The organism is Dongshaea marina (assembly GCF_003072645.1).
Taxonomy (GTDB): Bacteria; Pseudomonadota; Gammaproteobacteria; order Enterobacterales; family Aeromonadaceae; genus Dongshaea; species Dongshaea marina.
The window spans coordinates 4317501-4374552 of sequence record NZ_CP028897.1; the positions used below are offsets into that span (position 1 = coordinate 4317501).

Sequence of the window (57052 nt, forward strand, 5' to 3'; positions counted from 1 at the left end):
AGTATACAGATTAAATTAGAAATGGCTAATTTAGGCTTTACTAATTTAATGCATGCTACTACTCTGTTAATAGAAATTTCGTCCCCACTTGAGAAAAAAGAGGTCCAGATGATTATCAATCTTGCCTGGCCGGAGCTGATTCAGGCCCTGGTTGGTGGCCTACTGATTGGTCTGTCCGCCACATTACTGCTGGCCTTTAACGGCAAAATCGCCGGGATCAGCGGGATGGTCGGCGGCCTGTTTACCCGGAGTTGGCAGGAGCTGAGCTGGCGCGCCCTGTTTATCATTGGCATGTTGCTCGGAGGCGTTATCGCCAGTCAACTGGGTTTTACATTCCCCGGCAGTTTTGGAGAGCACAACATCCTTACCTGGATTGGTGCCGGGCTGCTGGTTGGGATAGGAACCCGGCTGGGTAACGGCTGCACCAGTGGCCACGGGATCTGTGGTATCGGTCGCTTATCGATCCGTTCTATGGTTGCAACGACCCTCTTTATCCTAACCGCTTTTATTGGTGTCTATCTGCACCTGCATCTGGTAGGAGGAGCATGATGAAACAGTTCATCGCACTTGGCTGCGGCATCCTATTTGGACTGGGGATGGTGATCTCACAGATGGTGAACCCGGCAGTGATTATTGGCTTTTTAGATATCTTTGGCCAATGGGATCCCAGGGTGATCCTGGTGATGGTCGGAGCACTCGCTGTATTTATGCCAAGCTATCAGCTGTGGCTGAAAAAATCGGCATGCACAACCGATGGCAGCAAGCTTGAGCTACCAAGCTCCAACCGGATCACCCCACGCCTTATCCTGGGAGCCGTCCTGTTTGGTGCTGGCTGGTCTCTCATCGGCCTGTGTCCGGGACCTGCGATCACCTCCCTGGTGAGTGGCAGTCCTGATATCTGGATTTTTGTGGTTAGTTTGATTATCGGGCAGCTTGCAACAAGGGAGCTGCTACAGTCCCGTTCGACGCCTAAAGTCCCTCACTAAAGAATTGATCCCTCAATTAAACCTTCAGACTCTGTTGACGTTTTTGCATACGATTTGAGCTCAAACAAAAAAGAGGCAAAAGCTGGAAATAAATCCAGTTTTTGCCTCATTCAGCTAGTGATCAGCATCACGCTATCAGTTAACATAGCGCCCCTTTTAAAATACTGGCTTGGAGATTTGAATGTCGTTTGCGCTTGGACAACGCTGGATTAGTGATACTGAAACGGACTTAGGGCTAGGGACCCTGGTTGCCATCGATGGAAGAATGATCACCATGTTGTTCCCATCCAATGGTGAAAACCGAATGTACGCTTCAGAAGATGCACCGATCACACGCGTCTTGTTCAACGTAGGAGATACTGTCTCCAGTCATGAAGGCTGGAAGATGCAGGTCGAGGAGGTGATCGAGCAGCAGGGGCTCATCACCTATGTTGGAATACGCCAGGATACTGGTGAGTCCGGTACCCTGCGGGAAACTTTTCTGGATAACTTCCTGACCTTTAATCAGCCTCAGGAGCGTCTGTTTGCCGGTCAAATTGACCGGATGAAGCGCTTTAGCCTGCGTTACCAGGCCCTCAATCATCAGCACCAGCAACAGAAAAATGAGCTGAGAGGCCTGGTCGGTGGCCGGGTAAGCCTGCTGCCCCACCAGCTGCATATCGCCCGCGAAGTCGGGCGCCGTCGGGCACCGCGCGTCCTGCTGGCCGATGAGGTTGGCTTGGGTAAAACCATTGAGGCGGGGATGATCATCCACCAGCAGCTGCTGTCCGGACAGAGTAAGCGTGTATTACTGCTGGTCCCGGAAAGCCTGCAACACCAGTGGCTGATTGAGATGATGCGCCGCTTTAACCTCTTCTTTAGTATCTTTGATGAAGAGCGCTGCATTGAGGCCCTGCACGATAGTGATACCCCCTTCGACACCGAGCAGCTGGTGCTGTGTAGCATCGAGTTCTTTAAGAAGAAGCGTCGCCGCTTCGAGCAGGCTCTGGAGAGTGAGTGGGATCTGCTAGTGATCGACGAGGCTCACCACCTGGAGTGGAGCGAACAGCAGGCCAGCCGTGAGTACCAGATTGCCGAAGCCCTGGCTGAGCAGACCTCCGGAGTTCTGCTGCTGACAGCAACCCCGGAGCAGTTGGGCCATCAAAGCCACTTTGCCCGGTTACGCCTGCTGGATCCCGAGCGCTTTTATGATTACCAGGCCTTTGTCGAGCAGGAGCAGCAGTTTCAGACCGTGGCTAATATCGCGACCGAACTTCTCACCGAGCAACAACTTGGGAAAGAAGCGGCCGGACAACTGCTAACGCTTTTGGATAATCCGGAAGCCACAGCCGCGATCACTCTGGTCAGCCAGGCGGGTGAGCAGAGCGAAGCGCGAGAGCAGGCCAGCCGCCTGCTGCTTGATCAGCTCAACGATCGCCACGGCACCAGCCGTATTCTGTTCCGTAATACCCGTGCCGGACTGTCCGGATTCCAAACAAGGCATCTTAATAGCTATCCGCTGCCCCTGCCCGAGCAGTATCAAACCGCGCTGCGGGTGGCCAAGATGATGAGTGCCACCCAAAACCAGCAGGATAAGCTCACCCAGGGGCTCAACCCTGAGAAGATTTTCCAGCAGTTTGAGGGAGACAGCGCCAGCTGGTGCAACTTTGATCCCAGAGTACAGCAGGTGCTGGATCTGCTGCTCGAAGACAGAGAACGTAAGGTTCTGCTGATCTGTAGCGAGGCTGAAACCGCCCTGACCATCAGTGAGGCCCTGCGGGTCAAAGAGGCGATCCGTTGCGCCGTATTCCACGAAGATATGAGCCTGATTGAGCGGGACAAGGCCGCGGCCTACTTTGCTCAGCAGGAGGGCGGAGCCCAGATCCTGCTGTGCTCCGAAATCGGCTCCGAGGGGCGTAATTTCCAATTCGCTCACCACCTGGTGATGTTTGATCTTCCGCTTAATCCGGATCTGCTGGAGCAGCGGATTGGTCGTTTGGATCGGATCGGCCAGACCCAGCCCATTCAGATCCATGTCCCCTACCTGAGCGGCACCTCTCAGGAGACCCTGCTACGCTGGTATCACGAGGGACTCGGTGCCTTTGAGCAGTGCTGCTCCACCGGATCCCTGATCCATGCCCAGGTGGCAGATGCTCTGATCGAGCAGCTCAGCGCGGTAGCCGCCGATGAAGAGGCGATGCAGACTCTCAACCAGCAGACCGCGAACCTCAACCAAGAGCTCAAATCCAAAATGGAGCAGGGGCGCGATCGCCTGCTGGAGCTCAACTCCGCCGGGGGCCAGAATGCCAGGGAGCTTAGTGAGGCGATCGCCACACTGGATGATGATCCCACCCTGGCCAACTTTACCCTGCGCCTTTATGACGAGATCGGCATCAACCAGGATGATAAGGGGGAGAACCAGGTGGTGATCAAGCCCGGCTCACACCTATTGTTCCCGGCCTACCCTTCCCTGCCCCAGGATGGCACCACCATCACCTTTGAGCGGGATACGGCACTCTCCCATGAGGATGTGCAGTTTGTCAGCTGGGAGCACCCACTGATCCGTAACGGCCTGGACCTGGTTCTGAGCCATGAGTTTGGTACCACCTCGGTGGCCCTTTTGAAAAACCCAGCGATTCCGGCAGGTTCGATCCTGCTGGAGCTCATCTATGTGGTTGAGCCAGTGGCGGATAGCAGATTGCACCGCTTCCTGCCGGCCACGCCGATCCGTCTGCTGCTGGATAAGCATGGTAATAATATCGGGCCTCAGCTCTCCTTTGATGCCTTCGATTGCCAACTGACCCCAATCAACCGTCACCTGGGAGGCAAGCTGGTCAAAGCCTCACAGCCGGTGATTCATCAGCTGATCAGTGGCGGTGAGCCTGTCGCTGCAGAGCAGATGCAGCAACTGGTCGAGGCGGCCAAGCAAGAGATGCTCAATGAATTCGATCACGAAGAGCAGCGGCTGCAGGCTCTTAAAAAGATCAATCCTTCGATTCGTGATAACGAGCTGGAGATCCTTCTTGAAGAGAAACAGGAGCTGCTGAAGATGATTGAACAGACTCACCTCAAGATGGATGCGATCCGTTTTGTGGTCAGCACCCCGGAGTAACCCATGACTGAGTTCCGGTACAATCCGCCGATGGATCCCTATCTGGAGATCCTCTACCAGGATGAGGATCTCTTGTTCCTCAATAAGCCGGCAGAACTGTTGTCGGTCCCCGGCAGGGCGGCAGAGCACTGGGACAGTCTGGCCACCCGGGTGCAGCGGGTCTATCCAAACGCCCGGGTGGTGCATCGCCTGGATATGGCCACCTCGGGCCTGATCGTGATGGCAATGCATGCCGAGAGCCACAAGGCGCTCAATCGCCAGTTTAGCGAGCGCCAGGTTGAGAAACTCTATTATGCCTGGGTGTCCGGTGAGGTCGCCAAAACGGATGGCGAAGTGAACCTTCCGCTGCGCTGTGACTGGCCCAACCGCCCCCGGCAGATGGTCGATCATGAGCTTGGAAAAAAAGCCCTGACCCGCTGGCGCCGAGTGGGGATAAAAGATGGCAACAGCCTGATGGAGCTTAAGCCTGTCACCGGGCGCTCCCACCAACTGAGAGTTCATATGCAAGCCATCGGCCATCCGATTTTAGGGGATCGCCTCTATGCCAAGGGTCCGGCACTCGATAACTATGACCGCTTGCACCTGCATGCGGCTGTGCTGACTTTGACGCACCCATATCGTCAGTCCACACTGATGATCAAGGCTCCGGTTGCTTTCGAGTTATTAGATGATCAAGGCCCCATGGATAATCGGGATGCTGCTGTTGGGAGTGATCACTCAAGGTAAGGGCCTGGCCGAGAGCCACCGCCCTCAACCCATCCCACCGATTGCAGAGCAACATTGGCAACAGCTTGACTGGCAGGGCCATCCGATGCGCCTTGAAGGAAAATCTGTCACCGACTCATCTGTGATACTGCTGCTCAAGAGCCGCAAGGATCATAAACCCGAAGGGCTGGCGCTTATCATGGCTGATAGCCCGCAAACCCTGAAACTACAAGCCTTATCCGGGCAGCTGAGTCTATATGGACTCGATGTCCTGCTACTCATCCCCTCTCCTCAGCAGGCCGGTCTTAACCCTTTTGAAAAGCCGGAATCTCCCGAGCTTCAATTAGCCCTCAAGCAGAAGATTGAGTTTATCCGTAACCTTAAATCTCTGCTGCCTAAGGCGGGCAAGAAGCGAGTGGTGATCACCCAGGGCAAGATGACAGGGTGGATCAGCGAGATCCTGGGGAGCAAACAGCTCACCGAGCCAGACGCGCTGGTCCTGCTTAACGGCTATTACCCACAGGCCAAAGCCAATACCAGTATGGCTGACTCACTGGCGAAACTGAAAAAGCCCCTGCTGGATCTACAAACCATCACCAGCAACCCCTGGCTAACTCGGGCCCGGGATGCTCGCAAACAAGCTTTCCTCACTACCCCTAAAAACAACTTTCGCCAGATCTCGGCCTTCGGACATGCCGATGTAGCCAAAATCATCTATGGCTGGCTGAGCAGTGAAGGCTGGTTCCCCAACCGGGTTAAAAAACCGGGCTAAACCGGATCACCCAAGTTCAGGAGCTCCCTTTGATCCTGACAAGGGCTGAAACTGTCGGTACATCCGCGGAGCTTCTATGCTTACAGAGAGTCAGGTAAAAGGATGAACCACTATGACACGGGCACTATTGTTTCTATTTTCCCTGCTATTTTTCGGCTCCTCCATGGCCCAACCAACAATACAGGTCGCCCTGGGTGAATGGCCTCCCTATGTCTCCAAAGATATGAAGGATGGTGGGTTAGTGGGACGGATCATCAAGGAGTCCCTGGCCCTCGAGGGATATCAGGTCAACTACCAGTTCTTCCCCTGGGATCAGTCTTACGCCAAGGTGAAAAGCAAAGAGTTTTCGATAACCTTTCCCTGGTATGCCAGCGATGAACGGCGTGAGCTTTTCTATTTGAGTGTGCCCCTGATGGACTTTAATACAGTATTTTTCTATCGCAAAGATACCAAATTCAGCTGGTTTCCCAACCAGCCGATCCGTAACTTCAAAATAGGCGCCATCAAGGGTTACCATTATGGCGAGATGTTCGATGTGATCACCGAGGGACGTCATGTGGACTGGAGCAGCAATGACAACGGGGCGTTTCGTAAGCTGCTGAAAAAGCGTATCGATGCCTTCCCGACCGACATCCTGTTTGGCTATTACTATCTGCACAAACACTTTCCGGCAGCGATTGCCAGCCTGATCACCAATGACCCACGTACCCTGCACACGGCCCCCGGATTTGCCCTGATAGAGCGCTCAGAAAAGGGACAGAAGCTCAAAGAGGTTCTCGACAGGGGATTTGCCAAGCTTCAGCAGCAGGGGAAGATCGGCCAATACATGGAGCAGATCCAGCTGGGGCAATGGCAGCCGGATCTGGTGGTGAGTAAGCCCAGCAACTAACGGATATTCCGTGATTTTTTGATCATCTCCCAGGCGGCCTGGATATCCTGGGCCTTCTGCTTGGCCATCTCCAGCATCTCCTTGGGAAGCCCCTTGGCCATCAGCTTGTCCGGGTGGTGCTTGCTCATCTGTTTTCGATAGGCCTTTTTAACATCATCATCGGATGCACTGGCTTCGACCCCTAACAGCTGATAGGCATCATCGAGCTCATCCTGGCGGGGTGGCATTTGCTGGTGCTGGTATCCCTGCTGGCCTGAGTGCTGATACCGATGACGCTGAAAGAAGCGCAGCTCGGCCTCGATCATCGAGAGCAAACGCTCCAACTCATTGCTGGAAAATCCAAGAGCCCGGGCAACCGTATGCAGGATCTCTCGCTCCTTGGGGTGGAGCTGACCATCGGCAAAGGCCGCCTGCAGCTGCATCTCCAGAAAAAATCGCAACAGATCGCGATTATCCTGGCAGCTCTCTCTGAACTGGCGCAGGGTCTCAAGGAGTGGGAAATCCGCAGACTTACCTGCGCCGAAGGCCTGCTTGGCCTGCTCCCTGGCGCTGCCAAACAGCTGCATCCTATCCATGAACGCCGAGGCCACCTTGATCTCCGCCTCGGTGACCTGACCACTGGCCTTGGCGATGTGTCCCATCACCGCAAAGGTGGCATAAAAGAAGTTTTGCCTATCCTCTTCACTGGCACGCTTCCAGTACCAGCCCTCCATCGAGAAACGGTTGGCCCGGGCCCTGTCAAACATAAAACCGAGCCACAGGCCGATCAGTGCCCCAATGACATTACCGATCAGAAAACCAATGACTACACCAACGATCTTACCAATATTTCGCATGCAAACATCCAGTCGAAAAATTTCCCTCCAATGATGATCTCTCCCCGATTAAACCGAAGAGCCATCACTCAAACCAAGATGCTGCGCCAAGCCTTAAAAAATAGCAACTACTTCCATACCAGGCTCTGTTTCCATTTCCAATTTTGAAGCCAATCTAAAACCTCTACAGGGTCTAAATAGAACACGGCCGAAGCTTAGCTTCGGCCGTGTTCTCGATTCATTCAACCCTCTCTCAGGCGATCGCCTGCTCCGGTCTTTTCAAAAACGCATACAGGGTCGCGGTGACCAAAGTACCGATCACAATCGCCAGCAGATAGCTGAGGACCGGGGTGATCGCGCCGGGAATGAAGAGCACAAACAAGCCACCATGGGGAGCCATCAGCTTGGCGCCAAACACCATCGACAGGGAGCCGGTGATTGCACCACCTATCATGCAGCTTGGGATCACCCGCAGCGGATCTTTCGCGGCAAAAGGGATCGCTCCTTCGGTGATAAAGCACAATCCCAGCACAAAAGATGCCTTACCCGCCTCTCGCTCACTGGTCTGAAACTTACGGCGCGCCATCACGCTGGCAAGCCCCATCCCAAGGGCCGGGACCATACCGGCGGCCATCACAGCTGCCATTGGTCCATAGAGATGAGAGGCCAGCAGCCCCACCCCAAAGGTGTAAGCGGTCTTGTTGATGGGGCCACCCAGATCAAAACACATCATGGCACCCAGCAGGGCTCCCAGTAAGATGGCATTAGCCGAGCCCATGTTGTTCAGGAAGTTTTTCATCATATCCATCAGCTCGGCAACCGGACCACCCACGATATAGATCATCACCAAGCCGGTGAACAAACCCGATACCAGAGGAATGATCAGGATAGGCTTGAGAGCCTCCATCGATTGCGGCAACCGCACTTTATCAGCCACCAACTTAGCGCTGTAGCCTGCGATAAAACCTGCCGCGATCCCACCGAGAAAACCCGCGCCGATGGAGCTTGCCAGCATGCCGCCGATAAGACCCGGCGCCAGGCCCGGCCGGTCAGCAATCGAGAAGGCAATAAAGCCTGCCAACACGGGGATCATCAGGGCAAAGGCGGCGCTGCCACCGATCTGCATCAGGGCCGAGGCTAGGGTGCCCTTGGTTTCAAAGGCGGTAATGCCAAACACAAAAGACAGAGCGATCGACAGACCACCGGCAACCACCAGTGGCAGCATGTGTGACACCCCGGTCATCAGATGCTTATACACGCCGCGCTTCTCTCCCTTGACTGGAGCCGCCCCAGAGGCAGAGGCTGCAACCTGATGCGGGGTTGCATCCTGGAGTGCCTGCTCTATGGTTTGCTTGGTTTTTTTCAGCGCCGCCCCGGTCCCGGTACGATATAGGCGCTTACCATCAAAGCGCTTGAGATCCACTTCAATATCGGCGGCAATGATCACCAGATCGGCGGCGGCTATCTCTTCGGCGCTCAGCTCATTTTTGGCACCGACGGAGCCTCTTCGCTCAATCTTGACCGAATAACCCATCTGGGCTCCCAGCTCCTCCAGGGCCTCTGCCGCCATAAAGGTGTGGGCTACCCCGGTGGGACAGGCGGTGATCCCAACTATGCTTTTAGCCTGGGACGTTTTTTCTTCAGTGACCTCCACACTCAGGACGGTGGCTCCCTCCCGGGCTGACTCTAGCAGTTGAGCTGGCTGTTGCAGCGCCTCCTCCAGGGTCCCCCGATGGCAGAGCTTGCCATTAAAGCGGGATAACTTCTGGATATGCTCCCCACCAGCAGGATAAGCTCTGCCTGCTCAATCTGCTCTGCACTCAGTGCGGCGTAGTCTGCTACCTGCAGCTGAGCCTCACTGACAGCTTTAATTCCCAACTCTTTGGCGGCCGACATCAGCTTTTGCGCTGCCAGATAACTCCCGACTATGCCGTTGGGACAAGATGTTACTATTGCAATACCCATATCAGGACTCCCCTTGCAGATCGGCTCTGCTCTCTACGCAAACTTCTTGAATCAGTCGATTCAGATCATCATCATTCCACACTGCCACGCCGCTATGAGTGACCGCCTGGGCCGATAATCCGGTGGCAAAGCGAAGGCACTCCTGCTGACTCCAACCATTGGCGAGTCCCCAACACAGGGCTGCCACCAGCGAGTCTCCGGCACCCACGGTACTCTGAACCTGCATCTTGGGTGGCGTCGCCTGAAGGCACTGTCCCCGATGAAACCACAGCACCCCCTCGGCTCCCTGAGAAACCACCACATGCTCAATCCCCATCTTTTGCAGGCGATGAGCGGCCTGGGCCCGTGCGGTTTCCGTGCTAAGGGGCTTTCCTAACCATTGGCCTAGCTCCTCCTCATTGGGCTTAATCAGCCAGGGGCGTTGCTCGATTCCCCGGGCAAAGGCCGGGCCGCTGCTGTCAAACAGCACCCGCTTGCCCTGGGCAACCAGTTTGCCGATCCAGCCAGCCACAAGCTCGGCACTCAGCCCCCGGGGCAGACTGCCGGAGAACACAAACCATTGATGGTCTGAGGCAAGCTGCAGCAGCTTATTCTCGAATGAATTCAGTGCCTCATCGGTCACCTGGAATCCGGGGAAGTTCAGATCGCTCACCTCCCCGCCCTGCTCCGAAAGCTTGACATTAATCCGGGTTGAGCCTGCCAGGCGCACAAACTGATCCTCGATGCCTGTGCGCTCAAACAGCTCACAAAAGGCGCCCTGGTTGTCCTGACCCAACAGCCCGGTGGCCGTCACCCTGGCACCGAGGCGTGCCAGCACCTGAGCCACATTGACCCCCTTGCCGGCGGCTCCCAGGGTGCTTCGCTCTATCTGATTGACCCGGCCTCGCATAAACTGGCCAAGATAACCGGTCAGATCCAGGGCCGGATTGAGAGTGACGGTGACGATTGCCGGAAGTACGCTCATGCGATCTCCTCCCCAAGACCGGCAGCGATCGCCTCACCAATTCCCTGCAGGGCCTCCGTGGCATCTTCACCATCTGCGGTAAAACGCAGTGTGTCGCCAACACTCACTCCCAGCGAGATGACCTTCATCAGGCTCTTGGCGTTGACCACCCCGGCCTGGCCTCCAACCTTTTCCACACTGAGATTGGCAGAAAACTGCTTGGCAACCTTAACCAGCATGGCTCCGGGACGGGCATGCAGTCCATGAGGGTTTATCACCTCAAATTCCGCCTGCTCACCCGCGCACTGTGGCTCAGTGAGAAGGGCAATCACCTGAGAAGCCTTGGTTACCTCGGCGAGCTTTTTAGGAGTTTGGTTACAGATGAGAGCCGAAAGGTTTTCAACTACCCCCATATAGCTGTTGTCACAGGCGGCAATCAATAACAGCCCTTTCACCGGGAGCTCCTGCTGTGAAACCTTAAGTTGGGTCGTGACATAGGCGATCGCAGACTGCCCGGCACCACTTAAGGTGCGCGACAGCCAGATCCCCTCCCCCAGGTACAGGGGAGATTGCTCAACCAGGGTCGCAATATCCTGCGCCTTAAGGTGATCTTGCCGGTACAGGAGCGATGCCGCACTCAGGGATAATCCCAGCAGATCCTCGATGGGCTGCTCCAGGGCGATAACCGATTCATCAAAAGCCAGCTCTTTGGCCTCCTCACTGAGAAGGGTCAGCAGCTCGGAAGGCTGCTGAATGTTTTTAAGGGCCTGTTCAATCCCGGGCTTATCCAGCACCCGGGTCAGCTGTTTGAGGATAGAAAGGTGCTCATCGGACTTAGCGGCGATCCCGATCGCCAGATAGACGGTTTGACCGTCGCCCCAATCCACCCCATCGGGAAACACAAACGCCCGAACTCCGGTCTGATGCACCAGGCCACGGGTATCTGTGGTGCCATGAGGAATCGCGATCCCCTGGCCTAAACAGGTCGATGCCTGCTTCTCCCGGGCAAGCATCCCCTCGACATAACCTGCATCGACCAGTTCCTGTCGTGCCAGCTCGGAGGCGATCATGGTGATCGCTTCTGTCTTATCACTGGCCTGGCAGCCCAGGCGAATATCAGATCCAGCAAGAGTTAACATATAAAACTCCTCTTTGACGCTGCCGAACCTGTCATCTGGAGTTCATCTTCCGGCAGTGTGGTTAAACCTAAAAAGCTGAAAGGATTCAGCTAGCAATGCTGAATCCTTTCAGTCTATTTTTCAAGCTTGCATATGGGGTGAAAGTGCAATACTTTGATCATCTCCACAAATTTGCAGTCATCCACACCCATGAAACTTGATGAAATTGCCAAACTGGCAGGTGTCTCACGAACCACGGCCAGCTACGTGATCAATGGCAAGGCCACTCAATATAGAATCAGTAAGAAAACCCAGGAAAAGGTAATGAAGATCGTCGATGAGAAGGGGTTTCGCCCCAATCATGCGGCGACTATGTTGCGAGCAGGTCAGAGCCGCACCCTGGGCCTGATCGTTCCGGATCTGGAGAACCAGAGCTATGCCAGGCTGGCCACCAAGCTCGAACTCCAGGCAAGAGAGCATGATTACCAGCTGATTATCTGTTGCAGCGACGATAATCCTGACAATGAAAAAGCGGTTGCCCACTGGCTTAAAGAGCGCCAGGTCGATCTCTTGTTCGTTGCCAGCTGCCAGCATCCGCAGCACTGCAGCTACCAGCAGATGCGCAAGCAACTACCGGTGATCGCGCTGGACCGCCCCCTGGATGAGAGCCAATTCATCTCAATCATCAATGATGACTACACCGGGGCTCAGCAGCTGACCGAGCTGCTACTGGAGGGGAAGCCACAACAGATCGCCCTCATCGGTGCCCACCCGGATCTTCCCATTTCACAACAGCGCCAGTCCGGCTTCGAGCAGGCGGTTGTCGCCTGTCAGCATGCTCCCGAGCTGAAAACCTATTACACCGAGCTCTTTGATCATCAGCAGGCAAAACAGCTGATGGAGAAGCTGGTGCGAGACAACCAGGTACCCGATGCCATCCTCTGTACCTCCTTTACCCTGATGGAGGGGGTACTGGAGACCCTGAGCCCGGACAGTAGCCTACTCGGCAGAATTCAGCTCGCCACCTTTGGTGATCATCGATTGCTGGATCTACTGCCAACGGCAATCCACTCACTGTCACAGTCACCGGAGAAGATTGCCCAGCTGGCGATAGAGAAAGCCCTTGAGCTTCTGAGCAAGGAAGCAGCTCCCGGGATCATCACCCTCCCGAGAACTCTGATCAAGCGGCGCAGGGAGATCGCTAGCTGACAAACACAGGAGTTTGAGGCAATTTGCATAACGTCGGGTAAAATCTAATCTTTTCAGAACTTATTGCTGATTAAATTGTCTCAGCTTTGATACCGTCAAGGCTCTATTAAGAATTGGTACTCTATGCAAAACATGCTCACATGGCTTTTGGCATCTGTCACCATAATTACCGGGATGATCTGGATCCTGGATACTCTGCTATGGAGTAAGCAGCGTCAGGTTGAGCTTTTGCATCAGGAAGAGACCGATATTCTTGATATGGATGAGCTGGAGAGACGTACCCCCCATCGCTCGGCTTTCATCCGCAGTTGTTGCCGACTCTTTCCTGTGATCGCCTTTATCTTCGTGATCCGCTCCTTTGTCGTGCAACCCTACCAGGTACTGGGTGGCAGCATGAAGCCGACCCTTATTCCGGGGGATGTGGTACTGGTCAATAAGCTTAGCTACAGCCTGCGTGATCCGCTGTTTCATGGCAGCCTGCTCCATCTTCGTAAACCCGATCGCGGCGATCTTGCGGCCTTTCGCCAGGATCCCTCTTTGAGTGGAGCCAGCCATACCCATGTACGGATCAAGCGAATCGTCGCTCTGCCCGGGGATCGCTTGATCTACAAAGATCAGCAACTGCTGGTGCAGCCAGCCTGTATGAGGCATCAGCCCTGCCCGCCTTCAAGAGTGATCTCCTATAGTCCGCCTGGTGGCCTATTGAAGATAACCCCGGATCAGGGGAGTAACCCGGATCCGAAAGTCCTGGTGTGGACAGTGCCGCCCAATAAGTTCTTTGTGATGGGTGACAACAAGCATAATCCTAAAAAGCACAATTGGGCGCTCATCCCAAGGCAGGATCTAATCGGTAAGGTATTCGCGATCTGGAACAGCTTTGAGGCCAATGACGGACTCTACTCCTGGCTCCCGGACTGGGCTCCGGTGAAGATGAACCTGTCACGAGTTGGAAGCGTAGACTGAGGCGGTTTATATCCTGCGGATGGCTGATTGATCGCCCTTCGGGCGGGAGTTGTGGCTTCGCCACAGGTGTCGGGGCTCCGACTGCGCCCTACTTTTGTATCGTCAAAAGTAGGCAAAATCTCGCTACGCACTGCGAGTCCCTCCGCAGAGCTTCGCGGCTCGGCATCCATGCCTCGAACGGATAAAACGACTGCCTAGACAAATACTAAAGTTATGTGTGGGTTTTCAGTGATGGCCCAACAGACAATAGGGAGAATTAGGGATGGATCAAGATCTGGATACAGCGGAATCAAATCTGGAACAAGAGATGGAGCTTCCCAAAAAATACAGGTTGTCTCGCTCAAGAATCATGTATATCGAAGAGAAGGGCTCAGGTCTGGAGGGGGAGGCGCGGATTGGCCGGGTCTACTTTTCTAAGTCCGGCAAAACTCTTTACTACCGAGGGCGCAGCTTTCAAAGCCTCAAAGGATTGGGCTTTAAAGCGAACTACTTTGAAGTCGAATCGGGTGAGCACTACTGGATATCCGGACCGCGCAAAGATCGCCAGGACAGGCTGTATGGCGGTAGCCTTGGCGTTACAATTGATGCCGATATTAAGGATGAATACATCCGCTACCTTGGAACCAAGCAGGCATAACCCCTTGCCGATGCCTTGCTAAATTTGCCTGCATTGCATGCGGCTGATTTGTATCTTCGCCACAGGATGCCGCTGCCGAGCGGCGGCGGGCAAAGGGGCAAACGCCTTTCCCCTTTGCAATCCCCTGGCGCCCCGGATCTCGCTTAATCCTCAGTGGATCTGATGATTGAAGCTCCGCTTAGACGTAACTTCCCTGTTACGGCTAAGCTCTCACGACATCTGCCGCACATGGATTGTGCCAATGGAACGAGAGCCATGGATGGCGGCAGTTCCCTATCGCTCGACTTAAATCCTCATTGATCCACTTCGGCGCTCGCTCACGGGGAACTTAAAACCCTCTCTTCGATTTATATTCTCCGCTGCTGACGACTTAGTTACGCCGATGCAAACAAAGCCCTGGCTGATGATCAGCCTTATTCAAGGTGCGAAGCATGGATCTTGTCTGTTCAGCTGTTATAGTGTTCTGCTGTGCTGTTGAAAAGATGGTCATCTTTCCTCCCTCATTCTCATAGTGCAGCGCCATATAACCCTAAAGCTTCATAAGGATGGTATGCATGCAACACCAACTCGACTTTATGCCTACTGAACACCGGCAGTTTCTCCAAGATTCGGTTCGCGAGCTGAGAAGTGATAACCGTATTGTTGGTGTCGCGGGTGGCGGCTCCTTTATCCGTCAGCAGATGGATGAATTCAGTGATCTTGACCTGGTGGTAGCCATAGAGCCTCAAGAGTTTGAACAGGTAATGGCTGAGCGCACACTCATCGCCTCACGTCTGGGTAAGCTGGTCTCCTCTTTCACCGGTGAGCATGTGGGTGAGCCCAGGTTACTGATCTGTCTCTATGATGAGCCAACCCTGCACGTTGATCTCAAGTTTGTCTCCCTGACCGATGCCGCTGACCGGGTTGAGACTCCGGTAATCCTGTGGGAGAGGGAAAGCCGCCTCTCTGAGGCTTTCATGGCAAGCAAGGCCTGCTACCCACAGCCCAACTTACAGTGGATAGAGGATAGGTTTTGGATCTGGATCCACAACGCCGCTATGAAGATAGGCAGAGGTGAGCTGTTTGAGGCGATCGACTTTATCGGCTACCTGCGCTCGACAGTCCTTGGCCCCCTGCTGCACCTGGAAGCTGGCTCCCAGCCCTGTGGTCTTAGAAAGATAGAGAGGGTTGCAACCGAGCGTCCAACGCAATTACAGGCGACCCTGCCGGATTACAGTCAGCAAAGCTGCCTGCAAGCGGTCGAGGCTGTCATTCGCCTTTACCTTTCACTTCGTAACTCCCTGGCTTTTGAAGGCCTGCGAACCAATCCTGCCGCCGAGCGAGTTGTAAAAAGTTATCTTGAGACGATCGCAGAAAAGATAAATGAGAGCGCACCGGCAGAGGCATTAGAGCCGAGCGCTTGATTGAATGCTCGCCCTTCTGGCGGGGATTAATCTAACCTGCTGTCAGCTTTTTGTGCCTACAGCACTATTGCCACTACCGAGCGGCGGCGGGCAAAGGGGCAAACGCCTTTCCCCTTTGCAATCCCCTGGCGCCCCCGTATTCGCTTTATCCTCTGAATGGGTTGCTCTTTAAAGGCTCAACATCGACAGACCATCCTTGGTCTGGCGATGTATTCGGGATATCCATATCCCTCAACCTTAAAGATCGGCTCCATTCATCGGAGCGAATATCAAGGGAAGTGAAAACCTTTCTTCGATTGAAGTCCCCGCGATAGCCTACCTCAAAGGACTCAGACGAGGGAATCCCAAATAACATTACTCATGACGTTGATTTTGACAAAGGCTTGGTACTCTGAGGAGCAGTGCGCACTGGGTATAAGAGTTAGAGTTAATGAATGTTGTCTGGATAGGAAGTCAGTATGATGACATGAGTCGCCCTGAGGATAAGTGATTTGTATGCTTGGTTTTCAATTTATCATTGTATTTTTGTGCCTGGTTAGCTTAACACTACTCACCCATCTATTTGGCAGCATGCTCCTATTAAACTTCAGGGTTAATAAAAAATCATTCCCGATTACCTTCATTTACCTGACCAGAGTCATGCTTGTCATATTATTCATGCATATATTGGAGGCGGGATATTTTGCAATATATTATTACATGCATGGATTTTTCGATTTTAGGACGTCACTTTACTTCTCTTTAGTGAGCTACAGCACCGTGGGTTACGGTGATATCGTTTTGCCTGAGGGTTTTAGACTGATTGGTGCAGTCGAGGGTTTACTGGGCACCATCATGGTTGGCTGGACTGTCGCTATACTGGTGAGGGTCCTAAAAAGCATCCGTTGAGCCGAACTTCCTACTGCTCATCATAACCAGGCACTAAGCCATCATCTCAGAAGAAACATCAGCCAGAACCCGAGTACCGATGAGAAGACCCCAACTAACACGATAAAATTAAACATTGTGACTCGCCACCAAACATGAATGAACGTTCATTCACACTTTTATACCATGCCCAGTTGAATGATGGCAATGAGTTTGTATAGAAATTGTGCACCTGTCACATTACAGCAGCCCCAGCTCTCCTTCTCGCCCCCTACTCATAGGGAATCTTGTACCCTTTCTTCGATTCAACTTGCGGATTCATACGAACCCTTCAAATTTCGTTTAACATTTCACATATCAACATCCAGTAACCGATCTGCGTCAAAGATTGCCACTTGAAGCCCTGCTAGAATCCCCCGGAAAACTGGGATAGCCGCAGGGATATGATCGACTCATCGCCCCGGCGGTAGCGTGCCTGAAGATAAAGTGGGTCATGGTGTGAATAATCTTTCGATAGAGTTTCACCCCACCGTTACCGAATACATAAGAAAAACCATTGGAGCTCCATATGATTTTTTTCAGGCACAATATTCGCTTTTAACAGAGAAAACACAGCTAGTCATCCCCACACCGCTGTAGCATGTTGATATGAAGTTATATTATTTAAACATCCTGCATAGAAACGATAATCCACGACTGGATTTATACTGAATTCAGCCTAGTAAGCTTTTATAGGGCTAAATGAGCATTGAGAGCTCCTGTAGCCAAATAGAAATTCCAGCTTTAAAATTGCTAACGAAAAAAATAGGGACATCGAGTGATAATTAAAGAAGTACGTATTAAAAACTACCGATTATTAAAGGATGTCCAAATGACTTTGGACCAAATAACGACTTTAGTTGTTGGTAGAAACAACACCGGAAAGACCTCTCTAGCAGAGATATTCAGAAGCTTTTTAGCTGGCCAATCACCCAAATTGAAATATGAGGATTTTAATCAATCCTCTTTAAGTGATTTTGAAACTGCTTTGATTTCTTTTAGAGCAGGTATTGCTGAGGACGAAGTGCGACCACTAATACCTGCGATTGAGCTAGAACTGCTAGTTGATTATCACGACGATGCTGATGCCTATGGTGCACTCGGTGATTTCATAATCGATCTTGATGAAAACTTGTATGAAACAAAGATATTAGTTTCCTACCAAGTTAAAGATGGACGAATTAGCAACTTGTTTAGTGATTTAGACTTAGCCGATAGGGCAAGTTACTTCAAAGCGCTGAAAGAGTCGATAAGCCTTAACTTTGAAGCCGTACTTTATGCAATTGAACCAAGCAACTCTGACAATAGGGTTAAACTTGATTTTACAAAGATAAAGCGATTGATTCGTTCAGAAGTAATCAATGCTCAACGTGGTTTAGATGATGAAACTCATAATGAGCGGGATGTTTTAGGTAAATCATTAGGAAATATATTTAATAGTTCATCCAATATAGGTTCACCTGAAGTATTTAGAGCACTATCAGGTGAAATCAATAAGGTTGTAGATGAATTACAGATTAGGATCGACACTGATTTTCAAGAAAAGGTGGAGCAACTTTTACCCACACTCACAATTTTTGGGTATCCTGGCTTACAAGACCCTAATCTTAGTGCGTCTACTGAATTGAATGTAAAGTCGTTACTTGAAAATAATACTAAGGTCTATTATAAGAAAGATGATCACTTCACCTTACCGGAAACATACAACGGACTTGGTTTTAGAAATCTCATATTTATTCTATTTCGTATTTACGAGTATTTCAGAGCGTATCAGTCTGAAGAGACGGCTCCGAAATCCCATATTATTTTCATTGAAGAACCTGAAGCACATTTGCACCCTCAAATGCAGGAAGTGTTTATTCGACAGTTAGATAAAATAGTCTCAGAGTTTGAGAAAAAGTTTAATGAAGGAGCAACTTGGCCTATTCAATTTGTTATAAGTACACATTCAGCACATATTGCTAACGAAGCAGACTTTAGCAAAGTTAGATACTTTCTATCAAAAATCCCTGGCTCTACTCAGATTAAGGACTTAGGGGCAGAGTTTTCATCAGCAGATCGCAAAGAAGATAAAGAGTTTCTACATAAATACTTAACACTGACAAAATGTGATTTGTATTTTGCAGATAAAGCCATACTGATAGAGGGTGCAACAGAGAGAATCATATTACCTGAGATAATCAAAAAGGTAGATGAGATTAAAGGTACTTCACTCAGAAATAAGTATCTTTCAGTTATTGAAGTTGGTGGTGCATATGCCCATCACTTTTATAAGTTTATTGACTTTCTTGAGCTTAAGACTGTGATCATTACTGATCTTGACTCTGTTAGAAGAGATGAAGGTGGTCAGCGAGTTACCTATCCGGCTTGCCCAGTTTCCCAAGGTACACATTCATCAAATGCAGGCTTGAATAACTGGTTTAGTAATGATGAAAGGCCTGAATTAGAAGAGTTACAAAATAAAACAGACATCGAAAAAACTATAGGGTTTAGAAGAATTGCGTATCAGATCCCTGAACTGGGACGAGAAGCTTGTGCCAGAAGCTTCGAAGATGCATTTATCCTTGCGAATAGAGACTCCTTTGACGAGCTTCAAGGTGATGAAGAAGCGGATCTTGAAGCCTGTGCGTACGGTATAGCAGAATCAATTGGTAAGGGAAGTAAAGCTGACTTCGCGATTAAATATTCAATAGATGAAACTGAGTGGAACGTTCCTAAATATATCGTTGATGGGCTTGTTTGGTTGAACAACAATACTACCTTGCCAGAGGTTGCCCCTCTCGCTGCTGGAGCAGAAGAGATTGAAGCCGCTGAGGAGCCTACTAATGTGTGATCTTAGCCCGGCAGAGCAGGCATCTGTGCAAGCTTTGAATGAGATGTTTGCTGCGATAAATGATGGAAGCTGCTTTCGCTTAGAGGCAGGTGCAGGCGCAGGTAAAACTTACTCACTTATAAAGGCTTTGAAGCATCTTATAGACAACCGCTCTTCTGAGCTTTTAACAAATGAGCAGAGGATTGCTTGTATTACTTATACCAATGTCGCTAAAAATGAGATTCGTGAAAGAACAGATAATCACCCTGTAATATTTGCAGATACAATACACGCATTTAGTTGGAGTCTTATAAAACCCTTTCAGGCACAGATTCGTAATCTTATACCTGAGTTAAGCGGTAGATGGGTAGACCGTATTGTTGATGCTGGGGGAATAAACGGTCAAAAGGTTATCTATGATTTAGGTTTTCCGAAAATCAATCAAGAAATCATAGAGCTACATCATGATGATGTTATTAATCTGATAGTTTCATTCCTGAAGTCTTCTAAATTTAGAACACTTCTTAAATCTAAGTTCCCAATTATATTTATTGATGAATATCAAGATACCAATGTTGGATTGGCCTCTTCGATTGTTGAAAATATAATTGATAGTGATGCTGGAATTCTGGTTGGTTTATTCGGTGATCATTGGCAAAAAATCTATGGCAAGAACGCATGCGGTCTAATTACAAGCACACAAGGTAACATTACTGAAATTGGGGAAAATGCAAACTTTCGTTCTGATAGGAATATTATTCAATGTTTAAACAACATGAGGCCGGAGCTGCCTCAACATGAGTTTAATCCTGAATCCGATGGGCAGGTTTTAATATATCACTCCAACTCTTGGGTAGGAGAACGTCGAACCGGCGGACATTGGAAAGATGATTTACCTGAAGATGTAGCACATGAATACTTTGAACGTGTGAAAGGTATAATGGCAGGAAATGGATGGGATTTTGATTCTGGAAAAACAAAAGTGTTGATGCTGACAAATAATGTTCTTGCGACCGAGCAAGGTTACAAAGACCTTGCAGATTGCTTTGATTATCCAGAAGATTATTTAAAAAGAATGATCCATACATCAGGTATTTTGTCGATGTTATAGAGCCAGTCTCGACCTATTTTGAAGAGAAAAAATATGGTGAATTGTTTCAAGTCATTAACCAGAAATTCCCCCAGCTAAATTGCCAAGGTGATAAGCGTCAGTGGGCTACCAATTTAAATCATATAAATGATATTCGTTTGAATGGAACTATAGGAGATTTATTAGATTTCATTTCAGGTATAGATAAACCAAGACTGTCAAACAAGACTACTCAACTGGAAGCCAAGTATCAGGAGTTTCGAATTGAAAATATAGATAATTTAGATGATCGAAGTAGACGATTCTTAAGGAAAATGGCTTCTCTAAGAGAAATTAGATATCAACAAGTTATACAGTTAACTAAATTCATCGAAGATAAAACCCCGTTCTCTACAAAACATGGCGTAAAAGGTGCAGAGTTCGATAACGTTCTTGTAGTTTTAGGGCGTGGTTGGAATCACTACAACTGGAATCAAATGCTCGAATGGATGGAAGATGGATACATTGAAGATAAGCAAGAGACATTTGAGAGAAACCGAAATCTATTTTATGTAAGTTGTTCACGAGCCAAGCACAATCTCACTTTACTGTTCACACAGATACTATCTGATAAATCAATCACTGCACTTGAACAAATATTTGGTCATGATAATGTACTGGGAAGCCCATTTGAACCCTAGAGCTCTACTGAAAAACAATTTAAATAAGTTAATATACTAAAAAGCTACTTACCGATACCTAATTATTCAATATTCAGATTACTATTTCAGCTATTGATAATTTAATTTATCACTTCTTCCTGAGTGTTAATGGCCACTTGATGCCTGACCACAGGGCATCAGCTCAGCCAGTTGATGTCCGCTCCATCAACACTATATTAAGCCCCTGCTCCTTATATCGATTCATCTTTTTACTCAGGAACTCCGGTGCAGCAGAGCTTTCGATAGACTGAAAACCGATCTGTCCATAAAACCCGGCCAGGTAATCATGGGGCAAACAGAAGCAACTCTCGGACTTGCTCTCCAGATAATCCTGTAACTGGCTAAGCAAGCGACTCCCAATCGCCTGCCTTCTCAGATCTGGGTGAACCAGCATCCCCCAGAGCACCAGGGCACCCTGTTCGGTTGCGATTCTCACAACACCATGAACTTTGCTCTCATTCCCGATGAAAAACACCTCATCTTCACCATCGAAAGTCCCACCATAACCACACTCATGATAGAAATCAGGCAACCAATGAAGCTCCCTAGCCTTACCTCTGTCGATCTGCACTCTTCCCCTCCCCCAAGACAACCAACAACTTCCAAACGTTACCCCCAAGCCACCAAGAAATGGCGTTGTTTCCTAAATCCGAGTCTGATAATTGACTTGTACCCATTCAGGCAGCTTGCTGCCTGACAGGCATACCAAGCCCGATCACTTTGTTTAAAGCTTTAACTCCGGCCAAGGCTTCCCCAACCTGACCGTTATAACAACGTAAGCTCAGCTGTGGAGAATTGAGCTGTTTGTAGCGAGACATTGCTGTTTCTGCTAACGAGCGCTGATGGTAGTCGTTGTCATGCTTCCATTGTGAAAGCTGCCCATTTTTAAGCGCTTCGACAGCTTCATTTCTGGGATGATCTCCTTTCCAGTAAGCTGCATTACTGCGGGGAGGAATCGTTGGTTTACAACCCTTTCTCTGTAACAGTGCATAGCAAGCCTCTGTATCGTATGCACCATCTGCTGAGACTTGCTGTATCTTGCGTCGTAGTGGGTTTAATAAGGTCGGCAACACCTCGTTATCTCCAACACTATCAAGGCTGACCTCGGCTGCTATGATTTCATGAGTTTGAGCATCAACAGCCAGGTGGAGCTTGCGCCAAACTCGGCGCTTTTCTTTTCCGTGCTTGCGCATTTTCCACTCTCCCTCACCGTGGATTTTGAGCCCTGTCCCATCAACGACCACGTGAGCAACAGGGCCTCGGCTGGGGCGGCGATATTTTATCTCAACGGTCTTCGCTCGTTTGCTGATACAGCTATAAGTCGGTGACTTAAGAGGAACATTCATGAGCTGAAAGACCGAATCAAGGAATCCTTGCAACCCCCTCAGTGGAAGGCTGAATACTCCTTTGAGCATCAACGCGGTTTCGATAGCGGTATCACTGAACGTGAAGCCTCTTCCTCTGTCGCCATGGTGCTCCTGACAATGCCAGTTTTTGACTGCATTCTCATCCAACCAGAAGGTGATCGAGCCACGCTTTACCAATGCTTTATTGTATTGAGACCAGTTCTTGATTTTGCCGTTGGATTTACCCATTTGAAGCTTCCCATCATGACGATGGGAGATCAGATCTTGCTCAAACCAAAAGGTTCCATCGATTTAGGAAACAACGCCCCAAGAAATCCCGAGCCTTCATCACAAATGCCAGATGTTACATATACAGCCATTTATGGAAGCCCTCAGTTTTAATCTCGTGTATTTTTTAGAGCTCTCTAATTCTGCATATCAAGGAGTGATGCATGAAAAAGGCATTATTGGTTACTTTCGCCTTATTACTCTCGGGAACAGCCTACGCAAGCGGAACAGTGGCACTGACTTTTACAAGTCATGACCAATATAAACTATTGATTGAAGACCAAGATGGCTCATCGCACTTTGAGGTTAAGCCTAATCAAACCGTCACACTCGAATCTAGCATCTACTCACATAATGGATATCATAGTTTAGACCGTTGGGACTGGCAGAGGCATTACGAGGTATATACCAGCAACGGCTGGCTCGCACCGTGGACTCCAGTTGAACAACTCGTGGTATCTCATCATAAGCGAGAAAAAGACCCTTACTGGATAACCCTGGCCCAGGGAACCAAGCACTCATACGAAGTTCAGATCAGTAGCAACACCTATTCACCCAGAGCCACACTATCCCCGAGTTCAGATAATCACCAACTGAATGTTGATCTAACCGTTTATTAAACTGCTGTTGGGTTTAACTGTATGTCATTGATGGCTTAGTTTTTTCGAGGCAGGACGCCGAGCCGCGAAGCTCTGCGGAGGGACTCGCAGCGCGCAGCGAGTTTTTGCCTACTTTTGGCGATACAAAAGTAGGCACAGCCGGCAGCTAACGTCATCCATGACTATCGCTGCATTCACACATCCCTGTGTATCGCACCCCGACACCTGTGGCGCAGCCACACTCCCTGCCCGAAGGTCAACTCCTGCAACCTGCAGGGCATCAGCTCCCCGAGCTGAAACCAGCCGACCGCAGGTCAGCCCGAATCCCCCGCCTGTAGGGCAACAAATAACTCCCACTGGCACAGCCCAGCCTTACGCAGTAAAATCCCCCCATCCAAATTTTTAATCAAAGAGTCCAGTCTGATGGGAAGAGCATTTCAGAACCGCAAAGAGTCGATGGCCAAAACAGCCGGCGCAAAAACCAAGGTGTATTCAAAGTACGGCAAAGAGATCTATGTCTGCGCCAAAAACGGTGGCATCGACCCCGATGGCAACCTGTCACTGCGTCGCCTGATTGAATCTGCCAAGAAAGACCAGGTTCCCACCCATGTGATTGAGCGGGCCATCGAAAAAGCCAAGGGCGGCGCCGGTGAAGATTACACTCGGGCCACCTATGAAGGCTTTGGCCCGGCGGCTGCTCAGTGATTGTCGACTGCCTGACCGACAACAACAACCGCACCTATGCGGAAGTACGTAACTGCTTCATCAAGACCGGCGCCAAAATTGGCTCCTCCGGCACAGTCGCCCACATGTTCAAGCACCAGGCGGTGTTCTCCTTCAAGGGTGAAGATGAAGAAGCGGTGCTGGAAGCCCTGATGATGGCCGATGTTGAGGTGGATGATATCGAGTGTGAAGATGGCGTCATCACCATCTTCTGCCCTAACACCGAGTACAATAACACCAAGACCGCCCTGAGCGAGACCTACCCTGAGCTGGAGCTGGATCTCGATGAGATCACCTTTGTACCTCAGACCGACACCGACATCACCGAAGAGCACCTGGAGAAGTTCCAGAAGTTCATGGATATGCTCGAAGATTGTGATGACGTGCAGAACGTTTACCACAACGCGGTGCTGCCGGAGTAAGGCTCACGCCACCAGATGCCAAAAGGCCAGTCATCAGACTGGCCTTTTTTGTTTCCGAGCTCATAAAAAAGCCCTGCCGAAGCAGGGCTTTTCTCGCAATGGCTATCCGCGATTAGCCAAAGTGGCCATTGATATAGTCGTGGGTCTGCTTTTGCTGCGGGGTGGAGAAGAGCTTCTCGGTCGAACCAAACTCCACCATCTTACCCAGGTACATGAAGGCGGTGTAATCGGAGATCCGCGCCGCCTGCTGCATGTTGTGGGTCACGATCACGATTGTGTACTTCTGCTTGAGTTCCTCGATGAGGTTTTCAATCGCCTGGGTGGAAATAGGATCCAGCGCCGAGGTTGGCTCATCCATCAGGATGATCTCAGGCTCCAGTGCTATGGTTCGGGCGATACACAGACGCTGCTGCTGACCACCGGACAATGAGCTGCCGCTCGCCTTAAGCTTGTCTTTGACCTCTTCCCACAGGTTAGCGGCGCGCAGGGCATCTTCCACCCGCTTATCCAGCTCCGCCTTAGACATCTTCTTGTTAAGCTTGAGGGCAAAAGCGATGTTGTCATAAATGCTCATCGGGAACGGCGTCGGGCGCTGGAACACCATCCCAACCTTGGTGCGCAGACGGTTTATATCCACCGGTCCCTTAAGGATGTTACGTCCGTCGAGCAGGATCTCACCGGTTGCCTTCTGCCCCGGGTAGAGATCAAAAATCCGGTTCAGGGTCCGCAGCAGGGTCGACTTACCACAGCCAGACGGGCCGATGAGAGCGGTCACCTTGCGCTCATACAGCGGCAGGTTGATCCCATCGAGGGCAATCGTCTTACCGCCATCGTAGTAGAAGTGCAGGTCCCGGATCTCCATGCGCGTTGCATCGGCCAGAGAGACCACTTTATCGCTCGAGTTAAAGGTTTCTTCGTATTGAGGTAAAGCGTGCATCTGGATCTCTCCTAAGCTTTTTTAGCAACTAACAGACGTGAAATGATATTGAGTATAAGGACCATCATGGTCAGCAGCAGCGCGCCGCCCCATGCCAGGTCGTTCCAGTTTTGATACGGGCTCATGGCGTATTGATAGATGGTCACCGGCAAGCTGGCGATCGGCCCGTTCAGGCTGTAACTGGTAAAATCGTTATTCAGTGAGGTGAACAGCAGTGGCGCCGTTTCACCACTCACCCGGGCCACCGCCAGGATCACCCCGGTCACCAGACCCGAGCGCGCCGCGCGATAACCGATCTGACAGATGATCCGCCAGCGGGGAATTCCAAGGCCGGCCGCCGCTTCACGCAGGGAGCCAGGCAGAAGCTGCAGCATATCTTCGGTCGCCGTCACTATAATCGGCAGCGCGATGATGGTCAGCGACAAGATCCCGGCCCAGCCAGAGAAGTGGCCGCTTGGGATCACGATAAGCTCGTAGATAAAAAGACCGATCAGGATTGAGGGCAGGCTCAGCAGGATGCCGTTCACAAAACGGATCACCTCGCGAAGCTTGGTCCCCTTGCCGAACTCGGCAAGCCAGGTTCCGGCCAAAAGGCCAATTGGTGTCACCAGGATGGTGGTGCAGACCGTCATCATCAAAGATCCGATGATGGCGTTATACAGGCCGCCCCCCTCAGAGCCAGGACCCGGCATGCTCTCGGTCAGCATCTGCCAGTTGATGGCACTTAAGCCTTTCGAGAGCAGGGTGTAAAGAATCGCCCCCAACAGGAACAGCCCCAGCGCACAGGCAAGATAGGCACAACCAACAGCAATGGTATTTTTCAGCTTACGTGCAAACATCACTTATGCCCTCTTAACATGCGGCGCGCTACAGCCAGGATCACCACACTGATGACGAACAGAACCAGACCCAGTGCCATCAACGAGGATGGGTAGATGGTGCCAGTTGCCTCGTTAAACTGGTTGGCGATGCTGGCCGAGATGGTAGTGCCGGGCATAAACAGGGCGGCGTGAATCGCGTTGGCGCCACCGATGACAAAGGTCACCGCCATGGTCTCACCCAAGGCGCGTCCCAGGGCGAGAATCGATGCGCCGATCACCGGGCCTTTGATGCTGGGCAACAGTACCTTACAAAAGAGCTCCCAACGGGTGACACCCAGTCCATAGCCTGCCTCACGCTGCATCGGTGACACCGTCATCAGGGCATCGCGAATCAGTGAGGTCAAAAGCGGCAGAATCATCATCGCCAGAATGATCCCGGCAGTTAAGAGACCAATTCCCATCGGCGGGCCACTGAACACTGTGCCCAGGACCGGCACTCCGGCCAGGTGCTCCATCGCCCACATCTGAAAGCCGGTGGAGAACCAGGGGGCAAACACAAACAGCCCCACATGCCGTAGATGATGCTGGGGATCGCCGCCAGCAGCTCAATCAAGATCCCCAGAGGACGGCTCAGCCATTGTGGAGCGATCTCGGCCAGGAACACCGCAATCGCCAGTCCGACAGGAAATGCCAGGACCATGGCGATCAGTGAGCTGACCAGGGTTCCGTAGATAGCCGAAGCTGCACCAAACTGCTCGGCCACCGGATCCCAGACATTACTCCAGACAAAAGACGCACCAAACTTCTCTAACGCTGGAAGCGCTCCGTGGAGCAGCAGTACAAATACCCCCAGCATAATCAGCATCATCAGGATGGCAGAACCTTTACACAGTCCGTGAAAGATCTTGTCTCCGTCGATTCGCCGGGCGCCTGCCCCGTAGATCATCGCATCATCGTTTATCATTGAATCTACCGCTTAGCTCTTTATTACGATCTTATTTTGCTGCCAGTGTCTGGGGCGTTGCGTGCAGCTTGTCACTCCACACCGACTGCACCAGCTTGACGACATTTTGTGGCATAGGAACATAGTCCAGCTTCTTCGCCATCTCGACACCATGGCTATAGGACCAGTCGAAGAACTTCAGCGCCTCGCGGCTGGCTGCAGGATTCTTCGCGTCTTTTTGCATCAGGATGAAGGTGGTGGCAGTAATCGGCCAGCTGTGGGCACCCGGCTGGTTCACCAGAATCAGCTTCATGCCCGGGGCATGGGCCCAGTCGCCATTAGCAGCAGCGGCCTGGAAGGTTTCCAGGTTCGGCTGTACGTACTTGCCAGCCTTGTTGCGCATCTGAGTCACCGCCAGGTGATTCTCATCGGCGTAGGCGTATTCAACATAACCGATGGAGCCAGGGATACGCTTGACGAAGTTGGCAACACCTGCGTTACCCTTACCGCCCAGCTGGTTAGCAGCCTTTGGCCAGCTGACCATCTTGCCCATCCCTACCTCGCTCTTCCAGCTGTTGCTGACCTGATTGAGGTAAGCGGTAAAGTTGTAAGTGGTTCCCGAGCCTTCGGCGCGGTGAACCGCGTAGATTGCCATCTGAGGCAGCTTGAGTCCCGGGTTCAGTTCGGCGATGCGTGGATCGTTCCAGCTCTTTACCTTACCCATGTAGATGTCAGCCAACAGCTTGCCATCAAGCTTCAGGGCGCCACTCTTCACTCCGGGAATATTGACGACGGGAACTATCCCTCCCATCACCATCGGCCATTGCACCAGGCCTGCGTCTTTGAGCTCCTTGGCACTCAACGGAGCATCCGATGCACCAAAATCAACGGTTTGTGACTTGATCAGTTTGATACCACCACCGGATCCAATGGATTGGTAGTTCACCGCCACACCTGTGTCCTTATGGTATGAGCTTGCCCACTTAGCCAGGACAGGGTAGATAAAAGTCGAACCCGCGCCATTGACTGTCTCAGCAGACCAAGCGCTCGTTGCAGACAGCATCAGAGCGGAAACACAACCAACTTTCAGTAACCTATTCAGTTTCATGAACTGTACCTTATTGAGTAAATGCCTTAACGACAGTGCCATTTATGCCATTCCTTTATGACACTTTTATGACATCTGTAAAAAAAACGGCTGTGGACTCAGTAAGGGCCAGGTTCTGCTGATGCTTCAGATTTGGTTCTGCCGTTGGATATTTTTTCAACCAGCAAGGCAGAAGATGCGTGGTGTAGTTGCTCTACATGAACATCTGATAACGCAGCCGGGAGGAAAAATTGCCACGGCCCTTCGGGTGGCGCCTGAAAAAGCCCTGTCCATTGTTGCTCGCCACTCATTTAGAACCACTCAACCTGATGGCTCGCGTCGCGAACAAAATATTTTCAGAAGCAACAGGTTCAACAAAATAGGAAGCGCCAACAGAACCTCCCCCCAAATATTGCGGCTTGACAGCTTGGTTCGAAGCCTGAACAATGATTGGCGTTCGATTCCAGCCCTCAGTTCAAGTCAATGACTCAAAAACTGCTAGTAGTTGAAGATGAGCCCGCAATTCGCGATATGCTGCTTTTTTTACTCGATGGAGCAGGTTATCAAACCAGCTCTGCCGAAGATTTCGATTCAGCCCTCTCCCTCATTAAGCAACAAGTACCCGATCTGATCCTGCTCGACTGGATGCTCCCCGGAGCCAGTGGACTGGAACTGATTCGTCGTCTCAAGGAGAGTAGTTGGGGACGGGATCTTCCGGTCATCTTGCTGACCGCCCGAGGAGAAGAGGAGGATAAGGTACGCGGACTTAAATGCGGCGCCGATGATTATGTGACTAAGCCTTTCTCCCCCAATGAGCTGTTAGCTCGCATTCAGGCGGTGCTGCGTCGCAGCAACCCGACCACGGCCAAAGACTCGATCGACCTGCATGGCCTGTCATTAGATCCCGAAGCGCACCGGGTGATGAGCCAGCAGCAGGAGATAAGCTTAGGCCCCATAGAGTTCAAGCTCCTCTACTACTTCATGACCCATATCGATAAGGTTTGCAGCCGTGAGCGGCTGCTGGATCGGGTGTGGGGAAATGATGTGTATGTGGATGAGCGAACCGTGGATGTCTATATCCGAAGGCTACGCAAGACAATTGCTCCTTACGGCTACGATAAGTGGATAGAAACGGTTCGCGGTGCCGGCTATCGCTTCTCTCCCAAGGCGGGTGCTGATGCTTAAGCTCAAAACCCCCCTCCAGGTCTGTGGATTCTGGCTTTGCCTTTATGTGGTTTTACTGTTCGGGGCCTGCGCCATTGGCTATCCGGTCCTCATCATGATCCCGCTGACACTGCACCTGATGCTGTGCCTGTGGGGACAAAGCCGGATCCTTAGCTGGATGCAACAGCAGCAGAAAAGCGCAATCCCTTTAGCCAGGCTTAACCCTTACAGTGAGGCCATAGAGCAGCTCGACGGCCGCCTTAATCAACTCAGGCGCCAACGAAGCCGCCGCCAGAAGATGATCCGCTGGTTTCGCAACGGGGCCGAGGCTCTGCCCGACGCCCTGATGGTGTTTCAGCGCAACCAGTTGCTGCTGTGGTGCAATCAGCCCGCAGCCAAGCTGTTTCACTTCAGCTGGCCGCTGGACGGCCAGTTCTATCTGGATCAGCTGATCTCCTCGCCTTTGCTGCTGCGCTATATCGAGCGGGGAGACTTTAGCGACCCGCTGGAGCTACGCTCACCGGACTGCGATGAACAGTTCTTTGAGTACCGGGTGATCCCCTACACCGAGGATCTATCGATTCTCATCGTGCGGGATATGACCCGGCTGCATAGCATAGAGAAGGTGCGCAAGCGCTTTGTCTCCAACGTCTCCCACGAGCTTCGTACACCCCTGACCGTGCTTAAAGGCTATCTTGAGATGGGGGCGGCCCTGCCCGGTCAGCAGCTGCCCGCCCAGGTCCTGCCTGTGATGAGTGAGCAGACCGACCGGATGGAGAACCTGGTCAACGATCTGCTGACCCTGTCACGCATCGAATCGGATACCGAGATTGACCAGTCCGAGCAGGTGGATATTCCGGCGATGATGAAGATTTTGGAGGAGGAGGCGCTGGCACTCAGTGGCAAGAAGAACCACCAGTTCTCTTTTGAGATCGATCCAGAGCTACAGGTGCTGGGGAATACCTCACAGCTGCGCAGTGCCATCTCCAACCTGGTCTATAATGCGGTGCACTACACACCGGATGGCGGCAAAATCCATGTCCGCTGGTACCGGCACAATAAGCGGGCTCGCTTTTGTGTTGAAGATAGTGGCGAGGGAATCGCCTCAAAACATATTCCACGCCTGACCGAGCGCTTCTATCGGGTGGATAAGGCCCGCTCACGGCAAACCGGGGGATCCGGGCTGGGGCTGGCGATCGTCAAACACGCCCTGCACAATCACCAGAGCCAGTTACAGATAGAAAGTACCCAGGGAAAAGGCAGTACCTTCTGTTTTACCCTACCCGCTAAATTGGTCGTTACCCAGGATTCAGAGAAGACGACAGAAGAATAGGTTCAAACCTCAGCCGGGAAAAATAGAATAGAGAAACCATTTATTGCGCCATGGGCTTCGCAATAATAAGTATTTTTTAAAATATAAAAGCCTGGGAATAGCAGAATACTCTGTCAATAATTCCGATATTTATTCCCGGGTTTCAACTCAAGGTTGAATGCCAGTCAACTTGTACCCTATGAGTAGCAATTCATCCTGATCCTGAGATCAACAGGATTCGGCTGAATATCAGCGATTCAGCAGCACACCCGATTCCAGCTCGCGCTCTCTTTGACACTCTGCCAGATAGATAGCCGCGACCACACCTGAGTTGCTATGGTATTTATCGATCGCCTTAGATACCATCAGTTGTAAAGTTTTTTGGCTCTTCGCTTTTCTGAAGTTTCGCAACCAAAAACCTTTATCCTTAATTTCATCTTCCTCGACTCGTTGCGTAAGCATCTGTCTTGCCTCCAAAATAATATTGATTAAGGTTCGCGAGGTTCATTGGAGGTGAGCAGAAACTCACTCCTGATATCTCTCCAAAGCTGGCGACTATGCATCATGAATGCAACCGTGCCTGGTTCAGACACCTTACCGATAGCAGATAAATATATCTAAAAATAAAAGGTGGGTGGCGTGCAGCCGGATCACGAAAGATCGGGCCGAAGCCAATATATATCATCCACTACAGCTAAAGCAATAGTTGCGCCAGTTCAGAGAAATCCTCGAAAACCCAGTCCGGAGCACTATTTTCAATAGGCTCCCCATAATTATAACCGTAAGTGACGGCAGCGGCTGCCATTTGTGCATTTCTGGCAGCCAGAATATCATTTTTAGAATCCCCGACCATCAATGCTTTATCCGGGCTAACACCTAACTGCTCACAGGCAAAAAACAAAGGCTCGGGATCCGGCTTGCGCCGTGCCAGACAGTCGCCACCGAGACAGCAGTCAAACAGGGATTCCATCCTGAGTGCGCCAAGGATTGGCGCGATATAGCGGCTGGGTTTATTGGTAATGAGGGCCAACCGAACATTAGCCTGGTGTAGCGCCTCCAATGTCTCTATGACGCCGGGGTAAAGGGAGAGTCCCCGGGTACAACAACTTTCATAGTGGCGATAAAAGAGTTGCATGGCCTGAGCGAGCTCAACCTCGGTTGCAGAGCGCTCCATCGCCCAGCTCAATGCCCGCAGCATCAGTTTGAGGGCACCATTGCCAATCCAGCCCCGTACCGACAGCTCTCCCGGCTGAGGGAGCCTCAGCTCCTCTAGCGAGAGTGCCACCGCCAGGTGAAGCTGTGGAACGCTGTCGATCAGCGTCCCATCCAGATCCAACAGAACCGCCCTGAAATCAGCCATGAGTCTTTAACTGCTGGCGCATGGCATCGATCACCTGGGCATAATCAGGCTGGTTAAAGATAGCCGAGCCCGCCACAAACATGTCGGCTCCGGCGGCTGCGATCTCGGCGATATTATCCACCTTGACCCCGCCATCGATCTCCAGCCGAATATCACGGCCTGTGGCTTCGATTCGTTGACGCACCTGGCGCAGTTTCTCCAGGGTAGCCGGAATAAAGGCCTGGCCCCCGAAGCCTGGGTTTACCGACATCAGCAGGATCACATCCAGCTTATCCATCACAAAGTCCAGGTGATACAGGGGGGTCGCCGGATTAAGCACCAGCCCGGCCTGACATCCCTGATCCTTAATCAGCTGCAGGGAGCGATCCACGTGGGGCGTTGCCTCGGGGTGGAAGGTGATGATGCTGGCGCCGGCTTTGGCAAACTCGGTGATCATCCGATCGACCGGCTCAACCATCAGGTGAACATCGATAGGAGCCGTGATCCCATAATCGCGCAGCGCCTTACACACGCTGGGACCGAAGGTCAGGTTGGGTACATAATGATTATCCATCACATCAAAATGAACCACATCAGCACCAGCTTTGAGCACCGCCTCGACATCCTCCCCCAGACGAGCCAGATCAGCGGACAAAATCGAGGGGGCGATCAGATAATCTTTCATGTTCAGGATCCCATTCAAGTTCAGGCCGGCACCTTGCCAGCCCATCTAAAAGATAAACCGGGTTTACTCGCACTCCATAGCTCAAATAACTCGAACACTCATTTGTGCTATCAAGCACCTAAGCCACAGATAGCCAACCGCGCAGCTCAGCGCCGGAACTCACAGCTTACAGCGAGTTTTTTCGCACTTTTGACGATATAAAAGCGACCTGCTAACGGCAACTCATTTTATTAGCTTGCGGTCATCTGTCTTGCCAGGAGCCATTGATGCCACCAAAAACAGGATGCTTGAACCTGGCCATACTCACAGACTTGGCCGAAAGGCTGCAAGCTGATTGCAAAATATAACAGCTCTCAGATAACGGGCGTATCCACAAGCGGCTGGAGGCTTACGAATCCTCGCTGCGATACAGGGCAAGCAGCTCATCGACTTTTTTACGCTGATTGCCATTACGGCTGATGCTTCGTTTCACCTGGATGCTACCCAGGTTCGCTCCCCGGTACAGCTCACGGGTCAGGGGGATATCATGATTGCTGATCAGTACCGGGATCCCCTTCTCCCGGGCCGTGTGCCGTGCCAGCCGCGCCAGTACCGCCTGATCATCTAGAGAGAAGCCGTAACTGGCATAGGTGGTGAAACAGGCCGTGGTGCTCAAAGGGGCATAGGGTGGATCGCAGTAAACCACATCATTACCCTGAACCTTAGCGAAGGTCTCATCATAAGAGCAGCAGACAAACTCGGCGCGCTGAGACTTCTCGGCAAAAAAGTTAAGCTCGGCCTCAGGAAAATAGGGCTTACTGTAGGAGCCGAAAGGAACATTAAATATCCCTTTCTTATTGTAGCGACACAAGCCATTAAAGCCGTGGCGGTTCAGATAGAGAAACAGCAAAGAGCGCAGGTAAGGATCTTTACTCTTGTTAAACTTTTCCCGAAACTGATAATAGCGCTGCTTGTCGTTATTTTTTGGGACAAACAGTGATTTTGCATCCGCAATGTAGCGCTCAGACTCCTGCTGGACGATTTGATACAGAGCAATAAGATCCTGATTCACATCAGCCAGCAGATAGCGCTGATAATCGGTGTTCAAAAACACCGAGCCCGCTCCGACAAAGGGCTCAACCAGCCTCTCCCCTTGAGGCAAATGCTGGTGAATTGCCTCGATGAGAGAGTGCTTCCCCCCTGCCCACTTTAGAAACGCGCGTACTTTTTTCATCAGATTCCTGTGCTCAACCGCTCACTCGCAGAAAAAAGTACGCATTGTACCCCTGAATGACCACCTTCGCTGCACTAATTTTTCAATTCCTGCTGCAGCCTTGAAAATGATTTGAGCCAAGGTTGATTCTTGAGCAGAGCAGGCTGTAGCTGGGAGATAGCCAAACGAGCCTGATGAGCCGAATCATAGTCTCCCTTGATCACCACATACCAGGGCTTACCATGAAACTTGGTTTGATAAACCATGCCACTGGTTAACAGATCATGCTGCTTCACAAAGGTGAATGCCGCCTGCTTTTGGCTAAATCCTGCCAGCTGAATCGTATAGTGGCTGGCAGGTTTTGCCAGCAAAACCGAGGCCTGGGTCAGTGACAGACTATCCCCCGAAGAACTTACATTCGATGACTGGCTCACCGGCTCAACGACCTTAGGCTGAGCTGCGCTCTTTTGCGCCATCACCACGGGCTTACTCTGGGGTTTCTGCTCAGCTTGCTTCGCATCAGCCATCATCTCATCGGTATTGATGCTTGCCTTCGCCGGGGGAGGCGTCTTCTGCTGTGACTCAGTGGAAGGTGCAGCATCCTCGGCCGCTACCCTAGCGGGCTTTGATGAAATCTTTTGGAGCTCTGTACCTGCTTCATCCTTGATCAGCGCATCGACCACTTTATCGGACAGGACCACACGCCGGCCCTCGTAGTTCTTAGTCTCGGTGGTGATGGTCTTCTCACTCACAGATTGGGGCAGATTGACCTTATCCTTGTTCCAGGATTGAGCCACAGGCTCTGAGCCCTCACCGTCAGGCTCAGTGGATGGCGTTGTGGTTGCCGTGCTGGTCTCGACCGGAGATGGTAGTGGCTGCAGCGTATGCGGTGCTACCTCATCATTGCCGGCTGACTGCTCCCTTGGGGGTAAGAGCCAGCTCAGAGCCAGTAATACTATCGCGACCGCCAACACGGCCACCAACAGATAGCGGACCCAGCGCTTACCGGGTTTCAGGGGGGTGGACGCCTGTTCACTATCGGATTGAATCTGTTCGTCGTTTTTCTGTTCCATGGTTTTTCCCGCTTGTTCGCTTAACTGCCGGGTAATGGCTCCTGGCTCAAAATGCTCAGTCACACAATTGAGTTGCAGCTGCTTGAGCTCCTCCTGAGATAGAGGCTCAACCTGTAGCTCAAACAGAAGTTCTGCCGCTACACTGCGCTGGCAACTAGCTAACTCAGTTTCCCGCCAACTGGAGCCGGCACCCAGTAGTAACGCCAGTTGCTGTGCCTGCTGATTGCTCCCCTGCCAATGTAACTCAATCAGCTCCTCAAGTAACCCGGCAGAGAGTAGCTCTGCGTCATCGACGATCACCACTAACCGGGCTTGGGTATTGGAAAATAACCGCCCGACACTCTGATACAGGGGATCGCTCAGAGAAAACACCGCGCCCTTTTTCAATTGAGAGAGAATAGTTTCGCGCAGCTGCTGTTGACTCATCTTGGGATGAGCGGTCACATAAGCCAGGGAAAATGAGGAATCGGTTAAAGCAATGAGGCGCTGCAAAATCGCAGAGCGCCCACTACCAGCTTCACCATTGAGTACAATAAATGGAAAGGAGACATAATGAATCAGGTGATTCAGTCGTTCGACCATGACCTGCTGTGAAGGAAGGTCGGCCCAATCAATCTCTTGAGTCGTCACTCTGCTGCACTATCCGTGTTAATAACTGAATATCCATATCAGGGTAGAGTTCGGAGTCACCGATCCGGGTCGGAAGTACCACTCTAATCTTACCCCCGGCCACTTTTTTATCGTGACGCATGTGAGCAACAAACTTCTGCCAGCTCATCCCGGATGGTGGCTCTACCGGTAATCGGGCCCGCCCAAGCAGGGAGATGATCCGCTGCACAGACTCCCGGGACAAATTACCCTTTAACCTGGCCATCCTGGCAGCCATCACCATCCCGGCGGCGACCGCTTCTCCATGCAACCAGCTACCATACCCCTGCTCAACCTCAATTGCATGACCAAAAGTATGGCCCAGGTTCAGCAAGGCACGACAGCCCTGCTCACGCTCATCAAGGGCAACGATCTGCGCCTTAATCTCGCAAGAGCGACGAATTACATGGGTCAGAGCATCGATATCCAGCGCGTTGACTCGTTCTATATTGAGCTCCAGCCACTCAAAAAACGCGTCATCAAAGATGATTCCATACTTGATCACCTCAGCCAGCCCGGCGGCCAGCTCCCGCTGAGGAAGTGTCTTTAAAACATCGAGATCGGCGATAACAGCACGAGGCTGATAGAATGCACCGATCATGTTTTTCCCCAGCGGATGATTTACCGCTGTCTTTCCTCCGACGGAGGAATCAACCTGAGAGAGCAGCGTGGTCGGAACCTGAATAAAAGGTACTCCGCGCTGATAACAGGCAGCAGCAAAGCCGCTAAGATCACCGATCACTCCTCCACCGAGGGCGATAATGGTGGTATCACGGGCGTGATGATTTTCCAGCAGAGCACTCATCAACTGCTCAAAACTCGCCAGGGTCTTATACTGCTCTCCATCTTCGAAGATCACTTCATCGACCTCGTACCCAGCGAGGGCACGACGCAGTGTCTCCAGGTAGAGGGGAGCCACGGTCGTATTGCTGACGATCATCACCTTGTGTCCCGGGATCAGCTCCCTGAACACAGAAGATTTCTCCAGCAGCCCCGCAGCAATGAGAATCGGGTAACTGCGTTCAGCCAATTCAACGGTGACCTGCTCCATGCTCAACCCCCGGCTTACAGACCGATCTGTTTGATGATCTGATTTGCGACTACTTTTGCACTTTGTTCATCTGTTTGAACAACATAATCGGCAACTTCTTCATAAAGCGCATTACGCATAGTTGCCAGGCGCTCCAGAACCGTTTGTGGCTCTTCCTCTGTTTGAAGCAGGGGACGGCGCTTATCGCGCTGAGTCCGTGCAAGCTGCTTTTCGATTGGAGTTTCCAGGTAAACGACGATCCCGCGTGCAGAGAGGCGATTACGACTCTCCTTGCTCTCAATCGAGCCACCACCCGTTGCCAGGACAATGCCCTGTTTTTCCGTCAGGTCATTGATTACTTTCTCTTCACGAACTCGAAAGCCTTCTTCACCTTCGATATCAAATACCCAGCTAACCTCGGCACCCGTACGACGCTCAATCTCCTGATCGGAGTCATAAAACTCCATGTGGAGCTGTTGCGCCAGGTGTCGACCGATGGTGCTTTTACCCGCACCCATGGGACCCACTAGAAAAATATTACGTTTTTCAGCCATCTTAAACCGAATGAATTCTATAAAGCACCTAGCCCCGCAAAAAGCTGCGAGGCACCCAAAACCTACCTTGAGTATGAAACTGGACGTCGAATTATCTCAGTTGAAGAGGGGGATTGGCAACCATTGTGACCATAAAGATGGCGAAATGCTTACCAATCCCCCTCAAAGGGCACTGTAACAGGCTAGAATGACTCTGTTACAATCTTAGGTGTCACGAACACCAGGAGCTCGCGTTTGGAGTCTGTGTTCGAGGTTTTACGGAACAGGACTCCCACTCCCGGGATATCCCCAAGCAGTGGCACCTTGCTGACCGAGGTTCGGATGGTTTGCTGATAGATACCACCCAGAACCAGGGTTTCACCATTGTCCACCAGCACCTGGGTTACTATCTGCTGAGTGTCGATGGCAACCGCCGGACCGGTTGGGGTCGCTACCTCATCCCCCTGACTGTCCTGGGTCACCGTCAGATCCAGGATAATTCGATTATCCGGGGTGATCTGTGGGGTCACCGTCAGGCTCAGCACCGCCTTCTTAAAGGTCACAGAGGTGGCACCACTGGATGCAGCCTCTACGTATGGGATCTCGGTTCCCTGCTCAATGACAGCCTGCTGTTGATTGGCGGTCATGATCCGGGGACTGGCAATGACCTCACCCTTGTTTTCTGTCTCAAGAGCACTGAGCTCCAGATCCAAAATTCGCCCCTTGGATAGCTTGGCAATCTGGAACGCAAGCGATGGTGCTCCTGTCGCCGGGAAGTTCACATTCAAACGACTATCCAGAGAGGTTGCTTCACCCGCCAGATACTCCAGGGTACCTGCGGTCTGCTTCTCGCCCCCCGTCTTGGAGGCACCCCAACGGATCCCCAGCTCCTGATCATAACCATCGTTGATGGTAACGATCCGCGCCTCAATAAGCACCTGCTTCACCGGAATATCCAGGATCTCGACCATCCGGGTTACATTCTCCATCACCTCGGAGGTATCCTTAACCAGCAGGGTATTGGTTCGCTGGTCGACCGATACGGCGCCCCGCTTGGACAACAGACTGGTCTCACCACTGCTGAGCAGCTTGGCAAGCTCCGAAGCCTTGGCGTAGTTCACCTGGATATATTCGGTAAACAGAGGCGCCAAATCTGAGGCTTTTTGCAGAGCTGATAGCCGCTGCTCCTCACGAGCGGCGATCTCATTAGCCGGTGCGACCAATAGCACATTATTCTCAAGGCGCTTATCCAGTCCTTTAACCTTGAGGATGATATCCAGGGCCTGCTCCCAGGGAACGCCATCCAGCCGCAGGGTTACATTACCACTCACTGAGTCTGAGGTGACCAGATTGAACTTGTTAAAGTCAGCAATCAGCTGCAACACTGTTCTCACCGGAATATCCTGGAAGTTGAGTGAAATTGGCTTACCGCGATACTTACGCTTGGTAGACGCCGCTTTCTGACGTTTCGCCACCTCAAGGACAAACAGCTGATCGGCCTGATCGTAGCGATAGTCGACCTTACCCTTGGTATCGAGCTCAAACACCACATCCGGTCCCTTACGGAAAGATTCAATGCGCATCACAGGGGTCGCAAAGTCTTTCACATCCATGATGTGTAGCAGGGCATCACTGATCGCCATCCCGTGGAAGGTTGCCTTAATCTTATCTTTACCTTCGCGCATGTCGACAGCGACTGAGCTATTGTCCAGATAGATCAGGAACTGGCCACTACCATCCTTACCCCGGCGGAAATCAAAGCTCTTGACTCGGTTGATATATCCGGGAGTCTCCCCCTTGACCGGCTTGGTTTTCAGCAACAGTGGCTTCTTCGGCTGCTCCTTGGCAACTGCCTTGGCCATCTGGACATTCTGTCCCAGCTGGACAATCAGCATCTTATCTTTTTGGCGGATCTGATAAGGTACCAGCTTGTCGAGGGCGATCTTGATCTGCAGATCTTTTTCAATTTGCTGTACGCTCACCTGGCGCACCTTCTGCCGCTCAATCGGTATGGGATTGACCGTCAGCTCTGAGCGTGCATCAGGGAGTGAAAGGAGTAGCTCACGAGGCTGATACTGTAACTTGTCAGCAAACTTCTTCACAGGTTCATTAAACTCCAGCTCCAGGTCGAGCTGATCCTTTACTACAGGGTTGACTCGTACCTGCTTCAGTACCAATGCAGCCCATACCTGACCGCATAAGCTGATACTGAAAAATACGACCCAAACTTTCATCAAAAGATATAGATAACGCATCGTGCCACGTCCCTGTCGTTCTGTTGATTCAGTTGCTTTCGCTTCCAACCATGGTGAGTTTGGTTATTCTCGGAGCCCAACACCCTTTTCCATCAGGAATAAACTCTTCAAGCTCAACCCAGTCATGGGTGATCTTGATGACTTGACCATGGTTAAGCCCCATTCTCTGTTTAAGACCCACTCGATAGGTAGTCCCATCATTGGTCTTAATTAAAGCCCATAAAGCGCCATCCTTCCCCAAGGAGCCACTCATCGTAAGGTTGTTGAGAGAGTATTTTTCTAATGGCTCGCGAGCCCGATCAACTTTTGGTCGAACGCACTCATCTTTGATCTTAGTCGCTGGCATAATGATCTCAGGCTTAGGCTCAGCAAACGGGCTGCGCTCATTATCCGGCTCATATTTCATCGGTTTAAAATCGGGAACTTCCGGTAGCGGCTCAATCGGCGTCGGCTTGAGAGCCTTCATTCTGGCCACAAACTGCTTGAGATCACTGGTGCCATCACAGGCGCTAAGAAGCAGAGCACATAAGACGATTAGCAAAAATCTCATTTCGCTACCTCCTGCTTCTCATCATATTTATAGGTTTTAGCCAGCACATTGAGGGTCAGGAGATCCCCTTCGGCCCGGCCAATTGAGAAGCTGTCCAGGATCACTATCCGCGGCAAGGCCGCTATGTCAGCCGCAAACTCTCCGAGCTGGTGATAACTCCCCTGAACATCGATTCGCATCGGCAGCTCGGTTGAAAACTCCATCTTCTTCTCAGCCTCCCAATTGATCCGCAGCAGTTTCAATCCATTGTTGGTTCCGATGAAGCTGATATCGTCAATTAACCCGGGAACCTCGTGTTTATTGGGAAGCTGCTTTAACTGAGACTCCAGCAGTTTTTCCAGCTCAACCATCTGATCCTGATAAGCTTTGAGATTCGCAGCCATCTGAGCCTTGGTTTTATACTGCTGTTTAAGCTGTACCTCTTTTTTCTGAACGACCTTGAGCTTGGCGATCGAGTCATCAATCCAGTAGTAATAGCTGCCTCCGGCAATCAGGGCACACAGAATCAGGATCGCAATTGCTTTTATCGGTGCAGGCCAGCTACCGATATTTTCAAAGTCCAGTTCATTGAGCTGCTGCAGATCCATTGCTGGCCTCCTTGCTCTTCCTGTTCTGATTCAGCACATCAAAGTAGAGTGAGAACTGACTCAGAATGATTGGCTCCTTCTGGGTCTCAAAGATGGAGAGGATCTTGGTGTTCCCCAGCCAGCCACTCGACTCGATACGCCGCATCATGTTGGCAACCCTGCTGTATGCTTCGGTATCACCAACCACATCGATCCGCTTGTTATTGAGCTTCAAAGAGCCAAGATAGACCCCGGGAGGTACCACCTTGGGTAGCTGGTTAAACAGATGAACCGACAGGTTACGACTCAGTTGCAGCTGATTAATCAGATCCATCCGCTCAATCAGTTGCGCCCTACGCTTTTTAAGTCGCTGGATCTCGCCAATCTTGCTGTCAAGAACCACCATCTCTCGTTGCAGGTATTGATTGCGGCTATTTTGATTATCAACGGCTTTGCCGATAAACCAGTTCACCGCGAAGACCAGCAGCAGGGTCAGGACTGCAAAACACCCCAGCAGGGTAAAAAATTGTGTCTTTTGGCGTTGCTTAACCGCCTCTCGCCAGGGCAATAGGTTTATAGCTGACATGGCACAAAACTCCTTAACGCCAGACCCAGCGCCGTCATAAACTTAGGCCCCATCGCCTTGAATGGATCTTTATTTACCTTGCGCCCCCAGGAGCAGTGGGCAAAGGGGTCCGGGTGTAACACCTCAAGCTCCAGCTCAGTAGCTAGCTGGCTCGGCAATGAAGGTACCAGACTTCCACCACCGGTCAGCACCAGCTGGTTCACCTCACGGTAGCTTCCCGAGCTACAGAAAAGCTGAATATTGCGTCGCACCTGCTGAATGAGGTTAGTCATGTAGGGGGCAAATACATCAACATCAAAATTGGCTGGCAGATTGTTATTCAGCTTGGCCTGTTCAGCCTCTTCCGGGGTGAAGTTATAGAAATTCGCGATTCCCTGGGTATAGGCCTCTCCCCCAAAGTTTTGCAGTCGGGTATAGATCACCTGGCCCTTGACCATCACACTAAACCCCATGGTGTTTAAGCCCAGATCAATGATACCGATCACCTCCTGAGAGGAAGCCAACTCAGGCACAGTCTCAAGAACCGCTCTGCCCAGTGCGTGAGTGCTGACATCCACCACCTTGGTATCCAGACCGATCTCCGATAGGGCCGAGACCTGAGCCGTGATGCTTTCGGTACGCGCAGCACTGAGCAGCAAATCATTTTTAGTGGGGTCGACCTCATTCGCTCCGATCACCTCAAAGTCGAGACTGATCTCGTCGCGTGGGAAGGGGATGATCTGCTCAGCTTCAACTTCGAGCTGAGTCTCCAGCTCAAGATCGCTCAGGGAACCATCCATCTGGATAATCTTGGATATCACACCGGTCCCGGAAACCGCTGTTGCTGCCACGTGATAATGTGCAGGAAGATTCTTCTTGAGCTGGCGCAGTACCGTCGCCATCTTCTCGATATCCTGCAGCTGCTGCTCCACCATACTGCCTTTTGGTGTTGGCAATTCGACGCAAGACTCGATGGTAAGTTGCCCAGATCGCCCCGCTACCACAAGTGCTTTAATCGACTGTGAGCCGAAGTCAACACCCACCATAGGAATCAGTCTGGAGCTTTGAAATAGTGAAGCCATAATCCTTCCATGGTTATGCGAAAACACATTCCTCGTATCTATAAGCAAATATCAACAATCGCCAAAAATCCATTTTCTATTGGCTTTCTATTGGCTTTCTATTGGAAGTAGCAAAAATTTAGCCAGACTTCGGTTATGTGCCACGATATACTGATGCCCCTGAAACAAGGCTCAGAAGCGAATAAGTGAACGCATGCTAAAGTTCTGCAAACGGTTGATAATTTTCTGTCTGACCCTCTTTATCATTGGGGTTATCGCAGTCGTCGGGATCTATTTTTACCTCAAACCGACCCTGCCGGATGTCAGCACCCTCAAGGATGTTCATCTTGAAACCCCGATGAAGGTCTACAGTGCCGATGGCCAGTTGATCTCCCAGTTCGGTGAGAAGCGACGCATCCCGTTGCATATCGAACAGATCCCTCAGCCGATGATTGATGCCTTTCTCGCAACCGAAGATAACCGCTTCTATGAGCATCCGGGCATAGATCCGATCGGTATCATCCGTGCCGCCTGGATCTGGATGGTGACCGGGCAAAAGCGCCAGGGTGCCAGTACCATTACCCAGCAGGTGGCGCGTAACTTCTTTTTGACCCGTGACAAGACCATCACACGCAAGGTGAAAGAGATCTTCCTGGCCTGGCATATCGAGCAGCTTCTCACCAAAAATGAGATCCTCGAGCTCTATCTGAACAAGATCCCATTAGGCTATCGGGCCTTTGGGGTAGGTGCCGCGGCTCAGGTCTACTATGGCAAGACTGTCAAAGAGCTGACGCTGCCACAGATAGCGATGATCGCGGGATTGCCGAAAGCCCCCAGCGCCCTCAACCCACTGAGTCACCCGATCCGTGCCAAGGAGCGCCGGGATACCGTGCTGGAGCGGATGCTGGAGACGGGGAAAATCAGTGAGCAGCAGTATAGGACCGCAATCCACACCCCGCTCACCGCCCGCTATCATGGCGCGGAGATCACCCTGCACGCTCCCTATCTCGCTGAGATGGTGCGGCAGTGGATGGTGGATCGCTATGGAGAAAAAGCCTATACCGAGGGCTTTAATGTCTATACCACAGTCTATGCCAATCGGCAGCGGGCCGCTCAGGACGCTCTGCACGACGGTCTGTTTGCCTATGACATGCGTCACGGTTACCGGGGAGCAGTCAAAAAGCTCTGGGATCCAAGCTTGGGAGAGAGCGCCTGGCCTGAACAGAAGATCAATGATTACCTGAAGCGCTACCCGCACTACAAGCCACTTGAGCCCGCCATCGTGACCCAGGTTGATGAGAAGTCAGCCCAGGTCATCGTCAAAGGGGCAAAGCAGGTAACCCTGGGCTGGAATGCACTGAAGTGGGCCCGGGCCTATATAGACGATGAACACCAGGGCAATGCCCCCAAGCAGGCCTCAGATGTTTTGCAAGCCGGTGAGCTTATCTGGGTTCGCCCCCTCAAAGATGGCTCCTGGCAGCTCTCGGAGATCCCCCAGGTCAATGCCGCCATCGTTTCTGTCAACCCAACCGATGGGGCGATCCAGGCCCTGGTGGGTGGCTTTAATTTCTACCTGAGCAAGTTTAACCGTGCCGAGCAGGCACTTCGCCAGATAGGCTCAAACATCAAGCCATTTATCTACTCAGCGGCTCTCGATTCGGGTTTCACCCTGGCCTCTATGGTTAATGATGCCCCTCTGAGCTACTGGGATCCCAGCCTGGGTGTTGCCTGGCGGCCGAAAAATGACAACTCCAAATATAGTGGCCTGACCCGGTTGAGGGTCGCCTTGGGTAAATCCCTCAATGTGGTCTCGGTGCGCCTGCTGCAGAGTGTCGGACTGGACAGGGTACTGCAGCGGCTGGAGGCCTTTGGCTTCCCGGCCGATCAGCTTCCTCACGCCAGCTCGATCGCCCTGGGCAGTGCCTCTTTGACCCCCCTGCAGGTTGTGGCTGGTTTCTCGGCCTTTGCCAACGGCGGCTTTAAGGTGAACCCCTATTTTATCCGCCAGATCAATAATGGCTATGGCCAGGTTGTCTATGAGGCTAATCCCAAGGCGGCCTGTAGCCGCTGCTCTGAGATCTCCCAGCAGCAGCTGAGTCCCGAGCATGCACTCAACCAGGATGGTGACTGGCTCAAGACCTGTGCCATCACCCCGGTGACCCCCTTCAACAAGGCACGGCGGATCCTCTCTCCTCAGACTGCCTTTTTGATCTCAGATGCGATGCGCAGTGCCATCTGGGGTGGAGGCAGCTGGAAACACCATACCGCCTGGACCGGCACCGGCTGGCGTACCGCCCGCGCCCTCAAGCGTCATGACATTTCCGGGAAGACCGGGACCACCAATGAATCCCGGGATGCCTGGTTCTCCGGCTTTAATCCGGACCTGGTGACCACAGTGTGGATCGGTTTTGATAATCACGACCGCAAGCTTGGAAAGACCCGCTGGAATCCAAACATGGGACAAGGGCAGATAGTCGGAGGGGAGTATGGCGCCAACGCCGCCCAGCCCATCTGGATCGACTATATGAAAGAAGCCCTCAAGGGGGTGCCAGAGCAAGCACCACGAGTCCCTCAGGATGTGGTGTCGGTGAGGATTGACCGCGCCACCGGGCAGCTGAGCCGCAAGAGCGACTACACCTCAATGTTTGAGTATTTCAAAAAGGGCACGGCTCCGACCCGTTTTGCCGAGACCCAGTCTACGACTGTCTATCAACAACAGGGACAGGAGAGTGAGAAGGGTGTCGATGAGGCCCCTGCCCCGCTGTTTTAACCACAAATTCGCGAGCGGAGCTGACGCTCCCTCGCGGTTTTTCTGATAAATCACCGACAAATAGCATCTAACCCTTTCCGGGTTGACTAAAATTCCCCATAATAGCGACCTCCCAGTATTCCAGGTGTTATCCATGAGCGAGCAATCCGTAGCCAAAAAACCCGTCATCTCCGCAGATGATCTCAAGCTGCCTCCCCACTCTTTTGAGGCGGAGCAGTCTGTGCTGGGTGGCCTGATGCTCGATAACCAGGCCTGGGATCGTGTCGCCGAGCTCATAACGTCTCAGGATTTTTACAGCAAGCCCCACCGTTTGATCTTTCAGGCGATGGCACAGCTGGCTGAGTCGGGTCGCCCCATCGATCTCATCACCCTCCAGGAATTTCTGAGTAATGGTGAGGAGCTGGAGCTGGTTGGCGGATTCGCCTACCTGGTTGAGATCACCGCCAAGACTCCAAGTGCCGCAAACATCAACCATTATGCTGACATCGTCCGGGAACATGCGGTCAAGCGAGAGATGATCTCAGTTGCCAATGAGATCGTCGAAGCTGGCTATGACCCCCAGGGGCGTAGCAGTCACGAGCTGCTGGATTTTGCTGAGAGCCGGGTGTTTGGTATCGCGGAGCAGCGAGCCAGCAGTGATGAAGGTCCGATCGCCCTGCGATCTGTGCTGGAGAAGACTGTCGATCGCATTGAAGAGCTATTCCAAAATCCACACCAGGGGATCACGGGTGTCTCCAGTGGTTATATGGATCTCGACAAGATGACCGCCGGTATGCAGCCCTCGGATCTCATCATAGTGGCCGCCCGTCCCTCGATGGGAAAGACCACCTTCGCGATGAACCTGTGTGAACATGCGGCGATGACCGAGGATAAACCGGTGCTGATCTTCTCTTTAGAGATGCCCTCTGAGCAGATCATGATGCGTATGCTGGCCTCTTTAGGACGCATCGACCAGACCCGGATCCGTACCGGCCAGCTGGATGATGAAGATTGGGGACGGCTCTCGACCACCATGGGGATGATGCTGGATAAGGGCCAGCTATACATAGATGACTCCTCGGGACTGACGCCGACCGAAGTACGCTCCCGAGCCCGGCGAATCGCCCGGGAAACGGGGGGCCTGAGCATGATCATGATCGACTACCTGCAGCTGATGCAGGTGCCCGCGTTCAAAGATAACCGAACCCTGGAGATCGCCGAGATCTCCCGCTCACTCAAAGCTCTGGCCAAAGAACTGCAGGTGCCGGTTATCGCCCTGTCGCAGCTCAACCGTAGCCTGGAGCAGCGTGCCGATAAGCGCCCGGTGAACTCGGATCTGCGTGAATCTGGGTCTATCGAGCAGGATGCTGACCTCATCATGTTTATCTACCGAGATGAGGTTTATAACGACGATACCCCGGAAAAGGGCACCGCTGAGATCATTATCGGTAAGCAGCGTAATGGCCCGATCGGTAAGGTGCGCCTGACCTTTCAGGGGCAATACTCCCGTTTTGATAACTACGCAGGCCCGAGCCTGGATGATGACTATTGATCCCATGATGCAAACCGCAACCGCCGAAATCAACCTGGCAGCCCTGCGCCACAATTTTAGCGTGGTACGCGACCATGCTCCTCACAGCAAGATTATTGCGGTCGTCAAGGCCAATGCCTATGGCCACGGCCTGCTTGAAGTGGCCAAGGCACTTCCTCAGGCAGATGCCTATGCGGTGGCCCGGATTGAGGAAGCCCTCACCCTGCGCTGTGGCGGCATTGTCAAACCGATCATCCTGCTGGAGGGATTCTTCCATGCCAGTGATCTGCCGATTCTTGCCACCAACAACCTGCAAACCGTGGTGCACTCGCCGGAGCAACTTGAGGCGCTGGAGCAGGCCACCCTGCCCCAGCCGATCGTCGCCTGGCTCAAGCTCGATAGCGGCATGCACCGTCTCGGGGTCACCCCTGACGATTTTGCATCCTTTTGCCATCGAATGCAGGCCTGCCCCAATATCGCCCAGCCCTTTAATCTGATGACTCACTTTGGCTGCGCCGATGAGTGTGAAAACCAGATGACCGAGCGCCAGCTTTCCCTGTTTAAAGAGCTCACTTCTCAATTAAAAGGCAAACAGAGCCTGGCAAACTCTGCCGGGATCCTAGCCTGGCCAGCTTCCCACCAGGACTATGTCCGTCCTGGCATCATGCTCTATGGGGTCTCCCCTTTTCCTGAGCATACGGCGCAAACCCATGGGCTGCGCCCCGTGATGTCTCTTAAGACCCGGGTCATCGCGATCCGGGCGATCAAGAAGGGCGAGAGTGTGGGTTATGGCGCGACCTGGACCGCTTCCCGTGATGGCTATATCGCTGTGCTGGCGGTAGGCTATGGGGACGGCTATCCGAGAATGGCACCTAATGGTACCCCTGTCATCATAGGCAACCAGCGCTATAGCCTGGCCGGACGCCCCTCCATGGATATGCTCACCGTCGACCTGGGGGCCGAGCATGATGTCTCGGTGGGTGATATCGCGACCCTGTGGGGGGAAGGGTTACCGGTGGAAGAGATCGCCCTACACATAGGCACCATTCCCTATGAGCTGGTGACCAAGCTCACCTCCAGGGTACAGATGCGCTATATCTACTAAGCGCTACTGACTATAGCGCTTAGCCGAATGCTATCTATTTGCAGCTGCGCTGCAGATGCCGGTGCTGACCGGCGGCAGGCAAGGCCGTTCTCAGGCGTCTTGCCTTTCACGGCATTGATATATCCCTATATGGCAAAGGTGCCCCACACCTCTGATACACAGGGAAGTGTGAATGCCGCGTTAACCAAGGATGGCGCTAGCGGCGTGCATCTCCCGGGGCGCCCCGAACCTCGCTTTATCCTCGGCTCACCTGAAGCTTGAAGTACCACGTAGACAGGCCTTCCATGGCCAGGCTACGCTTTCGCAACGTCCTGTTGCTCAACTTCAATCCTCTACGGCTCACCTCAGCGCTCGCTCATGGGGGAGTTAACTTCCTCTCTTCGATGTAGTTACAGAGTTGCCTTCATATCTGAGGCTTTATGTTTTCAGAGCTGACAGGGGTTTTTGGCCCCGTCTATTTGCGCCGAAAGTTTCAAATAGGAGCAGAGGGTGAATCGCAGGGATGCGATGAAAAGGCAACCAGTACAAGGATGTAATGTTTGCCTGTACCTCTGCGAACTTGAAACTTGAGGATGAAGCAAATACCGGAGTGTCCTTGGAAATGAAGAGGGTATTGGACAAGCATATCCTGACATACAGGATGTATTAATGCCGTGGAAGGCAGGATGCCTGGGAACGGCCTCTTCCCGTATTCCGCGGCCGAACAATTGTGCCCCAGGCACAAATCAGATGACCGCAGGTCAAACTGCGATCTTTTTTAACCTGCGGATAGCATCCTTATTTGTGGCTACGCCACAGGTGTCGGGGGTGCCCGACGGCACATTACTTTTGTATCGTCAAAAGTAATCAAAACCTCGCTGCGCGCTACGAGTCCCTCCGTAGAGCTTCGCGGCTCGGCATCCTGCCTCGAAAAGAATAAAAACTCTCAACGGCTCGCCTCTGCGCTCGCTCACGGGGTTTTTAGTTCTCCCCTTTGATTTGCCCCGAAAAAATCATGCCGCGATTGAAGCCGAATGGCAGGACGCCATGAGTGCATAGCCACGCCAGGGATGGCGTGTCTATGCTGAGCTTCGGGGAGCAAATGGTTTTGAGGAGAGATGCGAATCGAGGGGCACCCTCGGGGTTGTTAGGGGGACTGGGTGAGCAGTCCCCCTGACCCGTCGCCGCTCGGCAGCGGCAATTATGCCGAAGGCATAAACTTGCGGCCCGCAGGGCTAATTGTAAGAGTATCGAGATGTTCTTGAATCAGGAGGGGGTTGGACAAGCCCCCCTCTAGCGAAGACAAGTCAGGCAAAGCCTGGCCTGAACTAAAAATATTCCCCTTGCAGGGTCGCAATCAGCTGGCGCGCGCCCCCATGATCGCGATGCTCTCCAAGGTAGATCCCCTGCCAGCGGCCTAACACGAGCTCCCCTGAGCTCACGGGGATCAGCAAGGAGCAACCGATCTGGGTTGCCTTAATATGAGCCGGCATATCATCATCCCCCTCATAGGTATGCTGATAATAGGGCTCACACTGGGGGACCGACCGATTGAAATAAGATTCCATATCACTGCGCACGGTCGGGTCCGCATTCTCATTAATGGTCAAGCTGGCACTGGTGTGCTGCAGAAACAGCTGACACAGGCCAAGCTTATAGCCCCCCAACTCGGGAAGCTGTGACAGGATCTCTTGGGTAATCAAATGAAAACCCCGCGCACGGGGTTTAAGTTGAAGCTTTTTTTGTTGCCACATAGCTCGCTCTAATATTTTTTAAGTGACTCCACTTTACGTGGTGCTTGAAACGGCAGACGGATCCAGAACTTGGTTTTTTGCTTCTCATCGGGAGACCATTTGAGATAGATCCAGGGATACTGCTTTTGCCAGCGAGGAAATGAGATCTCAAGCTGATTCTCATCTGTCTTGTAGATGGAGGTATCCAGTTTCACCTGACTGAAGATCAAGCCAACCAGGATTAAAAGCAATACCCAACGAAGCCACTTTCTGATCATCCCTGATCACTCCTCTTGAAAACTGCTCTTCTATCGGTCCCTGCTATCAGCTGCCCAGTCTATTCAAAACAGATCTCAATCACCGCCCTTCCCTGATCGCAGGTAAAGGGCATCATCAGTTTCATCCCTTCGGTTTTATGGCTGATGGAGTGGTTGGGGCCCGAAACCACAATCGGGGTAGCCATATCAAATTCATACCCCTCTTCCCCCAGGATCCGTTTCGCTCCCCCCGTCACCATGTTGGTGATCTCACCCACCATATCCGTGACCTCTTCATTGAGCTCATCGGGAGCCTCTCCCAGCATCCGTCGCATCACCTCCAGGGCCAGCCCCTGATCAAAGGTAATCGACATCGAGCCCTTGGTTTGCGGGCCAACCATACCTATGAGTCCGGATACATCTCCCCGGGCCAGGGAGTCCAGCTTCTTCTTGGGCTTACCAGGCTGAAGGTCAAGCTGTGCCATTGTCTTCATCACATTGATAAGTGATGTGATAAAAGGGTTTATAAACTCCACTCGCATCGCACACCATCCTTTGCAGAAGCTGCGTTATAACCCAACGAACGCAACGCCAGTTTAAAAGCAACTCACTCTCTTTCAAATCAAGAGCCTCTACTGACAAATCTTAACACAATCACAAAAATCCGCCGTCCATTCCCCCGAAATATCCGAGTCGAATGAGTCGATATCGCTCCTCACAGCTCCTTTGTTGTGATCCCGTCGATCAATGGGCGCAACCAAGGTGCATCAAGATCTCAATCGGAGTATGATCGCGCCCGAACGCACCCGAGGCTCTTTCGGGGCTTCAAGGTTCTTATCCAGACAGACCCCCTTTAAATCGAAAATACGGGCCCAACTGTCGCTCAGTCATTAGGAGTAATAAGCCATGAGTGGCATCGCCGTCATGCTTGACGCCTTTTCAAAGGTCGCAACCATAGCCAACCCCATCTCCATGATGGCCATCTTCATCAGCTTTGCCTCTGCATGGCCAAAACCGACTCAAAAGCGCTGTGCCAGTAAAACCTGTTTGATCGTTGCGATCATTCTGGTGGTCACCTCCTACTTTGGCAGTACCATCATGACACTGTTTGGTATCGATCTCCCATCACTGGAGATCGGAGGCGGCATCTGCCTGCTGTTAAGTAGCCTCAGCCTGATGAAGCACAGCGCAACCGATCAGGAAAATCACGACCAGCGTAGTGACCAACTCGCCGTGGTTCCGCTGGCGATGCCAATCATTGCAGGCCCGGCGGTGATCGCTTCGGTGATCCTTTCGGTTGAGCACCATGGAGCTCTTTTGATCAACAAGAGCTGGGTAGCCCTCGCCTGCATCCTGTTCAGCCTGGTCCTGTGGTTGTTCTTCTACTACAGTGAATACCTTGCCCGCTGGCTCGGAGCCAGGATCCTGACCATAGTGACCCAGATCACTGCACTTATCCTGATCTCGATGGCAGCCAAGATCATCATGACCGGACTCAAACAAAGTATGCTTTTGTAGGCCCTTCTATTTGCGCACAACCAAGAGTTGGCCTTTCACAACAAAGGGTATAAAATCAGCTCGTATTTTGAGCGGTATACAGGGTCATGAAATCTTTTTTCATCAGTATTGCGAGCTGCTGGTCGCTTCTGTGGTTTGCTGTTGCTATCTTTACCGCACAACACAGAATTAACCTCTGGCAGGTCGATATCGATTGCTACTTTGCGCTAAGCAGCCTGAGTCTCGGGCTGTTATTGCTATGGAGCCTTTATCAACTCCTGCTCTCCATGGGATTACGGCGTAAACGCCAACTCTATTAAGACTTACTTAGATTTACTTTGGATACGATTAATAACTATGACCCAGACTACACAGCCCATGCCCAGCTACCATAAATTCAGCGTTGCCCCCATGCTGGACTGGACAACCCGCCACTGCCGTTACTTTCACCGGCTTTTGACTGAGCATAGTCTGCTCTATACAGAGATGGTCACCACGGGGGCAATTACCCATGGCAAGGGAGACTACCTCAGGTATAACGAGGCAGAGCACCCACTCGCTCTGCAGCTCGGAGGCAGTAATCCCAAAGATCTGGCGCAGTGTGCAAAACTTGCCGAGCAGCGAGGCTATGACGAGATAAACCTCAATGTGGGTTGTCCTTCCGACCGGGTGCAAAATGGTCGTTTCGGCGCCTGCCTGATGGCCAGCCCACAGCTGGTGGCCGACTGTGTTGCGGCCATGCAGGATGCGGTCTCGATTCCTGTCACGGTCAAGACCCGTATCGGGATCGATGAACAGGACAGCTACGCTTTTTTGTGTGACTTTATCGAAACGGTCAATCGCACAGGTTGCGATACCTTCATTGTGCATGCCCGCAAGGCATGGCTGCAGGGACTTAGCCCAAAAGAGAACCGCGAAATCCCTCCACTGGATTATCCCCGAGTATGGCAGCTCAAGCAGGATTACTCACAGCTAAATATCATGGTCAATGGTGGCCTGGAAACTCTAGAGCAGTGCCAGGAGCAGCTACAGCATCTCGATGGTGTCATGGTTGGCCGGGCGGCTTACCAAAATCCCTGGATGATGGCTGAGCTGGATCGGGCCGTCTTTGGTGACACCCGTCCACAGCTCTCCCGCCATCAGATCGTTGAGCTCATGTACCCCTACATCGAGGAGCAACTGGCTCAGGGAGTCTATCTCGGTGGAATGACCAAGCCGATGCTGGGACTGTTCCAGGGGGTCCCCGGAGCACGAGCCTGGCGCCGGCATATCAGTGAAAATGCCCATAAAGCTGGAGCCGATCTCCGGGTGGTTGAGGATGCCCTGGCCAAGGTCCCGCAACCGGTCTAAAAATAGACTGGCCGCTTTTAGATCCAAGTCTCAGTTTCCCCGGAAAAGCTCCACTATAGTTGGTTAAGAGAACACCAACCACACAGGAGTGAGAGATATGGACGATAGTCTCAGCCTTGGCCAGGAGTTCCCTGAGCTGCAAGATAAAGTCGAGCAGCTTAGGGTAAACGATCAGGAATTTTCACAAATCATGCAGGAGTATTACTCACTAGACCGCCAGATCAAAGGACTTGAAACACGCGACGTACCAACCAGTGATACCCACTTTGAAGACCTAAAGAAACAACGCCTCCTCCTAAAAGACACTCTCTATTTTAAACTAACCCATGCTTAATCAGGATTAGTCAAAAAGAAACCGCCCAATGGGCGGTTTCTTTTTATGTGTGCTTTAAAAGCCAGTAGAATATCTTCCGCAAAAATGGGCGCGTATATTGTAGCCCTATTGGCAATTCTGAGCTTTGTTAAGCCGACCTTCCGCGGCATGGATGCCGTAGCAGAGCCACATGGATGTTACTTGTGTGTCGGCGTACAAAGCTCATGAGTTGCCTTGAGATATCTAACACATCCCTAGCCCACCAGGGCCAGTAGGATCCCCGCGGCCACCGCCGAACCCAGCACCCCGGCCACATTCGGCCCCATCGCATGCATCAACAGATGGTTCTGATCATTATCCTCAAGGCCCACCTTGTTCACCACCCGGGCCGCCATAGGCACCGCCGAAACCCCGGCAGCACCAATCAGTGGATTGACCTTACCCCCGCTAAGCTTATACATCAGCTTACCCATCAGTACCCCGGCAGCTGTGCCGATGGCGAAGGCCACCGCGCCCAGCACCAAAATCCCGATCGTTTCCAGGTGTAGGAAGCGATCTGCAGATAGCTTGGATCCGACCGCCAGCCCAAGGAAGATGGTCACCACATTGATGATCTCATTTTGTGCCGACTTGCTCAGACGCTCAACCACCCCACACTCGCGCATCAGGTTCCCCAGGGTAAACATCCCGATAAGAGGGGTTGCTGTGGGCAAAAACAGGATCGTCAGCAGCAGCACAGCCAGCGGAAACAGGATCCGCTCCTTGCGCCCCACCGGACGTAGCTGTTCCATCTTCACCTGCCGCTCCTGCTTGGTGGTCAAAAGCCGCATGATCGGTGGCTGGATGATAGGAACCAGCGCCATATAGGAGTATGCCGCCACCGCAATGGCCCCCAAAAGCTCCGGCGCCAACTTAGAAGCCAGGAAGATTGAGGTTGGCCCATCCGCCCCCCCGATGATGGCGATCGCCGAAGCATCCTGCAGGGTAAAGTGGATACCGGGCACCAGGTTCAGCAGCAAAGCACCAAACAGGGTAATAAAGATCCCAAACTGAGCCGCGGCCCCCAAAAACAGCGTTTTAGGGTTCGCAATCAGGGCCCCGAAATCGGTGAGGGCCCCCACCCCCATAAAGATCAGCAGGGGAAAGACGCCACTGGCGATCCCTACATTGTAGAAGTAGTAGAGAATGCCACCCGGATCGCTAAACCCGGCATTGGGGATATTGGTTAAAATGGCGCCAAATCCGATTGGCAACAACAGCAAAGGCTCAAACTTCTTGATGATGGCAAGGGCCATTAAGATACAGCCCACCAAAATCATCACCAGCTGCCCTGCCTGGAAGCTGGCGATCCCAGTCTGATGCCATAGGCTCATAAATCCATTCATCACATCATCCTTATGCCAGTGTTAACAATGGCTCACCCAAGGCGACCGCATCCCCCTCTTTGACTTCAATCGCCTGCACCAGACCCGAGCGACTGGCCCGAACCTCGGTTTCCATCTTCATCGCCTCCATCACCACCAATAACTCACCCTGATCCACCTGCTGATTCGGTTTGACGACTATTTTGAAGATGTTTCCGGCCAGAGGTGCTCCAACAGACTCTCCGGGAGCTGCGCTGGCAGCGGCCGGCTGAGCGGCCTGAGCCTGAGGGGCTGCAGCAATCTGCGCCACGTCACCAGATGGACTGACCTCGACCTTAAAGTTCTGGCCATCAACCACCACATCATAGAGTTCAGGACCGGTGGCGGCTGCAGGAGCTGCAGCAGGAGCGGCGACTGGCGCAGGGGCAGCTTCAGGCTTCTCGGTGCCCGGCGCCGGCTCAAAGGCATCCGGATTACCGCGATTTTGAATAAACTTGAGCCCCACCTGAGGGAAAAGGGCATAGGTCAGGACATCATCAATAGGCTCTTTTGCCAGCTTCAGTCCCTTCTCTTTGGCGATCCCCTGCAGATCCTCCTCCAGAATATGCAGCTCAGATTCCAGCAGATCCGCCGGGCGGCAAGTGATTGGCTCAGCCCCATCCAGCACCTTTGCCTGCAGAGCTTTATCCACCGGAGCTGGCGCCGCACCGTACTCTCCCTTGAGCACCCCAGCCGTCTCTTTGGTGATGTTCTTGTAGCGCTCTCCCATCAACACATTGATCACCGCCTGGGTGCCAACGATTTGCGAGGTTGGGGTCACCAACGGGATATAGCCCAGATCCTTACGAACCTTAGGGATCTCCTCAAGCACCTCATCGATGCGATCGGCAGCCCCCTGCTCCTTGAGCTGGCTCTCCATGTTGGTCAGCATGCCGCCTGGTACCTGGGCGAGCAGGATCCTGGCATCCACCCCTTTGAGGCTGCCTTCAAATTTGGCGTACTTCTTACGGACCTCGCGGAAATAAGCTGCGATCTCTTCAAGCTTGGTCATATCCAGCCCGGTATCACGAGCGGTTCCTTCGACCGAGGCAACTATGGTCTCGGTGGGCGAGTGTCCATAGGTCATACTCATGGAGGAGATGGCGGTATCCAGCATATCCACCCCGGCATCAATCGCCTTCATATGGGTTGGCAGACTAAGGCCTGTGGTGGAGTGACAGTGCAGAGCCAGTGGCAGATCCACACTGCTCTTAATTGCTTTGATCACCTCTTCGGCTTCATAGGGTTTGAGCAAGCCCGACATATCTTTAAGGCACAATGAGTGACACCCCATCTCCTCAAGACGCTTCGCCATATCGGTCCAGGTCTGAAGGGTGTGTACCGGGCTGGTGGTATAGCAGATGGTTCCCTGGGCATGGGCTCCCACATCCCTGGCCGCCTTGACCGCCATCTGCAGATTGCGCACATCATTCATCGCATCGAAGATCCGGAATACATCCATGCCGTTGGCGTGCGCCCGCTCCACAAACTTGGAGACCACATCATCAGCATAATGGCGGTAGCCCAGCAGATTCTGGGCGCGAAGCAGCATCTGATGGCGAGTCTTAGGCATCGCCTCTTTGAGTAATCTCAGACGCTCCCAGGGGTCCTCTCCCAAAAACCGGATACAGGCATCAAAGGTCGCCCCTCCCCATGACTCAACGGACCAATAACCAATCTCATCGAGCTTGGCCGCGATCGGCAACATATCCTCGACTCGCATCCGTGTCGCCAGTAGAGATTGATGGGCATCACGTAAAACCAGTTCAGTGATCGCTAACGGCTTAGACATACTGATTAACTCCTTGAAATCAAATTTGCAATTGCATCATCCTGAAAACAGATCAGTTGTTCCTGTGCTGTTGGCGATAGCGGTGCACAGCCGAGCTTATCGCGGCAACAACTGCAGGGTTAAGTCTTGTGGGATCAAGCTGTGGAGCTGTGGGAGAAGTGTCTTGAATTGGTAAGTCTGAGGCATCCCCTGCCCATCGTGCGATACAGTTGATAACCACAACCAGTACCCCGAGAAACAGAAAGACAAAAACAATCCCTATCACGAGCAGGCCGAACGCTTCGGCCAACAGAGAAGATAGATCCATCCGTCATCCCCTTTTTTTCTTTTCCATCAAGGAGCTAGGATAACCAGAACCGGAGAGATAAATCAATTTAGCGAGGAGGAAGTTGTGATAGAGCTTACAGGAAAAGTAGGGATATGGCGCATCCGGGAGGACTCGAACCTCCAACCGCTCGGTTCGTAGCCGAGTACTCTATCCAATTGAGCTACGGATGCACTGGGAAATCACAACAAAATATGGCGCATCCGGGAGGACTCGAACCTCCAACCGCTCGGTTCGTAGCCGAGTACTCTATCCAATTGAGCTACGGATGCACTGGGAAATCGCAACAAGATATGGCGCATCCGGGAGGACTCGAACCTCCAACCGCTCGGTTCGTAGCCGAGTACTCTATCCAATTGAGCTACGGATGCACTGGGAAATCACAACAAGTTATGGCGCATCCGGGAGGACTCGAACCTCCAACCGCTCGGTTCGTAGCCGAGTACTCTATCCAATTGAGCTACGGATGCACTGAAAACACAACGAGTTAAATGGCGCATCCGGGAGGACTCGAACCTCCAACCGCTCGGTTCGTAGCCGAGTACTCTATCCAATTGAGCTACGGATGCACACTGGCGGTGAGGGAGGGATTCGAACCCTCGATGCGGGACAAACCGCATACTCCCTTAGCAGGGGAGCGCCTTCAGCCTCTCGGCCACCTCACCGTGTTGCGGGGGCCATATTACCCTCAGCGAAAAATATGTCAAACCTTTTTTCAGGCAAAATAACTGTTTGATTATCAAATCGCCATTTCGCTCACACAAACAGCTGATTCCCCTTTAAACAAAGGCGATTGGGCAGTTTGCAAGGGAGACTCTCCAGGAAGAAAAGAGCGAAAAATAGGGTTGAGAGAGGCCTTTCATGGCTCACGCGG

The 57052-nt window shown here is 52.2% G+C and carries 55 protein-coding genes, 6 tRNA genes and 1 pseudogene; 27 read left to right on the forward strand and 35 right to left on the reverse strand.

What is annotated here, in order from left to right:
* Positions 1-108: 108 nt before the first annotated feature.
* From DB847_RS20140 to DB847_RS20165, 6 genes are all read left to right on the forward strand, one after another.
* Positions 109-549: a YeeE/YedE family protein gene (locus tag DB847_RS20140; protein ID WP_108652289.1), complete on the forward strand. Its 441-nt coding sequence runs from the start codon at positions 109-111 to the stop codon at positions 547-549.
* The gene (locus DB847_RS20145) at positions 549-986 is read left to right on the forward strand and encodes a YeeE/YedE family protein (RefSeq protein WP_108652290.1); all 438 of its coding nucleotides are present in this window, start codon (positions 549-551) and stop codon (positions 984-986) included. Before DB847_RS20140 ends, DB847_RS20145 begins: the two co-directional genes overlap by 1 nt.
* A 181-nt stretch (positions 987-1167) precedes the next feature.
* Positions 1168-4077 carry an RNA polymerase-associated protein RapA gene (gene rapA, locus DB847_RS20150; RefSeq protein ID WP_108652291.1) on the forward strand — a complete coding sequence of 970 codons (2910 nt, stop codon included), beginning with the start codon at positions 1168-1170 and terminating at the stop codon, positions 4075-4077.
* Positions 4078-4080: 3 nt separating this feature from the next.
* On the forward strand, positions 4081-4803 hold the full coding sequence (locus DB847_RS20155) for a pseudouridine synthase (RefSeq protein ID WP_108652292.1): 723 nt from the start codon (positions 4081-4083) through the stop codon (positions 4801-4803).
* The gene (locus DB847_RS20160) at positions 4772-5554 is read left to right on the forward strand and encodes a DUF3530 family protein (protein WP_159084768.1); all 783 of its coding nucleotides are present in this window, start codon (positions 4772-4774) and stop codon (positions 5552-5554) included. Before DB847_RS20155 ends, DB847_RS20160 begins: the two co-directional genes overlap by 32 nt.
* A gap of 112 nt (positions 5555-5666) precedes the next feature.
* Positions 5667-6443 (forward strand): substrate-binding periplasmic protein, encoded by a 777-nt coding sequence (locus DB847_RS20165; protein ID WP_108652294.1) that lies wholly within the window; start codon positions 5667-5669, stop codon positions 6441-6443.
* Here the strand turns inward: DB847_RS20165 and djlA are convergent.
* The 4 genes and pseudogenes from djlA to fruB all read right to left on the reverse strand — a co-directional run bounded on the left by djlA (position 6440) and on the right by fruB (position 11305).
* Positions 6440-7279 carry a co-chaperone DjlA gene (djlA, locus tag DB847_RS20170; RefSeq protein ID WP_108652295.1) on the reverse strand — a complete coding sequence of 280 codons (840 nt, stop codon included), beginning with the start codon at positions 7277-7279 and terminating at the stop codon, positions 6440-6442. The genes DB847_RS20165 and djlA overlap by 4 nt on opposite strands.
* A gap of 232 nt (positions 7280-7511) precedes the next feature.
* Positions 7512-9223: pseudogene (locus DB847_RS20175) on the reverse strand (PTS fructose-like transporter subunit IIB).
* A 1-nt stretch (position 9224) separates the two neighbouring features.
* Positions 9225-10187: a 1-phosphofructokinase gene (gene pfkB / locus DB847_RS20180; RefSeq protein ID WP_108652296.1), complete on the reverse strand. Its 963-nt coding sequence runs from the start codon at positions 10185-10187 to the stop codon at positions 9225-9227.
* Positions 10184-11305, reverse strand: a complete 1122-nt coding sequence (fruB, locus tag DB847_RS20185; protein WP_108652297.1) for a fused PTS fructose transporter subunit IIA/HPr protein — start codon at positions 11303-11305, stop codon at positions 10184-10186. Before fruB ends, pfkB begins: the two co-directional genes overlap by 4 nt.
* Before the next feature lie 189 nt (positions 11306-11494).
* Between fruB and cra the strand changes: the two genes are divergently transcribed.
* From cra to DB847_RS25220, 8 genes are all read left to right on the forward strand, one after another.
* Complete coding sequence (gene cra, locus DB847_RS20190) at positions 11495-12493, forward strand: catabolite repressor/activator (protein WP_108652298.1); 999 nt, start codon at positions 11495-11497, stop codon at positions 12491-12493.
* Positions 12494-12616: 123 nt separating this feature from the next.
* A complete protein-coding gene (gene lepB, locus DB847_RS20195) occupies positions 12617-13456 on the forward strand; it encodes a signal peptidase I (protein ID WP_108652299.1) in 840 nt (279 codons plus the stop codon).
* Positions 13457-13718: 262 nt separating this feature from the next.
* On the forward strand, positions 13719-14093 hold the full coding sequence (locus DB847_RS20200; protein ID WP_199911643.1) for a hypothetical protein: 375 nt from the start codon (positions 13719-13721) through the stop codon (positions 14091-14093).
* A gap of 554 nt (positions 14094-14647) precedes the next feature.
* Positions 14648-15496 (forward strand): hypothetical protein, encoded by an 849-nt coding sequence (locus DB847_RS20205; protein ID WP_199911644.1) that lies wholly within the window; start codon positions 14648-14650, stop codon positions 15494-15496.
* A gap of 699 nt (positions 15497-16195) precedes the next feature.
* On the forward strand, positions 16196-16384 hold the full coding sequence (locus tag DB847_RS26750) for an ion channel (RefSeq protein ID WP_407644468.1): 189 nt from the start codon (positions 16196-16198) through the stop codon (positions 16382-16384).
* Positions 16385-17180: 796 nt separating this feature from the next.
* A complete protein-coding gene (locus DB847_RS20215; RefSeq protein ID WP_108652300.1) occupies positions 17181-19235 on the forward strand; it encodes an ATP-dependent nuclease in 2055 nt (684 codons plus the stop codon).
* Positions 19228-20325 carry a UvrD-helicase domain-containing protein gene (locus DB847_RS25215; RefSeq protein ID WP_199911646.1) on the forward strand — a complete coding sequence of 366 codons (1098 nt, stop codon included), beginning with the start codon at positions 19228-19230 and terminating at the stop codon, positions 20323-20325. Before DB847_RS20215 ends, DB847_RS25215 begins: the two co-directional genes overlap by 8 nt.
* Before the next feature lie 41 nt (positions 20326-20366).
* Positions 20367-20984: a 3'-5' exonuclease gene (locus DB847_RS25220; RefSeq protein WP_199911647.1), complete on the forward strand. Its 618-nt coding sequence runs from the start codon at positions 20367-20369 to the stop codon at positions 20982-20984.
* Between the two features lie 163 nt (positions 20985-21147).
* Here the strand turns inward: DB847_RS25220 and DB847_RS20225 are convergent, their stop codons facing one another.
* The gene (locus tag DB847_RS20225; RefSeq protein ID WP_159084769.1) at positions 21148-21576 is read right to left on the reverse strand and encodes a GNAT family N-acetyltransferase; all 429 of its coding nucleotides are present in this window, start codon (positions 21574-21576) and stop codon (positions 21148-21150) included.
* A gap of 106 nt (positions 21577-21682) precedes the next feature.
* Positions 21683-22600: an IS5 family transposase gene (locus DB847_RS20230; protein ID WP_108648954.1), complete on the reverse strand. Its 918-nt coding sequence runs from the start codon at positions 22598-22600 to the stop codon at positions 21683-21685.
* 203 nt (positions 22601-22803) lie between these two features.
* Between DB847_RS20230 and DB847_RS20235 the strand changes: the two genes are divergently transcribed.
* The 3 genes from DB847_RS20235 to DB847_RS26460 all read left to right on the forward strand — a co-directional run bounded on the left by DB847_RS20235 (position 22804) and on the right by DB847_RS26460 (position 24383).
* Entirely contained in the window at positions 22804-23259 is a 456-nt protein-coding gene (locus DB847_RS20235; RefSeq protein ID WP_108652302.1) for a hypothetical protein, read from the forward strand.
* Between the two features lie 402 nt (positions 23260-23661).
* Positions 23662-23943 carry a transcriptional regulator family protein gene (locus DB847_RS26455; protein ID WP_325049101.1) on the forward strand — a complete coding sequence of 94 codons (282 nt, stop codon included), beginning with the start codon at positions 23662-23664 and terminating at the stop codon, positions 23941-23943.
* Positions 23940-24383, forward strand: coding sequence for a YebC/PmpR family DNA-binding transcriptional regulator (locus DB847_RS26460; RefSeq protein ID WP_325049102.1), 444 nt, complete (start codon positions 23940-23942; stop codon positions 24381-24383). The genes DB847_RS26455 and DB847_RS26460 overlap by 4 nt, the downstream gene beginning before the upstream one ends.
* A 112-nt stretch (positions 24384-24495) precedes the next feature.
* On the opposite strand, the gene pstB is transcribed toward DB847_RS26460, so the two are convergent.
* Genes pstB through pstS form a run of 5 tightly spaced genes read right to left on the reverse strand, consistent with a single transcriptional unit; the run spans position 24496 to position 28192 of the window.
* Entirely contained in the window at positions 24496-25320 is an 825-nt protein-coding gene (gene pstB, locus DB847_RS20245; protein WP_108652303.1) for a phosphate ABC transporter ATP-binding protein PstB, read from the reverse strand.
* A gap of 11 nt (positions 25321-25331) precedes the next feature.
* Entirely contained in the window at positions 25332-26159 is an 828-nt protein-coding gene (gene pstA, locus DB847_RS20250; RefSeq protein ID WP_108652304.1) for a phosphate ABC transporter permease PstA, read from the reverse strand.
* Positions 26159-26698, reverse strand: a complete 540-nt coding sequence (locus tag DB847_RS25815) for a PstC family ABC transporter permease (RefSeq protein ID WP_234418448.1) — start codon at positions 26696-26698, stop codon at positions 26159-26161. The genes pstA and DB847_RS25815 overlap by 1 nt, the downstream gene beginning before the upstream one ends.
* On the reverse strand, positions 26584-27105 hold the full coding sequence (locus DB847_RS25820) for an ABC transporter permease (RefSeq protein WP_234418449.1): 522 nt from the start codon (positions 27103-27105) through the stop codon (positions 26584-26586). The genes DB847_RS25815 and DB847_RS25820 overlap by 115 nt, the downstream gene beginning before the upstream one ends.
* Positions 27106-27136: 31 nt before the next feature.
* Positions 27137-28192, reverse strand: coding sequence for a phosphate ABC transporter substrate-binding protein PstS (gene pstS, locus DB847_RS20260; RefSeq protein ID WP_108653044.1), 1056 nt, complete (start codon positions 28190-28192; stop codon positions 27137-27139).
* 121 nt (positions 28193-28313) lie between these two features.
* Between pstS and DB847_RS24555 the strand changes: the two genes are divergently transcribed.
* From DB847_RS24555 to phoR, 3 genes are read left to right on the forward strand one after another with little or no spacing between them, the layout of a single operon-like run.
* Positions 28314-28658, forward strand: coding sequence for a hypothetical protein (locus DB847_RS24555; RefSeq protein WP_159084770.1), 345 nt, complete (start codon positions 28314-28316; stop codon positions 28656-28658).
* On the forward strand, positions 28655-29356 hold the full coding sequence (gene phoB, locus DB847_RS20270; protein ID WP_108652306.1) for a phosphate regulon transcriptional regulator PhoB: 702 nt from the start codon (positions 28655-28657) through the stop codon (positions 29354-29356). Before DB847_RS24555 ends, phoB begins: the two co-directional genes overlap by 4 nt.
* Positions 29349-30668 carry a phosphate regulon sensor histidine kinase PhoR gene (phoR, locus tag DB847_RS20275; protein ID WP_108652307.1) on the forward strand — a complete coding sequence of 440 codons (1320 nt, stop codon included), beginning with the start codon at positions 29349-29351 and terminating at the stop codon, positions 30666-30668. Before phoB ends, phoR begins: the two co-directional genes overlap by 8 nt.
* 228 nt (positions 30669-30896) lie before the next feature.
* Here the strand turns inward: phoR and DB847_RS20280 are convergent, their stop codons facing one another.
* The 12 genes from DB847_RS20280 to pilM form a co-directional block, all read right to left on the reverse strand.
* Positions 30897-31109, reverse strand: coding sequence for a hypothetical protein (locus DB847_RS20280; RefSeq protein WP_108652308.1), 213 nt, complete (start codon positions 31107-31109; stop codon positions 30897-30899).
* A gap of 232 nt (positions 31110-31341) precedes the next feature.
* Positions 31342-32007 carry a phosphoglycolate phosphatase gene (locus tag DB847_RS20285; RefSeq protein WP_108652309.1) on the reverse strand — a complete coding sequence of 222 codons (666 nt, stop codon included), beginning with the start codon at positions 32005-32007 and terminating at the stop codon, positions 31342-31344.
* Positions 32000-32671, reverse strand: coding sequence for a ribulose-phosphate 3-epimerase (gene rpe / locus DB847_RS20290; RefSeq protein ID WP_108653045.1), 672 nt, complete (start codon positions 32669-32671; stop codon positions 32000-32002). Before rpe ends, DB847_RS20285 begins: the two co-directional genes overlap by 8 nt.
* Before the next feature lie 388 nt (positions 32672-33059).
* Positions 33060-33884, reverse strand: coding sequence for a Dam family site-specific DNA-(adenine-N6)-methyltransferase (locus DB847_RS20295; protein ID WP_199911648.1), 825 nt, complete (start codon positions 33882-33884; stop codon positions 33060-33062).
* A gap of 74 nt (positions 33885-33958) precedes the next feature.
* A complete protein-coding gene (locus DB847_RS20300; protein ID WP_108652311.1) occupies positions 33959-35566 on the reverse strand; it encodes an AAA family ATPase in 1608 nt (535 codons plus the stop codon).
* The gene (aroB, locus tag DB847_RS20305; protein ID WP_108652312.1) at positions 35547-36635 is read right to left on the reverse strand and encodes a 3-dehydroquinate synthase; all 1089 of its coding nucleotides are present in this window, start codon (positions 36633-36635) and stop codon (positions 35547-35549) included. The genes DB847_RS20300 and aroB overlap by 20 nt, the downstream gene beginning before the upstream one ends.
* Before the next feature lie 14 nt (positions 36636-36649).
* A complete protein-coding gene (aroK, locus tag DB847_RS20310; protein WP_108652313.1) occupies positions 36650-37168 on the reverse strand; it encodes a shikimate kinase AroK in 519 nt (172 codons plus the stop codon).
* Between the two features lie 182 nt (positions 37169-37350).
* A complete protein-coding gene (locus tag DB847_RS20315) occupies positions 37351-39402 on the reverse strand; it encodes a type IV pilus secretin PilQ (protein WP_108652314.1) in 2052 nt (683 codons plus the stop codon).
* A gap of 28 nt (positions 39403-39430) precedes the next feature.
* The gene (locus DB847_RS20320; protein ID WP_108652315.1) at positions 39431-39952 is read right to left on the reverse strand and encodes a pilus assembly protein PilP; all 522 of its coding nucleotides are present in this window, start codon (positions 39950-39952) and stop codon (positions 39431-39433) included.
* The gene (locus tag DB847_RS20325) at positions 39949-40539 is read right to left on the reverse strand and encodes a type IV pilus inner membrane component PilO (protein WP_108652316.1); all 591 of its coding nucleotides are present in this window, start codon (positions 40537-40539) and stop codon (positions 39949-39951) included. Before DB847_RS20325 ends, DB847_RS20320 begins: the two co-directional genes overlap by 4 nt.
* The gene (locus DB847_RS20330) at positions 40517-41104 is read right to left on the reverse strand and encodes a PilN domain-containing protein (RefSeq protein WP_108652317.1); all 588 of its coding nucleotides are present in this window, start codon (positions 41102-41104) and stop codon (positions 40517-40519) included. The genes DB847_RS20325 and DB847_RS20330 overlap by 23 nt, the downstream gene beginning before the upstream one ends.
* Complete coding sequence (pilM, locus tag DB847_RS20335; protein ID WP_199911649.1) at positions 41092-42165, reverse strand: type IV pilus assembly protein PilM; 1074 nt, start codon at positions 42163-42165, stop codon at positions 41092-41094. The genes DB847_RS20330 and pilM overlap by 13 nt, the downstream gene beginning before the upstream one ends.
* Positions 42166-42358: 193 nt before the next feature.
* Here pilM and DB847_RS20340 point away from each other — a divergent pair, with 193 nt between their 5' ends.
* The 3 genes from DB847_RS20340 (at position 42359) to alr (ending at position 47529) form a co-directional block, all read left to right on the forward strand.
* Complete coding sequence (locus DB847_RS20340; RefSeq protein WP_108652318.1) at positions 42359-44914, forward strand: penicillin-binding protein 1A; 2556 nt, start codon at positions 42359-42361, stop codon at positions 44912-44914.
* Between the two features lie 133 nt (positions 44915-45047).
* Positions 45048-46445 (forward strand): replicative DNA helicase, encoded by a 1398-nt coding sequence (gene dnaB / locus DB847_RS20345; RefSeq protein ID WP_108652319.1) that lies wholly within the window; start codon positions 45048-45050, stop codon positions 46443-46445.
* 7 nt (positions 46446-46452) lie between these two features.
* Positions 46453-47529, forward strand: coding sequence for an alanine racemase (alr, locus tag DB847_RS20350; RefSeq protein WP_108653047.1), 1077 nt, complete (start codon positions 46453-46455; stop codon positions 47527-47529).
* Positions 47530-48836: 1307 nt separating this feature from the next.
* Here the strand turns inward: alr and DB847_RS20355 are convergent.
* The 3 genes from DB847_RS20355 to DB847_RS20365 are packed head-to-tail and all read right to left on the reverse strand — an operon-like array spanning position 48837 to position 50040.
* The gene (locus tag DB847_RS20355) at positions 48837-49262 is read right to left on the reverse strand and encodes a secondary thiamine-phosphate synthase enzyme YjbQ (protein WP_108652320.1); all 426 of its coding nucleotides are present in this window, start codon (positions 49260-49262) and stop codon (positions 48837-48839) included.
* An 8-nt stretch (positions 49263-49270) separates the two neighbouring features.
* Entirely contained in the window at positions 49271-49519 is a 249-nt protein-coding gene (locus DB847_RS20360; protein ID WP_108652321.1) for a hypothetical protein, read from the reverse strand.
* Between the two features lie 59 nt (positions 49520-49578).
* Positions 49579-50040 (reverse strand): chemotaxis protein CheX, encoded by a 462-nt coding sequence (locus DB847_RS20365; protein WP_108652322.1) that lies wholly within the window; start codon positions 50038-50040, stop codon positions 49579-49581.
* 364 nt (positions 50041-50404) lie between these two features.
* Here DB847_RS20365 and DB847_RS20370 point away from each other — a divergent pair, with 364 nt between their 5' ends.
* From DB847_RS20370 to DB847_RS20385, 4 genes are all read left to right on the forward strand, one after another.
* Positions 50405-51016 carry a MarC family protein gene (locus DB847_RS20370; RefSeq protein ID WP_108652323.1) on the forward strand — a complete coding sequence of 204 codons (612 nt, stop codon included), beginning with the start codon at positions 50405-50407 and terminating at the stop codon, positions 51014-51016.
* Positions 51017-51102: 86 nt separating this feature from the next.
* On the forward strand, positions 51103-51315 hold the full coding sequence (locus DB847_RS20375) for a hypothetical protein (RefSeq protein WP_108652324.1): 213 nt from the start codon (positions 51103-51105) through the stop codon (positions 51313-51315).
* A gap of 37 nt (positions 51316-51352) precedes the next feature.
* The gene (dusA, locus tag DB847_RS20380) at positions 51353-52345 is read left to right on the forward strand and encodes a tRNA dihydrouridine(20/20a) synthase DusA (protein ID WP_234418450.1); all 993 of its coding nucleotides are present in this window, start codon (positions 51353-51355) and stop codon (positions 52343-52345) included.
* 97 nt (positions 52346-52442) lie between these two features.
* A complete protein-coding gene (locus DB847_RS20385; protein ID WP_108652325.1) occupies positions 52443-52679 on the forward strand; it encodes a YdcH family protein in 237 nt (78 codons plus the stop codon).
* A gap of 233 nt (positions 52680-52912) precedes the next feature.
* On the opposite strand, the gene DB847_RS20390 is transcribed toward DB847_RS20385, so the two are convergent.
* The 9 genes from DB847_RS20390 to DB847_RS20430 all read right to left on the reverse strand — a co-directional run bounded on the left by DB847_RS20390 (position 52913) and on the right by DB847_RS20430 (position 56843).
* Entirely contained in the window at positions 52913-54043 is a 1131-nt protein-coding gene (locus DB847_RS20390; protein WP_108652326.1) for a sodium ion-translocating decarboxylase subunit beta, read from the reverse strand.
* Between the two features lie 10 nt (positions 54044-54053).
* Complete coding sequence (gene oadA / locus DB847_RS20395; RefSeq protein ID WP_108652327.1) at positions 54054-55853, reverse strand: sodium-extruding oxaloacetate decarboxylase subunit alpha; 1800 nt, start codon at positions 55851-55853, stop codon at positions 54054-54056.
* A gap of 52 nt (positions 55854-55905) precedes the next feature.
* Positions 55906-56160, reverse strand: coding sequence for an OadG family protein (locus tag DB847_RS26755; protein ID WP_108652328.1), 255 nt, complete (start codon positions 56158-56160; stop codon positions 55906-55908).
* A gap of 114 nt (positions 56161-56274) precedes the next feature.
* A tRNA-Arg gene (locus DB847_RS20405) sits at positions 56275-56351 on the reverse strand.
* 22 nt (positions 56352-56373) lie between these two features.
* Positions 56374-56450 (reverse strand) — tRNA-Arg (locus DB847_RS20410).
* A gap of 22 nt (positions 56451-56472) precedes the next feature.
* A tRNA-Arg gene (locus DB847_RS20415) sits at positions 56473-56549 on the reverse strand.
* 22 nt (positions 56550-56571) lie between these two features.
* Positions 56572-56648, reverse strand: a tRNA-Arg gene (locus tag DB847_RS20420).
* Between the two features lie 22 nt (positions 56649-56670).
* Positions 56671-56747 (reverse strand) — tRNA-Arg (locus DB847_RS20425).
* Positions 56748-56751: 4 nt separating this feature from the next.
* Positions 56752-56843, reverse strand: a tRNA-Ser gene (locus tag DB847_RS20430).
* Between the last annotated feature and the right edge of the window lie 209 nt (positions 56844-57052).

What these genes read in the sequence shown, in the direction of transcription:
- DB847_RS20140 (WP_108652289.1), top strand. Translation starts at nt 109, where the DNA reads ATGATTATCAATCTTGCCTGGCCGGAGCTGATTCAGGCCCTGGTTGGT.
- DB847_RS20145 (WP_108652290.1), top strand. Translation starts at nt 549, where the DNA reads ATGAAACAGTTCATCGCACTTGGCTGCGGCATCCTATTTGGACTGGGG.
- rapA (WP_108652291.1), top strand. Translation starts at nt 1,168, where the DNA reads ATGTCGTTTGCGCTTGGACAACGCTGGATTAGTGATACTGAAACGGAC.
- DB847_RS20155 (WP_108652292.1), top strand. Translation starts at nt 4,081, where the DNA reads ATGACTGAGTTCCGGTACAATCCGCCGATGGATCCCTATCTGGAGATC.
- DB847_RS20160 (WP_159084768.1), top strand. Translation starts at nt 4,772, where the DNA reads ATGCTGCTGTTGGGAGTGATCACTCAAGGTAAGGGCCTGGCCGAGAGC.
- DB847_RS20165 (WP_108652294.1), top strand. Translation starts at nt 5,667, where the DNA reads ATGACACGGGCACTATTGTTTCTATTTTCCCTGCTATTTTTCGGCTCC.
- djlA (WP_108652295.1), bottom strand. Translation starts at nt 7,279, where the DNA reads ATGCGAAATATTGGTAAGATCGTTGGTGTAGTCATTGGTTTTCTGATC.
- pfkB (WP_108652296.1), bottom strand. Translation starts at nt 10,187, where the DNA reads ATGAGCGTACTTCCGGCAATCGTCACCGTCACTCTCAATCCGGCCCTG.
- fruB (WP_108652297.1), bottom strand. Translation starts at nt 11,305, where the DNA reads ATGTTAACTCTTGCTGGATCTGATATTCGCCTGGGCTGCCAGGCCAGT.
- cra (WP_108652298.1), top strand. Translation starts at nt 11,495, where the DNA reads ATGAAACTTGATGAAATTGCCAAACTGGCAGGTGTCTCACGAACCACG.
- lepB (WP_108652299.1), top strand. Translation starts at nt 12,617, where the DNA reads ATGCAAAACATGCTCACATGGCTTTTGGCATCTGTCACCATAATTACC.
- DB847_RS20200 (WP_199911643.1), top strand. Translation starts at nt 13,719, where the DNA reads ATGGATCAAGATCTGGATACAGCGGAATCAAATCTGGAACAAGAGATG.
- DB847_RS20205 (WP_199911644.1), top strand. Translation starts at nt 14,648, where the DNA reads ATGCAACACCAACTCGACTTTATGCCTACTGAACACCGGCAGTTTCTC.
- DB847_RS26750 (WP_407644468.1), top strand. Translation starts at nt 16,196, where the DNA reads ATGCATGGATTTTTCGATTTTAGGACGTCACTTTACTTCTCTTTAGTG.
- DB847_RS25215 (WP_199911646.1), top strand. Translation starts at nt 19,228, where the DNA reads ATGTGTGATCTTAGCCCGGCAGAGCAGGCATCTGTGCAAGCTTTGAAT.
- DB847_RS20230 (WP_108648954.1), bottom strand. Translation starts at nt 22,600, where the DNA reads ATGGGTAAATCCAACGGCAAAATCAAGAACTGGTCTCAATACAATAAA.
- DB847_RS20235 (WP_108652302.1), top strand. Translation starts at nt 22,804, where the DNA reads ATGAAAAAGGCATTATTGGTTACTTTCGCCTTATTACTCTCGGGAACA.
- DB847_RS26455 (WP_325049101.1), top strand. Translation starts at nt 23,662, where the DNA reads ATGGGAAGAGCATTTCAGAACCGCAAAGAGTCGATGGCCAAAACAGCC.
- pstB (WP_108652303.1), bottom strand. Translation starts at nt 25,320, where the DNA reads ATGCACGCTTTACCTCAATACGAAGAAACCTTTAACTCGAGCGATAAA.
- pstA (WP_108652304.1), bottom strand. Translation starts at nt 26,159, where the DNA reads ATGTTTGCACGTAAGCTGAAAAATACCATTGCTGTTGGTTGTGCCTAT.
- DB847_RS25820 (WP_234418449.1), bottom strand. Translation starts at nt 27,105, where the DNA reads ATGATAAACGATGATGCGATGATCTACGGGGCAGGCGCCCGGCGAATC.
- pstS (WP_108653044.1), bottom strand. Translation starts at nt 28,192, where the DNA reads ATGAAACTGAATAGGTTACTGAAAGTTGGTTGTGTTTCCGCTCTGATG.
- DB847_RS24555 (WP_159084770.1), top strand. Translation starts at nt 28,314, where the DNA reads ATGCTTCAGATTTGGTTCTGCCGTTGGATATTTTTTCAACCAGCAAGG.
- phoB (WP_108652306.1), top strand. Translation starts at nt 28,655, where the DNA reads ATGACTCAAAAACTGCTAGTAGTTGAAGATGAGCCCGCAATTCGCGAT.
- phoR (WP_108652307.1), top strand. Translation starts at nt 29,349, where the DNA reads ATGCTTAAGCTCAAAACCCCCCTCCAGGTCTGTGGATTCTGGCTTTGC.
- DB847_RS20280 (WP_108652308.1), bottom strand. Translation starts at nt 31,109, where the DNA reads ATGCTTACGCAACGAGTCGAGGAAGATGAAATTAAGGATAAAGGTTTT.
- DB847_RS20285 (WP_108652309.1), bottom strand. Translation starts at nt 32,007, where the DNA reads ATGGCTGATTTCAGGGCGGTTCTGTTGGATCTGGATGGGACGCTGATC.
- rpe (WP_108653045.1), bottom strand. Translation starts at nt 32,671, where the DNA reads ATGAAAGATTATCTGATCGCCCCCTCGATTTTGTCCGCTGATCTGGCT.
- DB847_RS20295 (WP_199911648.1), bottom strand. Translation starts at nt 33,884, where the DNA reads ATGAAAAAAGTACGCGCGTTTCTAAAGTGGGCAGGGGGGAAGCACTCT.
- aroB (WP_108652312.1), bottom strand. Translation starts at nt 36,635, where the DNA reads ATGGAGCAGGTCACCGTTGAATTGGCTGAACGCAGTTACCCGATTCTC.
- aroK (WP_108652313.1), bottom strand. Translation starts at nt 37,168, where the DNA reads ATGGCTGAAAAACGTAATATTTTTCTAGTGGGTCCCATGGGTGCGGGT.
- DB847_RS20315 (WP_108652314.1), bottom strand. Translation starts at nt 39,402, where the DNA reads ATGCGTTATCTATATCTTTTGATGAAAGTTTGGGTCGTATTTTTCAGT.
- DB847_RS20320 (WP_108652315.1), bottom strand. Translation starts at nt 39,952, where the DNA reads ATGAGATTTTTGCTAATCGTCTTATGTGCTCTGCTTCTTAGCGCCTGT.
- DB847_RS20325 (WP_108652316.1), bottom strand. Translation starts at nt 40,539, where the DNA reads ATGGATCTGCAGCAGCTCAATGAACTGGACTTTGAAAATATCGGTAGC.
- DB847_RS20330 (WP_108652317.1), bottom strand. Translation starts at nt 41,104, where the DNA reads ATGTCAGCTATAAACCTATTGCCCTGGCGAGAGGCGGTTAAGCAACGC.
- pilM (WP_199911649.1), bottom strand. Translation starts at nt 42,165, where the DNA reads ATGGCTTCACTATTTCAAAGCTCCAGACTGATTCCTATGGTGGGTGTT.
- DB847_RS20340 (WP_108652318.1), top strand. Translation starts at nt 42,359, where the DNA reads ATGCTAAAGTTCTGCAAACGGTTGATAATTTTCTGTCTGACCCTCTTT.
- dnaB (WP_108652319.1), top strand. Translation starts at nt 45,048, where the DNA reads ATGAGCGAGCAATCCGTAGCCAAAAAACCCGTCATCTCCGCAGATGAT.
- alr (WP_108653047.1), top strand. Translation starts at nt 46,453, where the DNA reads ATGCAAACCGCAACCGCCGAAATCAACCTGGCAGCCCTGCGCCACAAT.
- DB847_RS20355 (WP_108652320.1), bottom strand. Translation starts at nt 49,262, where the DNA reads ATGTGGCAACAAAAAAAGCTTCAACTTAAACCCCGTGCGCGGGGTTTT.
- DB847_RS20360 (WP_108652321.1), bottom strand. Translation starts at nt 49,519, where the DNA reads ATGATCAGAAAGTGGCTTCGTTGGGTATTGCTTTTAATCCTGGTTGGC.
- DB847_RS20365 (WP_108652322.1), bottom strand. Translation starts at nt 50,040, where the DNA reads ATGCGAGTGGAGTTTATAAACCCTTTTATCACATCACTTATCAATGTG.
- DB847_RS20370 (WP_108652323.1), top strand. Translation starts at nt 50,405, where the DNA reads ATGAGTGGCATCGCCGTCATGCTTGACGCCTTTTCAAAGGTCGCAACC.
- DB847_RS20375 (WP_108652324.1), top strand. Translation starts at nt 51,103, where the DNA reads ATGAAATCTTTTTTCATCAGTATTGCGAGCTGCTGGTCGCTTCTGTGG.
- dusA (WP_234418450.1), top strand. Translation starts at nt 51,353, where the DNA reads ATGACCCAGACTACACAGCCCATGCCCAGCTACCATAAATTCAGCGTT.
- DB847_RS20385 (WP_108652325.1), top strand. Translation starts at nt 52,443, where the DNA reads ATGGACGATAGTCTCAGCCTTGGCCAGGAGTTCCCTGAGCTGCAAGAT.
- DB847_RS20390 (WP_108652326.1), bottom strand. Translation starts at nt 54,043, where the DNA reads ATGAATGGATTTATGAGCCTATGGCATCAGACTGGGATCGCCAGCTTC.
- oadA (WP_108652327.1), bottom strand. Translation starts at nt 55,853, where the DNA reads ATGTCTAAGCCGTTAGCGATCACTGAACTGGTTTTACGTGATGCCCAT.
- DB847_RS26755 (WP_108652328.1), bottom strand. Translation starts at nt 56,160, where the DNA reads ATGGATCTATCTTCTCTGTTGGCCGAAGCGTTCGGCCTGCTCGTGATA.